This window comes from Methylobacter sp., assembly GCF_036845245.1.
Lineage (GTDB): Bacteria > Pseudomonadota > Gammaproteobacteria > Methylococcales > Methylomonadaceae > Methylobacter_A.
On sequence record NZ_DAIUEH010000031.1, the window covers coordinates 1 to 57,671 of the forward strand.

The 57,671-nt window shown below is 49.4% G+C and carries 46 protein-coding genes and 1 tRNA gene; 14 read left to right on the forward strand and 33 right to left on the reverse strand.

Going from position 1 to position 57,671, the window contains the following annotated elements:
* Window positions 1-301 precede the first annotated feature (301 nt).
* Both V7051_RS14320 and V7051_RS14325 read right to left on the reverse strand, forming a co-directional pair.
* Window positions 302-1,420, reverse strand: coding sequence for a methyltransferase (locus V7051_RS14320; RefSeq protein WP_333876047.1), 1,119 nt, complete (start codon window positions 1,418-1,420; stop codon window positions 302-304).
* A gap of 13 nt (window positions 1,421-1,433) precedes the next feature.
* Complete coding sequence (locus tag V7051_RS14325; protein ID WP_333876049.1) at window positions 1,434-2,066, reverse strand: TetR/AcrR family transcriptional regulator; 633 nt, start codon at window positions 2,064-2,066, stop codon at window positions 1,434-1,436.
* 307 nt (window positions 2,067-2,373) lie between these two features.
* On the opposite strand from V7051_RS14325, the gene V7051_RS14330 reads away from it, so the two are divergent.
* Window positions 2,374-3,090 (forward strand): YebC/PmpR family DNA-binding transcriptional regulator, encoded by a 717-nt coding sequence (locus V7051_RS14330; protein ID WP_333876051.1) that lies wholly within the window; start codon window positions 2,374-2,376, stop codon window positions 3,088-3,090.
* Window positions 3,091-3,226: 136 nt separating this feature from the next.
* Here V7051_RS14330 and V7051_RS14335 read toward each other — a convergent pair whose 3' ends face one another.
* The 5 genes from V7051_RS14335 to V7051_RS14355 form a co-directional block, all read right to left on the reverse strand.
* Complete coding sequence (locus V7051_RS14335; RefSeq protein ID WP_333876053.1) at window positions 3,227-3,976, reverse strand: 4Fe4S-binding leucine-rich repeat protein; 750 nt, start codon at window positions 3,974-3,976, stop codon at window positions 3,227-3,229.
* A 2-nt stretch (window positions 3,977-3,978) separates the two neighbouring features.
* Window positions 3,979-4,533: a flavodoxin gene (locus V7051_RS14340; protein ID WP_333876055.1), complete on the reverse strand. Its 555-nt coding sequence runs from the start codon at window positions 4,531-4,533 to the stop codon at window positions 3,979-3,981.
* Window positions 4,534-4,884: 351 nt separating this feature from the next.
* Window positions 4,885-5,439 (reverse strand): 16S rRNA (guanine(966)-N(2))-methyltransferase RsmD, encoded by a 555-nt coding sequence (rsmD, locus tag V7051_RS14345; RefSeq protein WP_333876057.1) that lies wholly within the window; start codon window positions 5,437-5,439, stop codon window positions 4,885-4,887.
* Window positions 5,429-6,754, reverse strand: a complete 1,326-nt coding sequence (locus V7051_RS14350; protein WP_333876058.1) for a M16 family metallopeptidase — start codon at window positions 6,752-6,754, stop codon at window positions 5,429-5,431. The genes rsmD and V7051_RS14350 overlap by 11 nt, the downstream gene beginning before the upstream one ends.
* On the reverse strand, window positions 6,754-8,118 hold the full coding sequence (locus V7051_RS14355; RefSeq protein WP_333876060.1) for a M16 family metallopeptidase: 1,365 nt from the start codon (window positions 8,116-8,118) through the stop codon (window positions 6,754-6,756). Before V7051_RS14355 ends, V7051_RS14350 begins: the two co-directional genes overlap by 1 nt.
* Before the next feature lie 305 nt (window positions 8,119-8,423).
* Here V7051_RS14355 and acs point away from each other — a divergent pair, with 305 nt between their 5' ends.
* The gene (gene acs, locus V7051_RS14360) at window positions 8,424-10,361 is read left to right on the forward strand and encodes an acetate--CoA ligase (RefSeq protein ID WP_333876062.1); all 1,938 of its coding nucleotides are present in this window, start codon (window positions 8,424-8,426) and stop codon (window positions 10,359-10,361) included.
* A gap of 47 nt (window positions 10,362-10,408) precedes the next feature.
* Here the strand turns inward: acs and V7051_RS14365 are convergent, their stop codons facing one another.
* Window positions 10,409-11,137 carry an esterase family protein gene (locus tag V7051_RS14365; RefSeq protein ID WP_333876064.1) on the reverse strand — a complete coding sequence of 243 codons (729 nt, stop codon included), beginning with the start codon at window positions 11,135-11,137 and terminating at the stop codon, window positions 10,409-10,411.
* Window positions 11,138-11,166: 29 nt separating this feature from the next.
* Window positions 11,167-12,126 (reverse strand): acetylxylan esterase, encoded by a 960-nt coding sequence (locus tag V7051_RS14370; RefSeq protein ID WP_333876066.1) that lies wholly within the window; start codon window positions 12,124-12,126, stop codon window positions 11,167-11,169.
* Window positions 12,127-12,266: 140 nt separating this feature from the next.
* On the opposite strand from V7051_RS14370, the gene V7051_RS14375 reads away from it, so the two are divergent.
* From V7051_RS14375 to V7051_RS14395, 5 genes are all read left to right on the forward strand, one after another.
* Window positions 12,267-12,398, forward strand: coding sequence for a hypothetical protein (locus V7051_RS14375; RefSeq protein ID WP_333876068.1), 132 nt, complete (start codon window positions 12,267-12,269; stop codon window positions 12,396-12,398).
* Between the two features lie 356 nt (window positions 12,399-12,754).
* Complete coding sequence (locus V7051_RS14380; protein WP_333876070.1) at window positions 12,755-16,036, forward strand: LAGLIDADG family homing endonuclease; 3,282 nt, start codon at window positions 12,755-12,757, stop codon at window positions 16,034-16,036.
* A gap of 74 nt (window positions 16,037-16,110) precedes the next feature.
* On the forward strand, window positions 16,111-16,788 hold the full coding sequence (locus V7051_RS14385; protein ID WP_333876147.1) for a TSCPD domain-containing protein: 678 nt from the start codon (window positions 16,111-16,113) through the stop codon (window positions 16,786-16,788).
* Window positions 16,789-16,877: 89 nt separating this feature from the next.
* Entirely contained in the window at window positions 16,878-17,864 is a 987-nt protein-coding gene (locus V7051_RS14390; RefSeq protein WP_333876072.1) for a DUF4062 domain-containing protein, read from the forward strand.
* A gap of 2,303 nt (window positions 17,865-20,167) precedes the next feature.
* Window positions 20,168-20,422 carry a Rho-binding antiterminator gene (locus tag V7051_RS14395; RefSeq protein WP_333876074.1) on the forward strand — a complete coding sequence of 85 codons (255 nt, stop codon included), beginning with the start codon at window positions 20,168-20,170 and terminating at the stop codon, window positions 20,420-20,422.
* Window positions 20,423-20,557: 135 nt separating this feature from the next.
* Here V7051_RS14395 and V7051_RS14400 read toward each other — a convergent pair whose 3' ends face one another.
* Complete coding sequence (locus V7051_RS14400) at window positions 20,558-20,830, reverse strand: hypothetical protein (RefSeq protein WP_333876076.1); 273 nt, start codon at window positions 20,828-20,830, stop codon at window positions 20,558-20,560.
* 851 nt (window positions 20,831-21,681) lie between these two features.
* Between V7051_RS14400 and V7051_RS14405 the strand changes: the two genes are divergently transcribed.
* A complete protein-coding gene (locus V7051_RS14405) occupies window positions 21,682-22,215 on the forward strand; it encodes an SRPBCC family protein (RefSeq protein WP_333876078.1) in 534 nt (177 codons plus the stop codon).
* Between the two features lie 234 nt (window positions 22,216-22,449).
* On the opposite strand, the gene V7051_RS14410 is transcribed toward V7051_RS14405, so the two are convergent.
* From V7051_RS14410 to V7051_RS14445, 8 genes are all read right to left on the reverse strand, one after another.
* Window positions 22,450-24,006, reverse strand: a complete 1,557-nt coding sequence (locus tag V7051_RS14410) for a cytochrome B6 (protein ID WP_333876080.1) — start codon at window positions 24,004-24,006, stop codon at window positions 22,450-22,452.
* Window positions 24,007-24,016: 10 nt separating this feature from the next.
* Complete coding sequence (locus tag V7051_RS14415; RefSeq protein ID WP_333876082.1) at window positions 24,017-24,439, reverse strand: YgaP family membrane protein; 423 nt, start codon at window positions 24,437-24,439, stop codon at window positions 24,017-24,019.
* Between the two features lie 22 nt (window positions 24,440-24,461).
* A complete protein-coding gene (locus V7051_RS14420; RefSeq protein ID WP_333876084.1) occupies window positions 24,462-25,271 on the reverse strand; it encodes an OBAP family protein in 810 nt (269 codons plus the stop codon).
* A gap of 425 nt (window positions 25,272-25,696) precedes the next feature.
* Window positions 25,697-27,655 carry an ATP-dependent zinc metalloprotease FtsH gene (gene ftsH, locus V7051_RS14425; protein WP_333876086.1) on the reverse strand — a complete coding sequence of 653 codons (1,959 nt, stop codon included), beginning with the start codon at window positions 27,653-27,655 and terminating at the stop codon, window positions 25,697-25,699.
* Complete coding sequence (locus V7051_RS14430; protein ID WP_333876087.1) at window positions 27,648-28,382, reverse strand: hypothetical protein; 735 nt, start codon at window positions 28,380-28,382, stop codon at window positions 27,648-27,650. Before V7051_RS14430 ends, ftsH begins: the two co-directional genes overlap by 8 nt.
* Window positions 28,383-28,453: 71 nt before the next feature.
* On the reverse strand, window positions 28,454-28,696 hold the full coding sequence (locus tag V7051_RS14435) for a DUF2934 domain-containing protein (RefSeq protein ID WP_333876089.1): 243 nt from the start codon (window positions 28,694-28,696) through the stop codon (window positions 28,454-28,456).
* Between the two features lie 135 nt (window positions 28,697-28,831).
* Window positions 28,832-31,006 (reverse strand): putative bifunctional diguanylate cyclase/phosphodiesterase, encoded by a 2,175-nt coding sequence (locus tag V7051_RS14440; RefSeq protein ID WP_333876091.1) that lies wholly within the window; start codon window positions 31,004-31,006, stop codon window positions 28,832-28,834.
* 268 nt (window positions 31,007-31,274) lie between these two features.
* Window positions 31,275-31,472: a hypothetical protein gene (locus V7051_RS14445; protein WP_333876093.1), complete on the reverse strand. Its 198-nt coding sequence runs from the start codon at window positions 31,470-31,472 to the stop codon at window positions 31,275-31,277.
* Between the two features lie 596 nt (window positions 31,473-32,068).
* Here V7051_RS14445 and V7051_RS14450 point away from each other — a divergent pair.
* Window positions 32,069-33,988 (forward strand): PAS domain-containing sensor histidine kinase, encoded by a 1,920-nt coding sequence (locus V7051_RS14450; protein ID WP_333876095.1) that lies wholly within the window; start codon window positions 32,069-32,071, stop codon window positions 33,986-33,988.
* Window positions 33,978-34,628, forward strand: coding sequence for a response regulator transcription factor (locus tag V7051_RS14455; protein WP_333876097.1), 651 nt, complete (start codon window positions 33,978-33,980; stop codon window positions 34,626-34,628). Before V7051_RS14450 ends, V7051_RS14455 begins: the two co-directional genes overlap by 11 nt.
* 187 nt (window positions 34,629-34,815) lie before the next feature.
* Here the strand turns inward: V7051_RS14455 and V7051_RS14460 are convergent, their stop codons facing one another.
* On the reverse strand, window positions 34,816-35,553 hold the full coding sequence (locus tag V7051_RS14460) for a zinc ribbon domain-containing protein (RefSeq protein WP_333876099.1): 738 nt from the start codon (window positions 35,551-35,553) through the stop codon (window positions 34,816-34,818).
* Between the two features lie 156 nt (window positions 35,554-35,709).
* Here V7051_RS14460 and V7051_RS14465 point away from each other — a divergent pair, with 156 nt between their 5' ends.
* Entirely contained in the window at window positions 35,710-36,147 is a 438-nt protein-coding gene (locus tag V7051_RS14465; RefSeq protein ID WP_333876102.1) for an NUDIX hydrolase, read from the forward strand.
* 175 nt (window positions 36,148-36,322) lie between these two features.
* On the opposite strand, the gene gcvP is transcribed toward V7051_RS14465, so the two are convergent.
* Both gcvP and gcvT read right to left on the reverse strand, forming a co-directional pair.
* Window positions 36,323-39,217, reverse strand: coding sequence for an aminomethyl-transferring glycine dehydrogenase (gene gcvP, locus V7051_RS14470; protein ID WP_333876103.1), 2,895 nt, complete (start codon window positions 39,215-39,217; stop codon window positions 36,323-36,325).
* A 4-nt stretch (window positions 39,218-39,221) separates the two neighbouring features.
* Window positions 39,222-40,304: a glycine cleavage system aminomethyltransferase GcvT gene (gene gcvT, locus V7051_RS14475; RefSeq protein WP_333876105.1), complete on the reverse strand. Its 1,083-nt coding sequence runs from the start codon at window positions 40,302-40,304 to the stop codon at window positions 39,222-39,224.
* A gap of 251 nt (window positions 40,305-40,555) precedes the next feature.
* Here gcvT and ychF point away from each other — a divergent pair, with 251 nt between their 5' ends.
* From ychF to V7051_RS14490, 3 genes are all read left to right on the forward strand, one after another.
* A complete protein-coding gene (ychF, locus tag V7051_RS14480; RefSeq protein ID WP_333876107.1) occupies window positions 40,556-41,647 on the forward strand; it encodes a redox-regulated ATPase YchF in 1,092 nt (363 codons plus the stop codon).
* 53 nt (window positions 41,648-41,700) lie between these two features.
* A tRNA-Met gene (locus V7051_RS14485) sits at window positions 41,701-41,777 on the forward strand.
* Window positions 41,778-42,003: 226 nt separating this feature from the next.
* On the forward strand, window positions 42,004-42,930 hold the full coding sequence (locus V7051_RS14490) for an HD-GYP domain-containing protein (protein WP_333876108.1): 927 nt from the start codon (window positions 42,004-42,006) through the stop codon (window positions 42,928-42,930).
* Between the two features lie 212 nt (window positions 42,931-43,142).
* Here V7051_RS14490 and V7051_RS14495 read toward each other — a convergent pair whose 3' ends face one another.
* From V7051_RS14495 to nuoC, 12 genes are all read right to left on the reverse strand, one after another.
* The gene (locus tag V7051_RS14495; RefSeq protein ID WP_333876109.1) at window positions 43,143-43,592 is read right to left on the reverse strand and encodes a hypothetical protein; all 450 of its coding nucleotides are present in this window, start codon (window positions 43,590-43,592) and stop codon (window positions 43,143-43,145) included.
* Window positions 43,593-43,735: 143 nt separating this feature from the next.
* Window positions 43,736-45,166 carry an NADH-quinone oxidoreductase subunit N gene (locus V7051_RS14500; RefSeq protein WP_333876110.1) on the reverse strand — a complete coding sequence of 477 codons (1,431 nt, stop codon included), beginning with the start codon at window positions 45,164-45,166 and terminating at the stop codon, window positions 43,736-43,738.
* Window positions 45,166-46,638 (reverse strand): NADH-quinone oxidoreductase subunit M, encoded by a 1,473-nt coding sequence (gene nuoM, locus V7051_RS14505; RefSeq protein ID WP_333876112.1) that lies wholly within the window; start codon window positions 46,636-46,638, stop codon window positions 45,166-45,168. Before nuoM ends, V7051_RS14500 begins: the two co-directional genes overlap by 1 nt.
* A complete protein-coding gene (gene nuoL / locus V7051_RS14510) occupies window positions 46,635-48,464 on the reverse strand; it encodes an NADH-quinone oxidoreductase subunit L (RefSeq protein ID WP_333876114.1) in 1,830 nt (609 codons plus the stop codon). Before nuoL ends, nuoM begins: the two co-directional genes overlap by 4 nt.
* A gap of 248 nt (window positions 48,465-48,712) precedes the next feature.
* Window positions 48,713-49,021 (reverse strand): NADH-quinone oxidoreductase subunit NuoK, encoded by a 309-nt coding sequence (nuoK, locus tag V7051_RS14515; protein WP_333876116.1) that lies wholly within the window; start codon window positions 49,019-49,021, stop codon window positions 48,713-48,715.
* On the reverse strand, window positions 49,018-49,539 hold the full coding sequence (nuoJ, locus tag V7051_RS14520; RefSeq protein WP_442919729.1) for an NADH-quinone oxidoreductase subunit J: 522 nt from the start codon (window positions 49,537-49,539) through the stop codon (window positions 49,018-49,020). Before nuoJ ends, nuoK begins: the two co-directional genes overlap by 4 nt.
* A gap of 209 nt (window positions 49,540-49,748) precedes the next feature.
* Window positions 49,749-50,264 (reverse strand): NADH-quinone oxidoreductase subunit NuoI, encoded by a 516-nt coding sequence (nuoI, locus tag V7051_RS14525; RefSeq protein ID WP_333876118.1) that lies wholly within the window; start codon window positions 50,262-50,264, stop codon window positions 49,749-49,751.
* A gap of 177 nt (window positions 50,265-50,441) precedes the next feature.
* The gene (nuoH, locus tag V7051_RS14530; RefSeq protein ID WP_333876119.1) at window positions 50,442-51,398 is read right to left on the reverse strand and encodes an NADH-quinone oxidoreductase subunit NuoH; all 957 of its coding nucleotides are present in this window, start codon (window positions 51,396-51,398) and stop codon (window positions 50,442-50,444) included.
* On the reverse strand, window positions 51,395-54,079 hold the full coding sequence (gene nuoG, locus V7051_RS14535; RefSeq protein ID WP_333876121.1) for an NADH-quinone oxidoreductase subunit NuoG: 2,685 nt from the start codon (window positions 54,077-54,079) through the stop codon (window positions 51,395-51,397). The genes nuoH and nuoG overlap by 4 nt, the downstream gene beginning before the upstream one ends.
* On the reverse strand, window positions 54,079-55,359 hold the full coding sequence (gene nuoF, locus V7051_RS14540; protein ID WP_442919664.1) for an NADH-quinone oxidoreductase subunit NuoF: 1,281 nt from the start codon (window positions 55,357-55,359) through the stop codon (window positions 54,079-54,081). The genes nuoG and nuoF overlap by 1 nt, the downstream gene beginning before the upstream one ends.
* 5 nt (window positions 55,360-55,364) lie before the next feature.
* Window positions 55,365-55,844 (reverse strand): NADH-quinone oxidoreductase subunit NuoE, encoded by a 480-nt coding sequence (gene nuoE, locus V7051_RS14545; RefSeq protein ID WP_333876123.1) that lies wholly within the window; start codon window positions 55,842-55,844, stop codon window positions 55,365-55,367.
* A 1-nt stretch (window position 55,845) separates the two neighbouring features.
* Window positions 55,846-57,624 carry an NADH-quinone oxidoreductase subunit C/D gene (gene nuoC / locus V7051_RS14550; protein ID WP_333876125.1) on the reverse strand — a complete coding sequence of 593 codons (1,779 nt, stop codon included), beginning with the start codon at window positions 57,622-57,624 and terminating at the stop codon, window positions 55,846-55,848.
* Window positions 57,625-57,671: the final 47 nt, after the last annotated feature.

Below are 57,671 nucleotides of genomic sequence, written 5' to 3' on the forward strand. Positions count from 1 at the left end.
ATAACAGGTCATACTCGATATTATATGTGCAATTCACATATTTGACCCATTACCAGAAATGAAATATCCCGACATACCAGCAAATAAAGTCATATTGCACTTACTTCCCATTGCGGCAAGATTTTACCCTCTTGCTGGGGATGGTAGGTAAGGAGAATTTAAACAAGGAAACGACTTTATTTTGATTCGTCAATCTCAGCCCCGTCGTTAACTGTCCCTGCACTGCCTACCCTCCTATCTTAAGAAATCATTTAACTGACGCAACCACGGGTTCCAATGACGAGTATGAGGAAGATAAGCTCTAATCCTTAAGCTTCAGCACCAGTATCTTCACGATTGATTGAAGGCCTACCACTTCTTCAAGCACTAACCCGGATTGATCGAATAGGTTTTGCCATTCAGTAAGCGTTCTTTCCCTGCCTTGGGTAGCCATAAACATCTGCATATCGGAAGCAGCACTGGCAAAAGCGGCCTTTACTTCCGAAACGACCAGTTCCATCAGCGCAATCCGCGCACCGGTACCGGCAATGGCGGCAGTCAGATTGTTCAGCACCTTAATGCAATTTTGATCATTCATTCCATGCAGGACGGCGCTCAGCAAGTAGATATCCTTGTCGTTTTTTGCAGCGGGAACCGATTCGAGCAAATCTCCCGCTTGGTAGGTCAATCGGGAAAACAGGGCTGGCGGTTCCTTCCCGGACCAATAGCTTGTCGCAGCTTGAATAACCTGGTTACGATCAAACACCAAGGCCGAAAGATGCGGATACCGTTTTAATATCGCTAATGATTTACTTCCTTTCGAGCCCCCCACGTCGATGATTCGATCAAATTGTCCCCAATCGAAATCGGTGGCAAAACTATCGCCCGTCAAAGCCTCCACGCCGTCCATGGCTCTAGCGAACAGAGAATCGAATTCGGCATGAGCGTCCATGTAGGAATAAAGCTCGCTACCGTAAGAAATCTGGAACGGAACCTCTCCGCTGCGCACGCCCTGTTCCAGTTGCTCGTACCAAGGCCGACTCATTTCCATTGAGTTATGCATCAAGATCATTGCTCTGACGTTGTTTGGGTGATCTTCACTCAAGTGGGCGGATAGAGCGTTGTTCCGGAAAACCCGAGGAGACACTTCCGCGAATATCCCCATGGCTGCCAGCATACGTAGCAAACGGTGAATCGCGTCCGGTTGCGCCGAGACTTCTGCTGCAATAACTTCAACGGGTAGACATTCATCGCCCAGAACGGATGCAATGTCCAGACGCACCGCGACATGAAGCGCACGCGACTGCCAAAACGCTGAGCCGACCTGGATTAACCGAAAGGGCGCCGGCATGATTTTATTGGGAATATTCTGGAGCCAAGCGGCAAATTTCATTAACTTTGCGAAGCGGTGAACTGCGCCTGAATTTCTTTGTAACGACATTGCAAATCTCCTGTTATTCCGCTCTTGTCAGCGCCAAACCGGCTGAAAATATACGACCATTAAACTCTGCCAATTGTTCGAGGAATTCGGCGTCCATTGTTCTGCCCATCTGCTCCTCAAATATATCTTTCAGCAGCATCGGCATCATTGCCAGGCTGACAAATGCCATCCGCACGATATCAGGATCTAATGAAGCATTGGCCTGCCCGGAGGATTTCAGAGAGTCAATTTTTCGAACGCCATTTGTACGCCCGCGCTCCAATAACTGTTGGATAAAGCGCCGTCCCGGCCCTTGGTTAAGCGCCAAAACCTTTAAGATCAGCTTCGGAAATTCAGGCTGTTTAGACATCGTTTGGTAATATAACAGCAGGAAATCTTCGAACCCATTGACGGATTGCAGCATCTGTCCGTCCAACACATCAAGTAGCGGGGCCATCGTGTGGCGGATCATTTCCTCGTACAACCCCTCTTTGTTGCCAAAATAGTAACGGATCATCGAGATGTTGGCCTCGGCCTTTTCTGCAATCAGACGGGTCGTTACTTTGTGGTATTCGTCGGATAAAAAACTGTCGAGAGCCGCTTTAAGCAAGCGCTCGCGCACTGGATCGGAAGCAACCTCGGGAGCGCTAACCATCGCCTTCTCCAATATCAAAAAAAGTCAGGTTAGCAGTTGCAAGCCAGCGTCACCAGTAGTTTCGTCAATCAACTTAGGCGGTTTGATTAACCTAAAAAATTCGCTGTTCCGGAATACAGATAATTAAGTAGTTGCAGTAGAGCGGGTGTAGTTTTGCAGCCGACATTTACCGGCATAAACTCTAATTCCCAATGTTTGCCGAATTCCAGCTATTAACAAATCAATACCGACGCTAAAGCGAAGGCGACTAAAAGATTCCCTATGCAAATACTTACCTGTAAAATTCGAATATTTATCTTTGTAATGGAGCAACAGCAAAATGGGTAGAGCCTACCAAAACCGTAAAGTGTCCATGGCCAAAACGTCTGATGCCAAGGCAAAGGTCTACAGTAAATATGGTCGTGAAATATATGTGTGTGCTAAAGCGGGAGGTATCGACCCGGACGGAAACCTGGCATTACGCGGGCTGATTGATCGCGCCAAAAAAGATCAGGTTCCTACTCACGTTATTGAGAAAGCAATCGACAAGGCTAAAGGCGGCGGCGGTGAGGATTTTACCCCGGCACGCTATGAAGGCTTCGGTCCCGGCGGCTGCATGGTGATTGTCGACTGCCTGACCGACAATCCTAACCGTACTTTTGGCGATGTCCGCCAGTGTTTTACCAAAACAAAATGTAAAATCGGTACCCAGGGCACAGTCAGCCACATGTTTGACCATGCCGCCATACTGGCATTTAAAAATGATGACGAGGACGCTGTTCTTGAAGCATTGCTGACGGCCGATGTGGATGTTACCGATATCGAAAGCGATGACGGAAAAATCACCGTCTTTACGCCCCAGGCCGACTATTTTAAAACGAAGCAAGCCTTAACGGATTCGTTAGGCGCAATTGATTTTGAGGTGGATGAAATTCAATTTGTTCCTCGATCCGTCGCGCCTATCAGCGGCGATGATATAGCCATGTTTGAACGATTTTTAGATCTGTTAAACGATCTGGACGATGTACAGAATGTTTATCATGATGCCGAGTATTGAGGACGGGATTTAGCCAAATCGATTTAATCGCGCAGACATAAAAAGCCTTAGATGTTTTCTAAGGCTTTTTATTTTTTGTAAAAATCCATCAACCGAATTAAAACCGTCAAAAAATCGGCCTGCCGGGGCAGCCGTCTTAGACGAATAAAGTCTCCCAACGTTGCCGGGCGGCTAGGCGGACTTCTTCTTCGGCATCATCCAGCATTTGTTGCAACAAATCCGGCTCTGCCCGCAACGCCACCTCGTAACGCACCGTCCAGTCAATGTCCTTGCTGATCATCTTCAGGTCGTCAACGTCCATACGCTGGGCGACGATACGGCGGATGCCGACTTCCGCATCATCAGCCATCAAGCCCAGGCTGACGCTGGGGATGCGTTCCGCCACCGTGCGCCGCACCTCATTATCAGGATCTGCCACCAGGCGGAACAACCGGCCTGGCGGCAAGCGCTTGGCGACATAGACGCGTACCAGGTAATCAGTGTCCCCGGCCATCAGCTCCAATTGATGCTCCGGCAACCGGTCAGCCACTGTTATCCTGACTTCCCTATCGCTGTCGTCACGCAATTCCATTAACCACTCCTGCGGCACCCTATAAGCTAATACACGCCGTACGGCTTCGTCAGGATCGGTCAATAAAGGCCGTAAATGATCGGGCAATAAATAACGGGCGGCGATAGCGCGCCGTTCCCAGAAGCTGTCCTGCGTATAATCGGCGGCGTAGGCAGGATGAGCGCGGAAAAAGCGGTCGATTTGCCGGCCACTTTGCGCAATCACGCAGCAATCGCCGGGTTTGCAACTACCTGCCGCCAGCAGCGTGCCGCGGTATTTGCAGAGGCTGCAATCGGCCAGCGGGGTTAGATCATCTTCAATCTCGGCTTGCTGCATTCTTAGGCCGCTTTCGATAAAACAGGCAGCAACTCCGGGGTAATTTGCGCCAGCCAGGCTTTAAGCCGGTCTTCGGTTAAATACGGCTGTGTACGCTGATCCAGCACTAAACCGACAAACTGATTATCGATTATTGCATCGGAGTGTTCAAACTGATAACCCTCGGTGCTCCAAGGGCCGATAATATCGGCGTCGCAACCGTCAAATACCCGATACAGCTGGATCAACGAGCTGGCAAAGCGCGAGGCGTAACGTTCCTGATTACCCAGCCCAAACAGAGCTATCCGTTTACCGGCCAAGTCAACGCCATCAAGATGAGGGACGAATTCTTGCCAATTGCTTTCCTGACAACCGACCGCCAGCCCCGGCAAATCGCCGACGCCATAACTCGGCGTGCCGAGTATCAATGCGTCGTACTGCAACAATTCGGCCAGACTGGTACGGTTGATGTTTTTGGGCTTGTCGGCCAGTTCTTCGCCCAATAAACTAAAAATCTTTTTAGCCACCAAGCGGGTGCTGCCGGTATCAGTTCCGAAAAAAATGCCTATTTTGCTCATAAATCACCTGTGATCGAGATTGCGGGATACTGCAACACAAGCAAATTTCGCTCCAGCTTTAGGCAATATATTTTTCTTTTAATATTAATCAGATAGCTTGTTTGCGCCTAAAAACAGCAGCAGATCGGTACAAACATACCGACAATGACAGCATAAACTGGAAGATTTGCGACATAGACGCGAGCGACTCTTTCAAAATGAGTTGCTGAAATTTGAGATTTTGAATCGGCCTGACAGCGCAAGTCGGCTGGTCGGTCTGGGAGAGTTTGTGTTTGAAAGAATGCTTTATTGATCAGGATTCGATATTCATAACGCTGTTGACTTACGTTTAAGCCAACAGCAATTATCAAATTATTCAGCCCGCTCAAACAAATGATAGCCGACTTCGCCCGCACTTTTACTTTTCAACTGCCGCCAATTTCCGGGCATACCTGAAAAATCGAAATGCCGTTCGGTTTCAACATATATCTTGGCATGTTTAGCCAGCCAGCCGTTTTCCTCCAACTGCTTGCAGGTTTGAACCGCCAGATCCATTCCAAATGGCGGATCAAGAAACACGACATCAAAGGCTTGCGCCTCTCCGGCCAGAAAACGCGACACATCACTTTGCACCACTTTTATTTGACCGGCAGACAGCATCGCCGCATTGTCTTTTAAACAGCGGCAGGCCTGGATATTACTTTCTACCTGGACAACCAATTTGGCGCCACGGGAAGCGGCTTCAAAGCCCAAAGCGCCGCTGCCCGCGTATAGATCCAGACATTGCTTGCCGACAATTTCATACTGCAACCAGTTAAACAAAGTTTCCCTGACTCTTGCGGGCGTAGGCCTTAAACCCGGCGCTTCGACAAAACCCAACTGCCGACTGCGCCAGTCTCCACCGATAATCCTGAGCTTATTTTTCACTCTTCCTAGCGCTCCCGCCTACGGTGATCGTTTGCATTAACTGCGGGTCGATGCGCCGTTTAAACGCGTCTTTTATCGATGCCGTCGTTACCTTCTCGACGTTTTGCTGGAACGTATCCAGATAATCCAGCGGCATTTCATAAAAACCGATCATCGACACATAACTGGCCAGTTTTTTATTGGTATCGAAACGCATCGCAAAACCGCCGGTAATGTTTTTCTTGGCGGCGCTCAGCTCGGCTTCCGTAGGCCCTTGCGCAATAAAATCGGCCAGGGTTTTATTAACAACGTCCAGCGCTTGCCCTGTTTGATCATTGCGGGTTTGCAAGCTGATTGCAAACGGTCCTTTCCTGAACATCGGCCCCAACGAACTGCTCGCACTATAGGCTAGTCCGCGTTTTTCCCTGACTTCATCGAAAAGTTTGGATACCAATGCGCCGCCGCCCAGAATATGATTACCGACGTACAACGTAAAATAATCGGGATCTTTACGGTAGGTGCCGGGCATTCCGACCAGGACATGAGTTTGCGAGGAAGGAAATTCAATACGCTGCATGTCCGCTTTGACCGGCATAACCACTTCCGGCAACGGTTCCGGCTTTTGACCTGTCGGCAAACCGCCTACCAACTTCTCGGCGGTTTGCTCAGCCTGTTGACGGGGCAAGTCGCCGACAATCACGACCATCGCATTGGCGGCCACATAATATTTTTGATAAAAATTGCGTAGATCCGTGCTTTCCAAACCGGATACCGTGGCGATAGAGCCCGGAGTCGGATGCCCGTAGGGATGATCGCCGTATAAAGCTTTATAGAAAGCAATGCCGGCTAATTCGCCGGGCGATTCCTCCTGCTGCTTTAAACCGGATAAGGTCCGGTTTTTTTCCCGTTGAAAATCGGCTTCATTAAAACGGGGGCTAGTCAAAATGACTTGTATCGTCTCCAGCGCTTTATCGAATAACGGTTTCTCCGTTAACGTGCGCAACGAAACGGAAGCCATATCATTGGACACATTGGAACCGAATTGCGCGCCGACGCTTTCAAAGCGCTGGGCAATTTCATCAGCATTCCACTGCCCTGCCCCGGTATCGAGCAATGCGGACGTCAATGCGGACAAACCGAACTGGCTCCCGTCACGCGCACTACCGGCATCGAATGCAACCTGTATATCCACCATCGGCAGGCCTTCGGTATGCACATAATAAACCCGGCTGCCCTGCGGCGTTTTCCAGTGTTCGATTTTCACTGCGGCCTGCGCCGGGTTCCAAAAAGCCGTAAGCCAAGCTAACAACATCAGACTTAATAAATGAATACGCATTATCTAACTCCTTTTTCGATTTTAGTCTCGGTAATGTGTCCAGTGATGGGCAACGGTTCCAAATAAGCGACACTCAATTTATCTTCAATCAAATATTTACGCGCCACATCACGCACCTGCTCGGCAGTCACCTGATTGACCTTATCGACATACTCATCGACTTTTTTCCAGCCTAGGCCGACCGTCTCCAGCGTACCTAACTGCATGGCCTGATAAAAACCGGAATCGCGTTCGTAAACCGCCTTGGCTAAAACCTGGGCCTTAATGCGTTGTAATTCCTCGTTATCGACCAAATTGATTTGCAGCTTGGCAATCTCATCCTTTAACGCGCTTTCCAAATTCCAAACCGTTTTCCCTTCGGCAGGTGTCGCTTCCAGCGTAAACACTTCCGACAATCTTGAATACAAGCCGTAACTCACTCCGACAGAAACAGCTATTTGCTTACCGCGCACCAGTCCCGACTCCAACCTGGCGCTGTTGCCGCCATCCAGCACACCGGCCAGGACTTCCAGCGCATAAGCTTCCCATTCAGATTCCGCAGTTTTTAATACCGGCACTTTATAGCCCATGACCAGGTATGGCAGTTTTGCCGGTAATTTAACCGTCATCTTCCGAACGCCGAGCTGTTCGACTTCGGTTTGCGGTTTTATCGCTTTCAGATCGCCGGGCTTAAGCGGGCCAAAATATTGTTCGGCCAGCGCAAATACCGCTTTGGGCTGCACATCGCCGACCACAACCAGCGTCGCATTGTTCGGTGCATACCAACGTTGATACCAGGCCTGAAGATCTTCGACCTTATAATTTTCAATATCCGACGGCCAGCCGATCACCGGATTTTTATACGGGCTGTTGGTATAAGCCATCGCATTGAAATGTTCCTGCATTTTTGCCTGCGGGTTATCGTCGGTGCGCATCCTTCGCTCTTCGGTCACTACTTGCAGCTCTTTTTTTAGCTCATCGGGTAGTAGATGCAGGTTACGCATTCTGTCGGCCTCCAGCTCAAAACTGACCGCCAGCCTGGATGCCTCCATGGTTTGAAAATAAGCCGTGTAATCGGTACCGGTAAACGCATTTTCCTCGCCGCCGTTTTCGGCGATGATACGAGAAAATTCACCCGCGGCATGCTTGTCGGTGCCTTTAAACATCATGTGTTCAAGCATATGGGAAATTCCGGTAATACCGCCCGGCTCATAACTTGAACCCACCTTGTACCAGACTTGGGATATCGCAACCGGAGACCGGTGATCCTCCTTAACCAGCACTTTTAAACCATTTCCCAACACATGCTCCGACACTTTAGTTTCGGCATTGCTCGCAAAAACCGGTAGCCACAAAAATGCGGCGCATAGTAATCGATTGTTCATAAGTCCCTCTTAGATGAATGTTAAAATACTTTCCAGAAAAGCTCCGGGGTGCATCGCTTGCTCAGTTTGATAGTAACAGGGATAAAATAGTCCTGAATAGCTATACTTAAAAAAATAAGCCACTATCAAATATGTGCCGACTTTATACAAAAACGCTGATTCTACGGAAACGGCACAAATCTTTTCAACTTTAAATACCGATGCCTCAAACCACAACATTATATCCTCTCTAATACCGGAATGATGTTCATTCTATGACAGCTCAACAAGTCTTATACTTTCTCAATCAAACCCAAGGATAACCCATGTCAGACGTTAAAATTTATGACATAAACCCGGACATAGCGGCCAATGCGCACATTAGCGCTGAAACCTATAAAGCCCTGTATCAGCGCTCCATAGCCGAGCCCGAAACTTTCTGGGCCGAGCAGGCCGAACTGTTTCTGGACTGGAACAAACCTTGGGATAAAATCACCGATTGCGATTTCAAGACCGGCCATATCCGCTGGTTTGAAGGCGGCAAACTCAACGTCAGCGTCAATTGCGTGGATCGCCACCTTGCCACTCGCGCCGATCAAGTCGCGATTATTTGGGAAGGCGATAACCCGGCGCAGGACAAAAAAATCACTTACCGGCAATTGCACGAACAAGTCTGCAAGTTCGCCAATGTATTAAAAGCGCAAGGCGCAAAGAAAGGCGATCGCGTTTGCATCTACCTGCCAATGGTCAGCGAGGCGGCGGCAGTAATGCTGGCATGCACCCGTATCGGCGCAGTGCATTCGATCGTGTTTGGCGGTTTTTCCGCTGAAGCGCTAAAAGACCGGATTTTGGATGCCGATTGCCGGTTTTTGGTCTGCGCCGACGAAGGCCATCGCGGCGGCAAAACCGTACCCATCAAAGCCAATGTCGACGAGGCCGCAGCTTCTTGCCCCGGCCTTGAGAAAGTCATCGTGATAAAAAATACCGGCAGTCCTGTCGACTGGCATGACCAGCGCGATGTGTGGTATCACGAAGCCATGGCAAGCGCTTCGGTCGATTGCCCTGCCGAGGAAATGGATGCCGAAGATCCGTTATTTATCCTATACACCTCAGGCTCCACCGGCAAGCCCAAAGGCGTTTTGCACACGACCGGCGGTTATTTACTGTACACAGCGATGACCCACAAATATATCTTCGACTACCACGACGGCGACATTTACTGGTGCACCGCCGACATAGGCTGGATAACAGGCCACTCCTACATGATCTACGGCCCGTTATGCAATGGCGCCACCACCTTGATGTTTGAAGGCGTGCCGACTTATCCCGATGCCGGCCGCTTTTGGCAGGTCATCGACAAGCACCAGGTTAATATCTTCTACACCGCGCCGACCGCGATCCGCGCGCTGATGGCGCAAGGCGATGAATTTGTTGCCCGCAGTTCGCGCAGCAGCTTGAGGATTCTCGGCAGCGTCGGCGAACCGATCAACCCGGAAGCTTGGGAATGGTATTACCATGTGGTCGGCGACGGCCGCTGCCCTGTCGTCGATACCTGGTGGCAAACCGAAACCGGCGGCATCCTGATCACTCCGTTGCCCGGCGCAATCGCGTTAAAACCGGGTTCAGCCACTCTGCCATTTTTCGGCATCAAGCCTGAAATCATGGACAACGAAGGCCGGATCAGGGAGGGCGCAGCCGAGGGCATTTTAGTCATCAGCCGATCCTGGCCCGGACAAATGCGCACGGTGTACGGCGACCATCAGCGTTTTATCGACACCTATTTTAAAAACTATCCCGGCTATTATTTTACCGGCGACGGCGCACGCCGCGATGAAGACGGCTATTTCTGGATTACCGGACGGGTTGACGATGTGATCAATGTCTCCGGCCACCGCATGGGCACCGCAGAAATCGAAAGCGCGCTGGTATTGCACGAGCATGTCGCCGAAGCGGCAGTGGTCGGCTATCCGCATGATATTAAGGGCCAAGGCATCTACGCCTACGTGACCTTGAATGTCGGCATTGAACCTTCCGAACAACTGCGGCATGAACTGATCGAACTGGTCAGGAAAGAAATCGGCCCGATTGCGCACCCGGATATTATCCAGTGGGCGCCGGGCCTACCTAAAACCCGATCCGGTAAAATCATGCGCCGTATTTTGCGTAAAGTGGCATCCAATGAGATCAGCAGCCTGGGCGATACCTCGACACTTGCCGATCCGGCCGTGGTTGACGACATTATCGAGCATCGGGCCAATAAATAGCCGTCTAACAACCTGCGTTCTTTAAGTCTCTTGCAGAATAATAAGACTCAGATATAAAGCGCCGCCATCCGTCGCCAGTAATAACCGGTATGCGCTCTATCGTTCCAGATCAACAACTGATGATTAATACCTTTTTGCAATAATATTGAACTTAACTGTTCATTATTTTGCAAAAAGGGATCTTCTTTGCCGATGACCAGAATAATGTCCATTTCTCTTAGTTGACTTAAGCGCAACGAACATTCCAGGTTAGGCAAAAAATGGCTGGGAGTATGAAAATAAATATCTTCATTGTAAAAGCCGTCGAACAGATCGTTAAAACACTCGACAGCCAAGGTCAGATCATAACGCCCCGAAAATGCAACCAGCTTTTTAAAAAGATGGGGATAACGGAATGCAAGATTGGCCGCATGAAATGCGCCAAGACTTAAACCATGCGAAATCACACACTCATGCGGATTCTTGCTGTGCATAAAAGGCAGCACTTCGTTCAGGATATATTCTTCAAAGTCTACATGGCGCTTAATGCGTCCTGAAGGATGCGCCCATCCGCAGTAAAAACTTTCGGCATCAACACTATCGACGCAATAAAGCTGTAGATGGCCTTGCTCTATCTTGTCCTTTAAATACTTTACAATGCCTAAATTTTCGTACTCGTAAAACCGTCCCAAGCGTGAAGGGAAAACCAGTACTTTTGCCCCGGCATGACCGAACACCAGTAACTCCATATCACGTTGCAAGTGCTCGCTCCACCACTTGTGATATTCGCGATTCATTAATGTCTCCTGTGTTTATGTCAGTAAAATTATTCGCTAAGCGATGAAAAAAAAGCATCGAGCTCATGAATGAGTTCGTACTCTTGCTGTGCCTGATTGGCATAGGGGTGATGCCCGGCATCAAGGACGAACAATTGTTTTTGCCCAGGCAGCGCGTTGTATATTGCGAACTGTCCGGGCGGAGCGACACAAGGATCGAACTTTGCGCAGGCACAATGAATGGGCATGGTGATTCGCTTCGCCGCCAAGGCCGCATCGTAATAACGTAAAACCTTAAGCGTCATTTTTTTATGGGTTCGATAAAATTGCTGCACACTATCTGCACTGCCATTGCTTGGAAGCCTTAAACGCAGCGGATGATGACCGAACGACGGCACATTGAAGTGGCCTTTGCTGATACGCGATTCCCAGGCCAGCGCCATCGCGCCTATACCGCCGCCGAAACTGATGCCCAGATAGCCTAAATGCCCGGCTATATTCGGAAACAAAGACAACAGAGCGCTGACCGCCACCCAGACATCTTCAACACAGCTCCCCAGAATATACCGGTCCTTTTGGTCAATATTATGACGTACATGCCAATAAGGCTCGGAAGAAATCGACGGCTGCGCACTGAGCGCTAAACCGCGAAAGCAGGGAAACAGCAACGCCGCATCTTTAAACGGCAAATGATAATCGGGCTCATAACCTCCGCCATAGCCGTGCCCGACGATAAAACCGCGCTTAACCACGCCTGAAGTCGGCAACAATAACCAGCCTCGAGTTGGAAAATTATCGGTAGAGGCATAACTTATCTCAAATACACGCCAGCCCTGCTTGTCTTCATTGATAATTTTTAATTGCGGCTTAGGGACAACAGTTAATGCCTGTTGATAGCGCTTTTGCCAGAAGTCATCAAAATCTTTGGGCTCCTTAGGTGTTTTTACGGCTAACAATTGGTTAAGCGAGTACCCATAAGTTGGGTCAAAATTATATTTAATAGTATCCATAAAACATCGACATTAATGTCCCTGATCAAAAACGCCGCTCTTTATAACATGAGAATTTGCTCAAAAAGAAATCAATGCTATCGATAACGTTAAAATAGTTGAATAAAGCTCCGCACTCTTACAAAGGACAGCTTATAAATATGATCTTTAAAGAATATAGCCGAGTGGTGCGGCAAAAAAATTCATTCTTCCTGCCGGATTTATCCGCGCCGGTTTATTCCGACAACATTACTAACGAATTGGCTACACCCTCTTCGGATGCATACTGTTAACTGAATAAGCTGAAACAGTTCGGAATTATTTATGCGGGTATTTGGCTGTCCTGGTACTTTTGATGTCACTAATGTTGCACTCAATGGCGGCGGCGTTAAGCCGATGCAAAACGTTATATAGAACAAGACGCGCATCAGCAATTTCTGAAGAAACAACGCAAATATTACGCCATGCGACATCATCAAAGCGGTAATTTCCTGATTGAATAACGTCATTGCAAGCCTCATCCCATTATTTTTATTTTCTCGCTAAACCACTATATATTGTGTTATTCTAAATCCAACATCACTATATATCGACAACCCGCCCTCAGTCGGCGGATTGCCAAACTTCCACTATCAATAAGGACATCGCTATGCCGGCAAAGTTACATGTCATTCCAAATACCGTAACCGAAATCCCTTTCCAGGATGCATCAATGGATATTTGGGACACCAAATATCGTCTAAAAACCAAAGATGGCGAGGCTATTGACGACACCATCGATGAAACTTACCAGCGGGTCGCCAAAGCGATTTCCGCGGTAGAAAAAGGCAAAACCAAACAGGAACAGTGCTACAAAGATTTCTTGTGGGCCTTGCGTCAGGGCGTCATTCCGGCCGGGCGTATTATTTCCAATGCCGGCGCACTGGAACACAAGCCGTCCACATCGACGATTAACTGTACGGTATCCGGCACCATCGCCGATTCCATGGATGACATTCTGCACAAAGTGCACGAAGCAGGACTGACGCTAAAAGCCGGTTGCGGCATCGGTTATGAATTCTCGACCTTGCGCCCTAAAAACGCCTATGTCTCCGGTGCGGGCGCGTATACTTCCGGCCCGTTATCGTTCATGGATATCTATGACAAAATGTGTTTTACCGTGTCGTCCGCAGGCGGCAGACGCGGCGCGCAAATGGCGACTTTCGATGTCGGCCATCCCGATGTCGTCGAATTTATCCGGGCCAAACGCGAAGACGGACGGCTACGCCAATTTAACCTGTCGCTGCTGATCACCGCCGAGTTTGTCGAAGCGGTAAAAAACGACCTGCCTTGGTCGCTGTCATTTCCGGTCACCGAAAAAGAAGTCAAACTTGATAACCTGGATTTGACTGATAACAAACTCATCATTTGGCGCGACCTGCCCTATATAGACGGTTACATTCTTAACGATGACGGCATGGTTGCCTGCAAAATCAGCAAAACCATGCCCGCCCGCCGTCTGTGGGACATCATCATGAGCTCGACTTACGATTATGCCGAGCCGGGATTTATCCTGATCGACAAAGTCAACGAGATGAACAACAACTGGTTTTGCGAGAAGATTCGTGCGACCAATCCCTGCGTAACAGGCGACACTTGGGTTCAAACAGAACAAGGGCCAAGACAGGTTAGCGCCATTCTGGGCCAACAAATAAACGTATTGGTTGATGGTCAATTGCACCGATCCGGCGCTGACGGCTTCTTCAAAACCGCAACCAAAGAGATTGTTAGATTAAGGACCAAAGAAGGTTTTAGTCTGCGTCTGACAGACGATCACCGGGTGCGCAAAATAACCCGACTGGATCGTTATAACCTTGAAACAGAATGGTGTGCAGCCGGTCAGCTTCATGCCGGTGACCAGGTTTTACTGAATAATCATCGTCAACATCATCACTGGCAAGGAAAATACAGCGAGAATCAGGGCTATTTAATCGGGCTGTTGATCGGTGACGGCACTTTAAAACAAGATAAAGCTGTGCTGTCGGTGTGGAAAACTGCGCAAGTCATGAACAGCGACATCAATAATTTGAACGCAGGCGTTGATGCGATTATGGATAAAGTCATGATCGCCGCCACAGAATTTAATACCCGTAGCGACTTTAAAGGCTGGCATGAAATAGCCGGAAGAAACGAATACAGACTCAGTTTTGCCGAACTGAAAACATTGGCTGAAAAGCTCGGCATGGCTCCCGGCAATAAACGCATCGGCGCAGAAATCGAAACCGCATCCAGCGATTTTTACCGCGGCTTTTTGCAGGGATTTTTTGACGCAGACGGCTCCGTCCAAGGCAGCCAAAGCAAAGGCGTCAGCATTCGTCTGGCTCAATCGGATCTTCCTCGCCTGGAAGCCGTACAGCGCATGCTGCTTCGTTTGGGCATCAGTTCTACCCTCTATCGCAACCGTCGTCAGACAGGCATAAGCAAATTGCCTGACGGCAAAGGCGGTGTCGCCGATTATCAAATATCACCCCAACATGAACTTGTTATCAGCGGCGACAATCTTGCCGTTTATCAAGAATTAATAGGCTTTACAGATAGCAGCAAAGCAGCCCAACTTGAAACCGCGTTAAAAAACTACCGTCGTTCATTAAACCGGGAACGCTTTGTCGCTACAATTGAATCGATCACGCCTGATGGCTGCGAAGATGTATTCGATATACAGGTTCCCGGCATCAACACCTTCGATGCGAACGGCTTACATGCCCACAATTGCGGCGAACAGCCGTTGCCGCCTTATGGTTCTTGCCTTCTAGGTTCGATCAACCTGACCCGCTTTGTCAAAAAACCGTTCAGCAACGACGCGCAATTCGACTGGGACAACTACCGCAAAGCCATCAAGGTTTTCACCCGCATGCTGGACAACGTCGTTGAAATCAACGGCCTGCCGTTACCGCAACAACGCGAGGAAATCCTGACCAAACGCCGCCACGGCATGGGCTATCTGGGATTGGGCTCAACCGTGACCATGATGGGCATGAAATACGGCGATTCACAGTCGCTGCAATTCACCGAAGAAGTGACCAAAGTACTGGCCGTAGAAGGCTGGAAAGCAGGCCTTGCGCTGGCCAAAGAAAAAGGCCCGGCTCCAATCATGGAGCAAATGTTTACCGTCACCGGCGAAATGCTGCATAAGCGCCCGGAAATGATCGCCGACGGTCATCAAGTCGGCGACCGGATACCCGGAAAACTGCTGCACACCAAATACAGCCGCTATATGCAGCAACTGGCCCAGGAAGAACCCGAGCTGGTCGCCGAGCTGATCGAAAACGGCGCGCGCTTTACCCACCACAGCTCTATTGCGCCGACCGGCACGATTTCGCTGTCGCTGGCCAACAACGCCAGCAACGGCATCGAGCCGAGCTTTGCGCATCATTACTCGCGCAACGTGATCCGAGCCGGTAAAAAATCCAAAGAAAAAATCGACGTGTTTTCTTTTGAATTGTTGGCTTACCGCGAAATGATCAATGCCGACGCGATGCCTTACAGCGACAAGCCTGAGCAACAATTGCCCGATTATTTCATCGCGGCGGATGACGTGACCCCGACACAACATGTCGATATTCAGGCGGCCGCGCAAAAATGGATTGATTCGTCGATCTCGAAAACCGCCAACGTGCCGACCGATTATCCTTATGAAGACTTCAAGTCCATTTACGAGTACGCCTACGACAAAGGCCTGAAAGGCTGCACCACGTTTCGTTTCAATCCTGAAGTCTTCCAGGGCGTATTGGTTAAGGAATCCGACCTGGAAAACACCACTTACCAATTCACGCTCGAAGACGGCCATGTCGTGGAATTTAAAGGTAATGAAGACGTGGAATACGACGGCGAAATCCACAGCGCCGCTAACCTGTTCGATGCCTTGAAAGAAGGCTATTACGGAAAGTTTTGATGGCAAGCGAAAATATCGATAAAAAAGCACTGCCTTTAAAACAAGGCTCGGCAACAATGATTGAGGCTACAGACATGACCCATAAAATTACAAAAAAAATCGTCAGCTATAAAGTCCTGACCAAAGACGATGTCGAACCGGTTAAGCAGGAACAGGAACAGCCATTGCTGCAAAGCATGAACGAAAACCTGACGCGCCCGGAAGTGCTGCTCGGCTCCACCTACAAAATCAAAACCCCGCAGTCGGAACATGCTCTGTACATCACCATCAACGACATGATTCTGAACCAGGGTACCGTCCATGAAGAGCGCAGGCCTTACGAAATCTTCATCAACTCCAAAAACATGGAGCATTTCCAGTGGGTGTTGGCGCTGACCCGGTTGATCTCGGCGGTCTTCCGCAAAGGCGGCGACGCCTGCTTTTTGGTCGAAGAGATGAAAGCGGTATTCGACCCGCACGGCGGCTACTTCAAAAAAGGCGGCGTGTTCATGCCGTCGCTGGTCGCCGAAATCGGCTACGCGATCGAATCGCATTTGAAGCACATCGGCATGATCAAGCCGGAAAAGATGACCGATCATCAAAAGCAGTTTCTTGATGAAAAGCGCAAGGAGTTTGAAGCTACGCATGGCGAATCGGAGGGGCAGGCGTTTCCTGAGAAGGCCGTGCTGTGTAGCAAGTGCAGCACTAAGGCTATGGTGTTGATGGATGGGTGTATGACTTGTTTGAATTGTGGGGAGAGTAAGTGTGGGTAAAATAGCAAACTAACATTCCGGCTGGGCCACTAACGCTCAGCACGGGTTAGCCACATTAGACTCAGCAACATTGAAGCACCGGGACACAAATGAGCACAGAAAAGCATCTTTCAGACATAAACTTCTTCATATGCTCAACTTATATCGATATGAAGGATTACCGAAGTGCATTAATAAAAGATATTCAAAGTCGTGCTGGAGTTATTAATGCTCAGGAATTCTTCGGCGCAAGAGATCAGAAGCCTTTAGAAACGTGTCTCGAGGAAGTTTCTAAATCAGATGTTTTTATTATGTTTCTTGGACCGAGATACGGCACTATTGATTCATCCTCTGGCAAGTCTTTTGTCGAGTGCGAATTTGATAAGGCTACTACTTTGAAGTTGCCACGTTTCGCATATTTAATGGATGAGACACACCCTTTTCCCCCTAAATATGTATCCAAAGGCGATGACGCAATCCGGCTTGAACAATTTAAGGAGCGGGTCAGTGCCGATCTTACTGTGGATTTTTTTACAACACCCCAGGATCTTGCCGCAAAAGTCTATGCAGATCTCAAGCGTGATTTACCCAAAAAAGGATTCAAACTTGGTAAAGAGGAATCACAACAAGAGCTTGAATCCTCTCTCACCGTACTTTCTCAATTTATTGCTCTCCCAAAACTGTTTCATGGCAGAACCATTTCCGTAATTGGAAAACTTGGCAAATATCGTCGTGCTGAACAAAACGAATGCGAAGCACTTTCATACTCTCATGGCAGTACAATTAAAAGATCATTCCAGCCTACGGATTCATCAATTAGTTCGGCAATTTCTGGAAAACTCACGAACATATTCGCAGAAGGCGAGCAGGCTCTCCGATTCATGGAAATTCCGACAGATAAAGAAGTAATTCTTACTGTTAAAACTGTGCAAGGCGAGTATGAGACAAAGCAGCCAGTTTACGGATTCGATTTTGTACCAGGAATGATGAATAGTTTGTATGCTGCGAATGTCATTGATCGCCGTCGCGTTATCATCGATCATGAAATTAATCTAACTCTAGTTTGCGCCCTAGAATTCGTCGAAGCCCATAGCTAAAACATTGATTTCATCTTCTCCACCCTGCGGCGCAAACAAAAACGCTGTAAGGCGGATGATTTGTAGGGTGGATTCGCCGCGAGGCAATCCGCCACAACTTCGAAAGACTGTCATTGGCATTGTGTCGCTAGCGCGACGATTGATTGAATCGGGGTCTCGCCCCCGAAGGCGAGATACTTTTCTTTGCTCCGCCAAAGAAAAGTATCCAAAAGAAAGGCGGCCCGGTTGCCGCTTGCTTCCTGCGTTCCTCGCTTTCACCGGGGGTTGACGAAAGGGGCTCCTGCCCCTTCGCCAACGTGCGGCCTCCCTGCCGCACCCCTGCGGGCTATTCCCGGCGAAAGCTCCGGTACTCGGCGCGGCAAACGGGATTGGGTTCGTACCACCGGCTGGCTTTCTTCGCACCAACTGAACGATTGGTTGTGAAGCGCGTAGGCTGGGCTGAATGCAATGAAGCCCAGCATTTCAACGGGAATAATATCCCAACACCTTTAACAATGTGTCACTAGCGCGACGGTTAATTGAATCGGGGTCTCGCCCCCGAAGGCGAGATACTTTTCTTTGCTCCGCCAAAGAAAAGTATCCAAAAGAAAGGCGGCCCGGTTGCCGCTTGCTTCCTGCGTTCCTCGCTTTCACCGGGGGTTGACGAAAGGGGCTCCTGCCCCTTCGCCAACGTGCGGCCTCCCTGCCGCACCCCTGCGGGCTATTCCCGGCGAAAGCTCCGGTACTCGGCGCGGCAAACGGGATTGGGTTCGTACCACCGGCTGGCTTTCTTCGCACCAACTGAACGATTGGTTGTGAAGCGCGTAGGCTGGGCTGAATGCAATGAAGCCCAGCATTTCAACGGGAATAATATCCCAACACCTTTAACAATGTGTCACTAGCGCGACGGTTAATTGAATCGGGGTCTCGCCCCCGAAGGCGAGATACTTTTCTTTGCTCCGCCAAAGAAAAGTATCCAAAAGAAAGGCGGCCCGGTTGCCGCTTGCTTCCTGCGTTCCTCGCTTTCACCGGGGGTTGACGAAAGGGGCTCCTGCCCCTTCGCCAACGTGCGGCCTCCCTGCCGCACCCCTGCGGGCTGTTCCCGGCGAAAGCTCCGGTACTCGGCGCGGCAGACGGGATTGGGCTCATACCACCAGCTGGCTTTCTTCGCACCAACTGAACGATTGGTCGTTTCCACACTCTACGCGTATTTATCCGCAAACAACGGGAGTGCAAGCTTTTCCTCGCTCCCACGTCGCGCGCCACTGCCATTACAATGACACCGTAGGAGCGGGCCGCGCCCGCGACATTTGGGTGACAATTGCAGAGTTGTAGTTCTTTCATCGCGGGCATAGCCCGCTCCTACAACACTTAACTTAATGGCAATGACGCGCTGCATGGGAACGAGGCAAACGAGACAACAAATCTTGCGACGCGGAGTTTCTCAGTCCCGTAGGCCGGAATAAGCCGGTTCGAGCGGCAGCGAAGACCGGTGTTTCCGGCAAACACCATCCAAATTCGCCGGAAACACCACCTCGCGCTACGCGCCATTCGGCTTTGCTCAGGAGGCCTTGGATGGCCTTATTCCGGCATCCAATCCCGTGATTCCAACATATATCCCCAAATAACGTTCTTGAACAAACTTGTGTATAACGACGAGCGCGCTGCATAAAACAAAACAAAAACGCTTTTGTATAACAATAACGCGGTGCGCAAACGAAGAAGACTTGCCTGTACTACGAGTTCAATCCCGTCTGCCGCGCCGAGTACCGGAGCTTTCGCCGGGAACAGCCCGCAGGGGTGCGGCAGGGAGGCCGCACGTTGGCGAAGGGGCAGGAGCCCCTTTCGTCAACCCCCGGTGAAAGCGAGGAACGCAGGAAGCAAGCGGCAACCGGGCCGCCTTTCTTTTGGATACTTTTCTTTGGCGGAGCAAAGAAAAGTATCTCGCCCTCGGGGGCGAGACCCCGATTCAATCAACCGTCGCGCTAGCGACACCTTATGTTGCAAGACAACGCAGAACGTCTGAAGCTGCATCTCCACGCCGGAGAGACTGTGAAAGTATTCTTGAAAATATGACACATCATGTTTTAGTGATTTGTAAGTCATTATTTTATCTGTCGTGGGAGGGGCTTTAGCCCCGAAAGTCGAGGCTAAAGCCCCTCCCACATGAATACTTTCACAGTCTCCGGAGCATGGGAACGATAAAAACGAAACAAACAAGTTGCCTGGAAATGTGTTTGACCAGTACCGTTTAGAGTGCTATTTTCGGGTCTGAGGGGAATTACAATTATCCAATCATCACTTCGTCTGAATGGAGAAAAGTCATGAACCAATCCACTATATCCTGCGATCTTCACGATTACATTGAACTCGCCTGCATGCATGGCTATCGGGTAAGACTAATATTAACAAATCATCAAATCCTTGAAGGCAAGGCGCTAGATACACTCACTACAGCTGAAAAACAGGAATACCTGATTATCGGTATTGGACAAGAACAGTTGCGTATCGAATTAAACCAACTCAAGAAAATGGAGGTTCTTACGCCCAATTCCAAATTTAAGGAAGTTTCCTTTTAGTATCCCGTGTTTTTAAGGCCTGTATGTCGGATGCTTTTCCCTCACGAAATACACCTTGAGATCAGCACCCCCCCTGTAAAGAGGGGGATTGTAAGAAATGATAGCAACGTCCCTCCCGCAGGAGAGGACGTAATGTCAGTGGGTTAAGTTAAGCCATTTATTGGGCTTTCTTTCCGGTATGGCGTCCAATGCCGATTGAATATCGTTGATGAAAAACCGCTTTAGACCCCGACCCAGCTTTTTCGGCAATATAGACAACGCTTCATCTTTTTTCAAAAAAGCTGCCGGTTCGCGGCCTTTGCGGTATGCGGCCAAAGCTCTCCTGACCGCCGCACAAAGATAACATTCTGCGCCTTCCGGGAGTGTTTGGTGTAAGTCGCGTAATAAGTGCGGAGTTATTTTATTCATAGCGCCCCCCCTTATCATTTAGGAGTGTTGAACAACAATCCTTATTCATTGCAAAAGCCTAAGCTCAGGCTTGTTATTCAAAAAATAACGTAATTAAATTACCAATGCGCCAAAAAAAGTCAATATCTTTTTCTCGTTCCCACGCGCTGCGTTCTGTGTATATACCACAGCCGGACGGGGCATATTACCGTCCGCAATGTTCGGTGCTGGCAAGTCCGGCGCATGGCTCAGTCAACGCAGAAACGTTAGGAACGTGGATTCAATTCCCGTTCCGCCGGTTGGGCTAAAATGTCGTGGGCGCGAATTTATTCGCGCTATAGAAGTTAAAAACGCGAATAAATTCGCGCCCACAATAATTAAATTCTTAACTACTGGCAGTGACACGGCGTATCATTGAGGTAGAACAAGCAAAGGGGCCGACCCTTTATTTTTATATATTTGATCGCTCAACTCAGGAGCAAGGTGAAACCGGCCGGTGATAATTCAGAATATACGAAAGAAAAAGGAATTTAGAGCTTTCGAGCTGACCAAAGTAAAGCGATTTAAAGCATTAGATAGCGCAGAGGCTTGGCTGGCCTTACTTAAATTATCGGTGGCCGCTTCCTCTCCATCCACCCCGCCTGAAACCAATACCCGGTAGCTTTGAGCACAAGCGGATATTTCTTCCAACACACCGCCCGGATCTGCCGCTTACGCTCAACCGGGACTATATCTTTCGGCAAGCTCAAGGCTAACGGAACGAGAATTAGCCGGTCATATTTTGAAATAAACAACTTATTACAAATGCTGGTTTACAGCCCTTGCTTGTTCTATAGTCTTGTTTTTTAACTTCATTGCAGGAGTAACCATCCATGATCGACATAATCCTCATCTTAATCGCAATCGCCGCAATCATCTTTGTCATAGCCGTAGCAATGCAACCATCCGACTTCCGCGTTACCCGAACAGACACTATAGCCGCGCCTGCGTCAGCCGTTTTTGCCCACGTGAACGATTTGCAGAAATGGGAAGCATGGTCGCCGTGGGCAAAACTCGATCCCGAAGCCAAAAACTCTTTCGAGGGGCCGTCATCAGGAACCGGCGCTATCATGAGATGGGTTGGCAATAACAAAGTAGGCCAAGGAAGCATGACGATCATCGAGAGCCGTCCGGACGAGTTGATTCGCTTTAAACTCGAATTCCTGAAATCTTTCGTAGCCACTAATACTGCGGAGTTCACGTTCAATTCAGAAAACGATCAAACCACTGTAACCTGGACTATGTACGGAAAAAACAGCTTCATGAGCAAGGCCATAGGCTTAATAATGAACTGCGAAAAGATGGTAGGCGGTCAGTTCGAACAGGGGTTGGCGACCTTGAAATCGGTTGTAGAAGAAAGGCTTTGAGTCCATTGTAGTATTTTGCCGGAAACGCCGATTCTCGCTGCCGCTCGAACCGGCTTATTCCGGCCTTGGCTTAGTGCGCTCACCGTTATACACACTACCTTTACGCGCGTCTTGGGAGCTTAAGGCGCGCGTGGTACCCCCTACGTTATGGTCCGGCATCCCTGCCGGTATGCGCTTGCATGTGACACAATGGTTGGCGCGTAAAAACGAGAAAGACAGATTTCAGTATCAAGACTACAACTGACGCATAAAAGTCACCAAGTCTTGTTTCTCCTGGGTATTAAGCTTGAGCTGCAGAACGATGTTGAAAAACTCCACGGTATCTTCCAACGTCAATGCACGGCCGTCATGTAAATAAGGCGGCGAATCCTTGATTCCTCGCAACGTAAAAGTCTTGATCGGCCCATCGCCCGGCTCGTCTTTCAGGAAACGCTCAAGATGGAGATCATGCAGTTGATGATCAAGATAGGTCGGCGGCATATGGCAGTTCGAACATTGCCCTTTGCCAAAGAAGATTTTTTCGCCTCGCGCCTCACTTTCGCTCGCTTTGGCCGGGTCGAGCCTGCCGCTGGCCGGATCGAGCTTGGGCGCAGGAGGAAAGTCGAGCATGTTCTGCAATTGCGCCATGTGACTGACCGGAATACGGTCCAGAATGTTCATGCCTTTCTTCGCAGCATGAATCTCATCGCCGTTAAAATACGCGGTACGCTGTTCAAACTCGGTGAAGTCTTCAATGGAGCGGAGGCTGCGCTTGGAGCCATGGATCTGCTGATTGAACACGCCTCTGAGGCTAACTGTATCGAGCCGGAAACGACGTTCCTGAGGCCGGATGTCGGGACTCAAGTGGAATTGTCCGGTCGTATGGCCGTTAACATGGCAATCAAGACAGGTTACCCCGAGGCTCGGTTCGCGGCTCTTACGATCGTCGGTTGCATTGAATTCCTCTTGCGGGAATGGCGTCACCAGCAGCCGGAGACCGTCGAGTTGCACCGGAGTCAGGATATCCTTAAACAAGCGGTAGTAGTTGTTTATCGAGACGACTTCGCCACGGGACACATCGCCGAGTTCCGGGCGGTTGTTCAAAAATATGGCTGGCGGGAATTCCGGTAAGAAAGCTTCGGGCAGGTCGAAATCCACATCGAAACGTTCAAGGCGGGGAAACATGTCGATCTGCATCTTCGGAAAGACCTGGCCGCCGTTCGCCTGCAACGGATGCGGCAGCGAAGGATAAGGGAATACCCCCTGCTTCTTTATTTCTTCCGGTCCGGTCTCGGCGAGTTTATCCCACGTCATTCCTCCGGATAATCGGGCCGTTGGTCCTACCGCCAAGGGTTTGCCTCGGGACATCTTGGCCTCAGGATCGGTTTTGACGGTCAGGTTGTAACGTTGCTCCAGCAACTTTTTTTGTGCGTCCATGACATCGGATTTGCCGGAAATCTCTTTTTTCATGATGTCTTCGGGCTTTTGGTAAGGCTGCTCCGCGCTCAAGGGGTCCCGATAGAAATCGAAGCCGGATACCTTGCCGTCCTTCGGCTGGCCCTTGAAAACCGGCGATGAAGGCGGGGCTTTAAGCACACTGAAGCTATCCGAGCGATCGTGCTCAGTCTTCTTCTGCTCTGGCCTGTCGCTACGGGCTGTCTTCGACGTTTGTGCATCGGCGACCGCATCGCTAGAGCGTCCCGGTGTTTCGGCAAACGCGGCTATACAACTGCCTAGAAACATTCCAAACACTATTTTCACTGTTTTTTTAAAATAAGCGGGTGGCGTGGTCAATGATCGGTCACGTGTCATGGTTGTCTCCTTAACTTGACTTAAGAACGGCTTGAAAATCGCCGCGTAGAGCTTTCAGGATATATTTCTCGCGGTCAATTTCGCCTTGCGTCCTGATCCCAAGCCTGCGAAATACCGAAATCGGCGGGCACCAACCCTGTAAAGCATGCTGCAATAAGAATACCGCCACGCCGGTGGACAACCACATCCACCGGCGGTTGTGCATCCTCGACAAGACTAGTCCCAATAAGGCGACGCTTGCTGCATTCGTTTCCAAGGCCCGCTCTATGTCCCATTCCCGGTCCAGTTCATCAATACGCCGCGATAACACTTCCGGGCTGGCGCCGGTATAGCGCTGCACTGTCATATCGATATCGGCATCAATGCGGTCGTTAATTTCCGGAGGGCTGTGCCGTCGGACCCGGTCCATCTCTTGAGATAATGATGTAGACATGGTTTATCTCCTCTGTTATTAGCTATTTCGAACTTTCAAGATTTTTGTCCTCAATCCCGGCAAGCGGCGTTGTAGGCCTTGGGAATTTTCCTTTTAAGGCATCGACGCCCGTCTGTGGCTTGGCTAATGGGCTTAATTCGGCACGCTTGCTGCGCTGTTCGCCGGTCATAACCTTCAACTGTTGATCGCGTTGCTCGACCAAGCCGGGCAATGCCTCGCCGTCATGGTTAAACGACCACTCCAGGTTGGGTTCACCGAGCGGCATCTTGTCGCCGGTCTTTCCAAACGGAGCGGAATTCCATACATGCCATGTTTTACCGTAACTGTTCATCTTGCCTTTCATAAGTTCCTTTTCCGCCATTTCAGGAATACCCGGTGCAATCAGCTGACCGGACAGAATCTCGAAATTATGCGGATGCCAGTATTTTTTCTCTTGTTCCGGCAACGAATCGAATAGTGTCTCCGAGATAATATATTCAATGCCGATCAGGTTCGCCTGCCGGGTATTGCCGTCGAACAACGCACATTGAGCAAAGTCCTCGTTAACTTGATGGCAAAAATGATGGGCCTCCATTTGATGATTCGGATCGTCTTTATCAGCATGAAAACCATTCAGGTAGATATCCAGGGATTGCAATGGAGAATCAGTCTGTAATATCGCAGCGCCTGCCTCAAGCATTTGTGTTTTAGCCGTTTTTTTCTGACCTTCCGGCTGAAGCGACGATTCGACAGCCGGCTCACAGGCTGTCAGCATGCCGAAAAATATCAGGATAAAGCTAAAATAGAAGGCAAAATTCAGCGCATGTTCAACTTGGCCAGACCGATTCATCATATTCTCCCAAAGACAGGATCATTAAAAATGAACAATTTATGCTGATTAAAAATCAAGTTACGGCGAGCTTTAAATTCTTGAAATTACTTTAAATAGTTAGCCAACCAAAGTATGTACGGTAGAGTACATAAAGATTAAATTCTTTTTTGAGGCAATGAGTCAGATAAGGCGATAAGCGCTGTTTATACTATCTATAGCGAAATTAGCCGGAGATGGCTGATGCAGGAGCGCTTTACCGAACGGTGAAATTTGTACAGGGATAAACGGATTTTGCTTCTTGATAACGGCTTTTGGCCGCCTAACCACAGTAGGCAGCCAGCAAAGGGCTAAAGAATTAAAATCAACGCCACACAAGGTTAGGCGAAGCGAACGGTATTTTTAAACAAATGGGATACGGGTTTTCCATTTAAGTAGCTCGCCTGGCTTTAACCGGCAAGTAATGCAAGCATTTCGTCCCTGCTGATCACTTCTTTTTCTTGTAAATAATTGGCCAGTTTTTCCAATCCCGTCCTGTTTGCGGTGATGACTTCACGCGCACGTGTTTCGGCTTCTTCAACCAATGCCATGACTTCAGTGTCAATAAGTCGGGCTGTCTCGTCAGAGTAATTACGAGATTCCGAGATGTCCGTTTCCAAAAACTGGAGATGCTGGCGCTTGCCGTAAGTCAATGCGCCCATTTTTTTGCTCATGCCCAAACTGCAAACCATGTTGCGGGCAATCTCGCTGACTTTTTCCAGGTCATTCTGGGCGCCGGTTGAGATGTTGCCTAATATAACCGACTCCGCCATGCGTCCGCCCAGCAATATGGCCATTTGATCTTTAAGCTCATCTTCTGTCGACAAAAACTTTTCCTCGGTCGGCAATTGCAAGGTAAAGCCCAATGCCGCCACGCCGCGGGAAATGATGGATATTTTATGCACCGGCTGGCCGGTCGGCACATGCTCGGCGACCATCGCGTGTCCTGCTTCATGGAATGCCACACGGCGCTTTTCATCCGGCGTTAAAACGCGGTTCTTCTTTTCCGGCCCGGCCAATATGCGATCGATAGCCGACTCGAAATCTTCCCTTTCGACTTTATCATGGCCGACTCGCGTCGCCATAATCGCCGCTTCATTGGCAATGTTGGCAAGATCTGCACCGACCAGGCCCGGCGTACGCTTGGCGATGATCGACAGGTCGATGTCATCGGCCAGCTTTATGCCTTTGGTATGCAGTTTAAGAATCTCGATACGATCGCGCTGATCGGGCTTATCGACAACAATCTGGCGATCGAAGCGCCCGGAACGAAGCAACGCTTTATCCAGCACTTCAGGGCGATTGGTTGCCGCCATCACGACTACGCCGACCGAGGTATCGAAACCGTCCATTTCGGTCAGCAGCTGGTTTAAGGTTTGTTCGCGCTCGTCATGTCCGCCCATCATCACCGGGCCGCCCCGTGAGCGGCCAATGGCATCAAGCTCATCGATAAATATAATGCAAGGCGCTTTATTGCGCGCCTGCACAAAAAGCTCACGCACTCGGGCCGCGCCAACGCCGACAAACAGCTCGATAAACTCGGACCCGCTGATGTTAAAGAACGGCACTTGCGCTTCCCCGGACACCGCACGCGCCAGCAGGGTTTTTCCGGTTCCGGGCGGACCGACCAGCAGCACGCCTTTAGGCATGCGTCCGCCTAATCGTTGGATTTTATCCGGTGACTTTAAAAAATCGATGGATTCTTTAAGTTCCTGCTTGGCGCTATCGGCACCGGCCACATCATTAAAGGTAATCTTGGCTTGAGTGTCCTGATGGATATGAATTTTATCGCCCAGGTTAAGAAAGGGTTGCGCGCCGCCGGCCGCGCTACGGCGCATAACCCAGGACCAGACAAACACCAGGATCAGCATCGGGATAATCCAGTTGAAAAAAAGATTGGTCAACCAGTTATCGCTGCTCCTGACCACAAAATCGACCTTGTTTTGCTCCAGCATTTGCGCAAGGTCATTTTGCCACAGCGGAACCGTCATGAAGGTTTTTTCCGGTTGCTTCGGATCGTCAGATTTTATAACACCGGTAATATAGCGCTCGGTTACCACGGCTTTGTCGATTTTTGCCTCTTTGACCAGCTTAATAAACTGGCTGAAAGGAATTTCGTCACGTTTTACTTCTTGAACGCTGTTGATAAAAGTCAGCAGCAGGACGAACATCAGCGCGAATAGAAAAATCTTTTTTTGCCTGGAACTGGAACCGGCGCTATCTTGATCAGGCGGCTTATTGAGTTCCTTCTGCGGTTCCTTTTTGGATAAATAATTTAAACTATTCATCAATAAGTTCTTCAGGTAGGTCAAGGAATTACTCAACAATGTGAGTGCCGCTTTAACAATGTGGTTTTTCGGATCATCCATTTTGGCGAAGCCTTGCCCTTTTTCTCCGGTTTTGAAAATGATCTACCGATTCATCAAGCATCGAAACAATCTCTTCACAGCCAATAATATTTTTATTATCGTCAAGAATATAATTAGCCAGTTTGTTGATTGCCGCCCAATTTACATCGTTATTTACAAAGTCAAACGCAACGGTAAACAACTCGTCCAATTTTTCATCTCTCTGTTGCTCATCGGCAGAGAAACTTTGTAAATATTCATTCGCCAAGGCAAGGTCGGAACTCCCGCCATAATTTTTTAAAGCATTCAGATTAACTAATTGCCGATTAAATAGCTCATCATCGGTATCAGCAACATACTTAGCTTCAGCCAGCGGCCCAATCAGCAGATTGATAATATCCGCCTCAAAAGCCACCATATAATCATTTACCAATTGAATCATTGCGTCGCTATGCTTGGTTAATTCACGTACCAAGCTATCAATAGAAGGCGGCAATGACTCGATTAACCGCCCTCCTTCAACGCGTGCGATACAATCGTCATGAGCGGCTTGATAAGACATCACATCCGTTTCTGCTACCCCGCCCATGTCCTTGAAAATAATTTTGAAAAAAATCGGCGGCAACTGTCTGGTCTTATTATTTAGATGGATGCCCGCCGCATGGCCTGCTTCATGGAAAGCGACACGTTTTTTATGCTCTGTTAATTTGTCGTGACTGTGAGCTTCAATTATTTTATTTCGTTTCATATTCAACACCATAGCTTTACGTCAACAAACATTGTGATTGATAAGATCACTCAAAATCGTGATTGATAAAATCACTCAGAATCTTGAAACCAATAAAAATATTGATTTTTAATTTCCGACTCGGCCTCCAGCCAGTCTTCCATTTCATGCCCGCCTGTAAATCCCCTTTTTTCGGCTTTGGAAAAAGCGCGTTCTGCAATCATTTCTTGAAGTCTCTCCTTATCAATACTCCCCCCCGTATTTGGATTTTGTACTGAATCGACCACAACTTCACCCCCTTGTATATCCCGAAGGAATATCTTTTGGTTGTTCATTCTATGTAGAAAGAGACAGAGCAACAATTCGTACAAATACCTAGCGAATAAGTCTAACTCTAAAGATGAGCTGGAGTAATTCGTATAAATACCTATACCTGCCTATATTTTCGAAAATTAAGACGCTGTAAGCCGTTAAGCCTTAAAAATATTACTTGCACACAATTTCCGGAAAATACTTGACCAAGGCAATACCGGCGAGCTGTATAAATAACCCTGCCCTTCGTCACAGCCTAAATCCATCAATCGCCTTTGCTGGGCTTTCGATTCAATGCCCATCGCAATAACCTGTAGATGCAAGCCATGGCCCAAGGCTATCAGTGCGCGAGTAAGATCTTCATCATCGACGTTATTCAATACATCAGCGACGAAGGAATTATTAATTTTTAATTTTTTTACAGGAATACGTTTTAAGTTATTAAGCGAAAAACAACCCACGCCAAAATCATCAATCGCCAGATCTATGCCTAACGCCACCAACTTATTCAATGTCTTTATGATTTGCTCGGAATTATCCATAAAACCGCTGCCGCTAAGTTCCAGTTCAAGATAGGACGGATCAAGTCCGGTCGAACCTAATACGCGTTCAACCGTAGCAACAAAATCGGAGCGTAAAAGCTGAATCGCCGAAACATTAACGACCATTTTATTGACGTTCAAACCCTCGTCCAGCCATCGGACCATTTGCATGCACGCGTTTTGCAATACCCATTCGCCAAGGGCGACGATAAACCCGCTATCCTCGGCTATGGAGATAAAGTGCTTGGGTAACATCAATCCCTGCGTCGGGTGCATCCAACGCACCAAAGACTCAACGCCTACAAGTTCCCCGGTTTTAAGGCAAACCTGCGGCTGGTAGTACAAAATCAACTCATGCCGCTCTATCGACTGGCGTAATGCGCATTCCATCGACATTTTCTCAAAAGCTTCGGTGGTTAACTCCAGGCTATAATATTGAAAGTTATTCCGCCCTTCTTTCTTGGCCCGGTACATAGCCGCATCGGCATTCTTGATCAATGTCTCCGTATCATGCCCATCCTGTGGAAACAGGCTTATTCCGACGCTGGTCGATATTTTCAAGCGGTATCCTTTAATATAAACGGGAGCATTGAAAGTATCGATCAGCTTTTTTGCAAGCTTCGCCGGATTTTTAGCATTGGGAATATTTTCCATGAACACGACAAACTCATCACCGGCATAGCGTGAAACGGTGTCTTCTTTTCTGACCAGGTTTTTTATGCGTTTTGCCGTCTCCCTTAACAATCCGTCGCCAACAGCATGACCGTAGGTATCGTTAATACCCTTAAAGCGATCAAGATCGAGAAATAACACCGCCGCTTGCGAACCTTCCCGCAGTGCATTTTGCAAGGAATGATCGATACGGTCTTTTAATAACAATCGGTTCGGCAATTTGGTCAAGGGATCATGGTAGGCCAAAAATCCAAGATGATCCTGGGCTTTCTTAAAATGCGTGATGTCCATAAACACATGAACATAATGAGCTGTCTCTCCGCTTGAATCCCTGACTTCGCTTACGGTAGTCCATGAAGGAAAGTCCATATTGCTTTTATGACGACGCCAGACTTCACCCTGCCAACTATTGACAGCTTCAGAAAGATTACTTAATTCGTCGTCAATTTTTATGCTGTTTTTCTTTGAATGCAAAAGGCTGGCGCTTTTGCCAAAAACATCCTGCTGGGTAAAGCCGGTTAAAGCGGTAAACGCTTCATTAACCGAGATTATTTTTTTATCCTTATCGGTAACAAATATGCCTTCCCCAATATTATTAAAAATCACCGACGCCATGCTCAGCTTACCTTCGGACTGCTTTTGCCGGGTAATATCGGTCAATGTCATTAAGACCTGATGAGGCTGACGCTCGCCCATCCTGAATTCGGGCACTGAGTTAACAACCACCCAAAGATAATTTTGCCGCTCAGCATTGAACAGCCCCATAACCACGCCTTCCACAGGCTTTCCGGTACGCAAAGCCAACACTGAAGGTTGCTGTTCTTCCGGAAAAGCATCTCCATCCTCCTTGATCACTTTAACGCAGGAATCATTAAACTTACGTCCAATAATGACGTCGCGAGGAAGACCAAGAAGCTGCTCGGCGGCCTGATTAATAGCCACTACATTTCCCGTCGCATCCAGATAAATAACGCTCTGATCAATGTTTTCGAATAGACTTCGATATTTGGCCTCACTGATCCGCAAGGTATCAATGGCCAGACTACGATTAGTTAACTGCAACATAATAAAAAAAAATGAGCTAAAGACGCCAAGATCTTCCTTAAGTTTTTCGAACATTGCATTTCTACTCCTTTGGATAAAAAAATATCCAATATTTGATTGGGTAATCTCTAAGAATTAAGTAATCTTTTTAAGAAGTACTCAGGGGTAGCTTGCAATAAAAAATATACTGTAGAACAAGGGAATTTATTCAAAGAAATAAAGCACCTCGGCAAAAGTGTCAAAAAACATACAGAATTTTGCGTAAAAGCTACAGCCAGTATGAGCGGCCAATAACCCGGTCATACTCTTTTGCAAAAACAAATCTACTCCGCAATCTTAACGTTCACTTCAATGAATAAATCTGGGTTTCTTTATCTTCTGCGTGCGCATTTTTCTTTGATTTGGTTTTCACTTCTTTATAATATTCATCCTCATCAGCCATAAATTGCTTTTCCTTCAGCTCAATCTCAATCCCGGAAATTTTATATTTCAAGTTTGTACCCAGCTGCTGCATATCATCTTCTAAATCAATCGTTGACATATCACTCTCCGGATTTTCCAGCGTTGGCCTGTAAAAATTGACTGAAACCCGACAGCCTTTATACACGATCCCGTTAGCTTATAGACAAGTCAGCCCGTGTTGTCCGCTATGCATAAAAAGGCGCTTAAAAACCCGGCTCATCAATTTATGGCTAGATCTTATAGCAAAGAAAATAACTGCAAAATTCGTACGCATACCTAAGTAGTTTTGCTTATGTATTTCCACTAGTTAATGCCGTACATTATTATTGACACTTAAAAACAGCGCCGCTTAGCATCTGTTAACGCTTACAATTTAAAACATCGCACAAATGATTTATCAAACAGTTGCTTTAGTTACAATACCTGCCAAATGTCCAGAGATTTCAACAGTTTTATAATTTTGAATTATGAGAGGGATATCAAGCTAACTTATAAATTACAGTTTTTTGTAAATTGTAAGAGTAGACTCACAAAATAAAAGGCTGATTCTGTAAAGCCTGACATATATTACTGTGAAAAATTAACAAAACTTAAGATACCAATTCTGAAGAACAGTGGCGTGTTTATTCTTGAGAATCATCTTATTTAGCTAACGTGCAGAAGCGGACACTGGTTATGAGCAAGTCAACTAATGGGCATATGAATACTGAAAATCTGGAGTGCAAAGAATGCACTAATGCAGAGAATTTGATGGATAAGCATCGTGAAGCCATCCGAAAACAAGCTGAAACCATGATCCATCACTCGGGTAACGACATTGCCAAAATGTCTACCGATGACATTCAAAAACTGCTGTTTGATTTTCAGGTTCATCAAATAGAACTGAAAATGCAGAATGAGGAGCTAAACAGGGCGCAACAGGAATTGACTGCATCGCGCGATACCTACGCGCAACTTTATGATTCATCGCCTGTAGGTTACCTGACCTTAACTGAAACCGGAATCATTGAAAAAGCCAATATTGCAGCCGCTACCCTGCTGGGTTGTCCTAAAGACGAGCTTATCAACAAAAGATTAGGAAAATTTATCCACCCTTTGGATCAGGATAATTATTATTTGTTTATACATCGTCTTTTAACCCAAAGAACCAGCCAAGCTTATAGCACCAAAACCAGAAATTCCTGCGACTCGCCCACTCATCCAGAATGCAAGTACTTTCAACTTTGCCCGGATGTATCGCACTCAAGCGGTAACAATAAACTGCCAACGTATATTGAGTGCTACGCCAGTGTCGTTTACAACGAAAAAAACGCGTTACAGATATGCCTGACCATTAATAACATAACCGAACGCAAGCAAGCGCAAGAAACTATCGCCTATCTTAATGAAAAGCTCGAAGAAAAAGTTCGCAGACAGACCAGCGAACTGATTGTAAGCAATTTGAGTCTAATGAAGAAAGTTGAAGAGCTTCGCCGTTCCAAGCACCAACTATTGGAAAGGGAAGCCAAGCTCAACTCCATTTTTAATGCGTCGGTAGAAGGCATTATCACTGTCGACATGTCCAATATCATCGTATCCGCGAATGCCGCAGTAGAAACAATTTTCGGCTATAAACCGGAAGAGCTGGTCGGTTACAGTATTAGCCAACTCATACCGTCATCGTCAAGAGAAATGAACGATTACATCTCGCCCGACGACGTCAAACTGATCGGTCAAATTCAGGAAGTTGAGGGTGCCCACAAAAACGGTTTTATAGTGCCTCTGGATATGTCCATAGCGGAGTTTTCGGTCGATAACGCGCATTATTTTACCCACATCGTGCGCGATGTGAGTTTGCGCAAAAGCCGCGAACAGCAAGACAAGGAACATCTGGACGAACTCGCCCATGTCACTCGCCTTGGACTGATGGGTGAAATGGCTTCCGGCATTGCTCATGAAGTCAACCAGCCCCTGTCTGCGATTTCCAGTTATACGCAAGTCAGCCTAAACCTTATGAACGCTGACGATCCTGACTTGGTAAAACTGACCGAAATTTTGCACAAAACTCAGCAGCAGGCTTTAAGAGCGGGAAGGATCATTCATCGCATGCGGGAGTTCGTCAAATCCCATGCCAAACATCGATCAACCGCCGAAATTAATAACTTGATTCATGAGGCTGTCGGCCTGTGTATTCCCGAACTTAAACAAAACTGTATAAAGCTGTCATTCGAGCTGGAAAATAACCTGCCGCCTCTTAATGTCGATCATGTACAAATTGAGCAGGTCATCATCAACCTGCTCCGAAATAGTGTTGATGCCTTAAAAACATTGCCGCCGAAACAACAGCGCCACATAGCCATCCATAGTCGAATGACGCTCAATGACAGCATACAGGTCAGGGTAAAAGACAACGGACCTGGACTTGATCCTGACCAGCAACAAAAAATATTAACCCCTTTTTACACCACTAAAGCGGACGGCATGGGCATGGGACTATCCATCAGCCGTTCACTTATCGAAGCCCATGATGGAACCTTGCATTTCAATAGTCAGCTTGGGAAAGGCACGACTTTCTATTTCATTCTACCCATACGGAGTAAATCTGATGAGCATTAATAATCCAACACCTCTCGTTTATTTAGTCGACGATGAATTCTCAATTCGTGACTCGCTAACGCTCTTAATTGAATCAACAGGACAGGATGTCAAGAGTTTTGAATCTGCGGAGGCATTCTTGAATAACTATAATCCTGATCACCCGGGATGCCTGGTATTGGATGTCAGAATGCCGTTGATGACCGGCCACGAACTTCAGAGCGAATTATTGAACAGAAATATCAATATTCCGATTATATTCATCAGCGGTCATGCCGATATTGCCGACTCGGCAAAAGCATTCAGATCCGGCGCTATCGATTTTCTGGAAAAGCCGTTCAATCACGATGTATTGCTGGAACGAATCAATGAAGCCATTAAAAAGGACATCGTATTCCGTGACGAATTTGTCAAAAAACGCCGTATACAGGACCGCATCGATCATTTAACCACAAGGGAAAAAGAAGTACTGGGACTGATCGTCAAAAGTCATTCCAATAAGGAATCCGCAAAAATACTCAATATCAGCAACCGCACCGTAGATGTTCACCGGGCAAGCATCATGGAAAAAATGCAGGCTGAAAATGTCGCCGAACTGATAACGATGGTCATGTATTGCGAAGCGCCGGGCAGCATCTCACTGGAAAAAAGAGTTCATTAATGATCTTATTATTCCGGCCGGAAATTTTGTATCGTTCACGGTTATCTATCAGATACCCGGACTAATTTGTACTGGACTTGTCGAAGGGGAAGCGTTGATGGGCATTTTCATGCCATCACTTAAAGCGCTGATTCTTCGACAAGGCTCTCCTCTCCTGAGCAAAGCCGAAAGGCTCAGCATGGCGGATTTATTGTTTATAGCGCTTAATCAGCATAAGCCCGCTCCATAATAACGACAACAACATGATGACAGCGCCTATCGCAAAGACCGTTTTAGCCAAAAAATGATCGTATTGCAAAAGACCGGACTCGGTCAGAAGATACTGCCAGTCATGAAAACCATAGGGCGCCGAATGACCGAAATTACCGCCCACTAGCGGCAGCTGCCCTGCCCGCGCATCGTTCATATACGGCGCGATATCCAGAAAATTCTCACCGATCCACCATAATGCTACCGATGCACCGAACGGATCGCGTGTTTTGAGTAACAATACGCCCGCGCAAATTGACGGCATCAGCAGCTGTCCCAGCGTTCCGCCCAGTGAAGTGATGAATGCGCCGAATGGCCTGAAAATAATATGTCCCGCCTCATGAAAAGGCAGGTTGACCAGATGCAAAAAAGAGTTTCCAACAGCGTTGCTCTCGATAGATGGGCTGATAAGCTGCCAGCTCCAAAGCATGAGACCCAAAACAATAATCGACTGGCCTCTTAAATACGCCGATGTGCCTGGCTGCTCCTGACGAAACAAAATCCGTGTTAACGGCTTTGCTTCATCTTCTTCGTACAATGTCACAATGGGCGCTTGAACTTCTTTCCGGGCCGTCTGTTCAGGATGATATTTCAGATATTTTTCAAAAACGATGCCGCAATGAGGACAGATTTCACTTTGTTCATACAGGTCGTGTCGGCACTTGGGACAGTTCATGAGCTTTTTTCAATTAAGGTTAAGCGGATCGAATTGATGTTTTTTGTTCGTGTCTTCGTGGTGAAAAAATTCGCTTAAGCACTCCTATGGTATATTTCATCCCTAATTTGTTCAGCTTAAGATCTTAACCACTGACACCAATTTTTAGGAGATAACATGCCAAAACCCGTCACCCCTTTGCTGGCCGCCGATATTTTAATCGAATTGATCGACCAACCCGAGCGGCCGTTTGTGCTGATTGAGCGCGCCTACCCGCCATATGGCTGGGCAGTGCCGGGCGGTTTTGTCGATGTCGGCGAAACCGTGGAGCATGCGGCGATTCGCGAAGCGAAGGAAGAAACCTGTCTCGACATTACCCTGACGGCTTTACTGGGCATTTACTCCAATCCCGAACGTGATTCACGCAACCATACCGTCACTGCGGTCTATATTGCCGAAGCAACCGGCATGCCGCGCGCAGCGGATGATGCAAAAAATTTCGGCATTTTTACGTTCGATAATCTCCCCGCTGTGCTGGCATTCGACCACTCCCAGGTTGTGGAAGATTATCGGAATTACCGCCTAAACGGAAAAGTGACACCATTAAGGGTTTGATTCACCACGAAAACACGAAGAACACGAAGGTAAAAAAATAACTATTAAGTTCCGCTTTGCTGCCCTCCACATCATTTATTGGGTTCATTAAAAATTAAACCATCGAAGTATTGTAAATGCTTACGTAAAACTTCGTGTTCTTCGTGTCTTCGTGGTGAAATTCTTTATTGATTAGTTACTCCTCATCCAGCCACTGCGGACAGCTGCAAAACAAATGCCTGTCGCCATAAACATTGTCGATACGCCCGACCGGCGGCCAGTATTTATCGTCATGCTGATGGTTGTTTGGAAAAAAAGCCTGTTGTTTCGAGTACGGCAGAGTCCATTGTTCCAGCAACAAGCGGTGGGTATGCGGGGCATTATGCAACAGGTTATTTTCAGCGTCCGCTTCGCCGGTTTCAATGGCTTTAATCTCTTCGCGAATGGCGATTAATGCAGAGCAAAAACGGTCTATCTCGGCTTTATCTTCGCTTTCGGTGGGTTCTATCATCAAAGTGTCGGCGACCGGAAACGACACGGTGGGCGCATGAAAACCATAATCGATCAGGCGCTTGGCAATGTCTTCGACGGTGACGTTGCAGGTCTTTTTAAAGGCGTGGCAATCGATGATGCATTCGTGCGCGACCCAGCCGTTTTTGCCTGTGTATAAAATCGGGTAATAGGGCGCTAGACGTTTGGCTATGTAATTGGCGTTCAAGATCGCGGTCAATGTTGCGCGTTTTAACCCGGCTGCGCCCATCATCGCGATATAGGCCCAGGAAATGGTGTAGATGCTGGCCGATCCCCAGGGTGCGGCGGATACCGTGCCTATGGTGCCGTGCTCGCCTTTGGCAGGATTAACGCCATCGACAACCGGATGATCGGGCAGGAACGGGGCCAGATGCGCGCCCACGCCTATCGGACCGACGCCGGGACCGCCGCCGCCATGCGGAATGCAGAAGGTTTTATGCAGGTTAAGATGCGCGACATCGGCACCGATTTTGCCGGGACGACTCAAGCCGACCAGCGCATTAAAGTTGGCGCCGTCCAGATAAACCTGTCCGCCATGCTGGTGGATCAAGTCGCAGATTTCGCGGAACGCCTGCTCGAACACGCCGTGCGTGGACGGATAGGTAATCATTAACGCGGCCAGCGTGTCATGGTATTCGGCGGTTTTCGCGCGCAAATCATCCAGGCTGACGTTGCCGTTTTCATCGCAGGCGACCACCACGACTTTAAGCCCCGCCATCGTAGCGCTGGCCGGATTGGTGCCGTGTGCGGAAGCCGGGATCAGGCAGATGTTGCGTTGCGATTGTCCCCTGACTTCATGGTATTTGCGGATGACTAAAAGGCCGGTGTATTCGCCTTGGGAGCCGGCGTTGGGTTGCAGCGAAAACGCATCAAAGCCGGTCAGGTCGCACAGCATGTCTTCCAGCTCGGCAAACATTTGTTGGTAGCCGTGGGTCTGGTACAGCGGCGCGAACGGGTGCAATGCGTTAAATTCATAATAAGAAATGGTCTGCATTTCCGTCGCGGCGTTCAGCTTCATCGTGCAGGAACCCAGCGGTATCATCGAGCGGTCCAGCGCTATATCGCGTCTGGCCAGCCTGCGCATATAACGCATCATTTCGGTTTCGGAATGATAGCGGTCGAAAACCGGGTGTTGCAGGATTTGATCGTTGCGTAACAAGGCTTCGGGAATACATTCGCCGAGTGTCGCATCCAGACCGTTGATGTCTGGAAGATCGGCAGTGGCGGATGCGAAAACCTGCCAAACGTCTCTCAAGTTTTCCCGCGTGGTGGTTTCGTCCAACGAGATGCCGATATGGTCCGCATCGATAACACGCAGGTTGATACTGGCTTCTGTCGCCTGCGCGGCGATGCGTTTTGCCCGGTTCGGCGTGCTGATAATCAAGGTATCGAAATAACACTCGCTAAGCACCTGATGACCCAGTTGGGTTATTCCTGCGGCCAGGATTTGTGCGTAGCGATGCACCCGGCCTGCAATCAAACGCAAGCCTTCCGCGCCGTGATAAACCGCATAAAATCCGGCAATCACCGCAAGCAGCACTTGGGATGTGCAGATATTGCTGGTGGCCTTATCCCGGCGGATATGCTGCTCGCGGGTTTGCAACGCCATGCGCAACGCCGGCTGGCCGTGGCTGTCTTTGGAGACGCCGATAATGCGGCCGGGTACCGAGCGTTTGTATTCGTCCTTGGTCGCAAAATAGGCGGCATGAGGACCGCCGTAACCCATCGGTACGCCAAAACGCTGGGAGTTGCCGACTACGATATCGACGCCGAATTCGGCAGGCGGTTTAAGCAATACCAGCGCCAATAAATCCGCCGCGACTGTGACTAAGGCCGATTTGGCCTGGGCTATGGCGGTAATCGCGGCCAAGTCTTTGATTTCACCTTTGCAGCCCGGATACTGCACCAGCAGCGCAAAAAAATCGTGTTGCTCCAGATCTTTGTAAGGATCGGCGACAATAACCTCATAGCCCAGGGAGCGGGCGCGGGTCTTGATCACGGCAATGGTCTGCGGGTGGCAATCCCTATCGACAAAAATGCTGTTAGCTGTGCTTTTGGACAAGCGCCGCGACATAGTCATCGCTTCAGCCGCTGCGGTGGCTTCATCGAGCAGCGAGGCGTTGGCAAGCTCCATGCCGGTTAAATCGATGATGACTTGCTGAAAGTTAAGCAATGCTTCCAGCCGCCCTTGGCTGACTTCGGCCTGATAAGGCGTGTAAGCCGTATACCAGGCCGGGTTTTCCAGCACATTGCGTTTAATCACCGCGGGCATGACGGTATCGTAATAGCCCATGCCGATCATCGAGGTGAATACTTTATTGCGCTCGCGCATTTTGCGCAGGTGTTTGATCACTGCGCGCTCACTGATCGTTTCGGTCAGTTTTAACGGTTCATGATTCAGGATATTGGCAGGAAAGGCCAGCTCGATAATGTCTTCCAGTTCATTGATACCCAGCGCTGTCAGCATGTCCTTGATTTGCTGCGGATTGGGGCCGATGTGACGGTTGATAAAGTTACCGCGCATTTCCAGTTGCGCCAAGCCAGGGCGGGATAAGGACATAATTTTATCGATGATAGCGATGGGGGATAAAAGGCAATGGCGTCACGTTAACCGTAATATTGTGATCACGGACCATAGTATGTAGCGGACTACCCAAGTCAACGGTATACGGATCAAGCAGCGCCATCGCTATCGGCCGCCTCAAACTGGGAGAGAAATTGCCGCTGGTCACATAGCCTACGGCAATATCTTCGCTGTTACAGATGACGCTGCCTTCCCGCACGGGTATTTTGCCGTCGACCAACAAACCGACACGGATTTTTTCCGGCCCGTTTTGCAACTGGGCCGTAATTTTGTCGGCTCCAGGAAATTGGCTATCGCCTTTTTTAAGCAGCCACTCAAGACCTGCCTCTACCGGGGTAATCGATTCATTCAGTTCATGGCCGTAAAGGCATAGACCCGCTTCCAGGCGCAAGGAATCCCTGGCCGCCAAACCTATCGGTTCCACATCGTCTTCGGCCAGCAACAGGCGGGCAAGTTGTTCGGCATAATGATGGCCGACCAGTATTTCAAAACCGTCTTCGCCGGTATAGCCGCTACGGCTGATGTTACATTTTATGCCTTCAATATAGGTACCGCACGCTTGCATAAAGGAAAGTTCAGCGGCTTGCGGCGAAAATTTTTGCATCACTGATGCGGCCGCAGGCCCTTGCAATGCGAATAAGGCCTGGCCCGTCAGTTCATTAAAACAACAGCGGCCGGATAATCGATTATATAAATACTTAAAATCTTTGTCTTTGCAAACGGCATTCACAATGATCATGAAACCTGTATCAATACGGGTAATGACAATGTCATCCATAATGCCGCCATTATCATTGGTTAATACCGTATATTTTTGCTGGCCGGATTTAAGTCCGACAATATCGCCGGGTACCAGCTGTTCAAGCTCATGAACCGCATCATCGCCCAGAATCAGACACTGCCCCATGTGGGAGATGTCGAAAAAACCGGCATGGCTGCGGCAATGCAGATGTTCATGTAGCGTACCGTTGCCGTATTGCACCGGCATAAAATAGCCGGCAAACGGCACCATCCTGGCGCCCAGCTCAAGATGCAAATTGTAAATTGGCGTTTGTTTTAGCATGAAGTATTTATCTTGGCGGTGAGCAAGACGGTAGTTTAGCGATTTGTTGGGGCATTTACTACGAAGAGCGTGAAGAAAAAACACAACTTCAACAGCACTCCGATCACATGGATTACGCGAGGCTTTATTCAATCTACTCACTGTTTACTTGTTTAAGTTTTTTAGATTAAAGCTATAGCTTGTATAATCCCCTTTGTTTCGGCTTGATATCTTGCTGCACTCACTTCTTATTAAAAATCTCAGAGAACTCTATGGCGCTGTATTGTGGAATCGTCGGTTTACCCAATGTTGGGAAATCAACCTTATTTAATGCATTAACCCGTGCAAAAATCGCGGCCGAAAACTACCCCTTTTGCACCATTGATCCCAATGTAGGCGTTGTTCCCGTGCCTGACAGCCGAATGGACAAGCTGGCGGAAATTGTAAAACCCGAACGCGTATTGCCTACCACGATTGAGTTTGTAGACATTGCAGGACTGGTGGCCGGCGCATCGAAAGGCGAAGGATTGGGCAACCAGTTTTTAGCCAATATTCGTGAAACCGATGCGATAGCCCATGTTGTACGCTGCTTTCATGATGATAACGTCATCCATGTTGCCGGAAAAATCGATCCTCTTTCCGACATCGAAGTCATCAATACAGAATTGGCGCTGGCCGATATGGCTTCCGTTGAAAAAGCCCTGTTACGTGCGACCAAAGCCGCCCGAACCGGCAACAAAGACGAACAGGCGAAAAAAGATGTACTGGAAAAAGTTTTCAAGCAATTGGATTCGGGTGAGCCTGCGCGAACCCTGCCATTAACCGATGATGAAAAAGCCCTGATTCGAGACCTGTGTTTAATGACGCTCAAACCGGCCATGTACATCGCCAATGTTCAGGATGACGGTTTCGAGAACAATCCATTACTGGATAAAGTGCAAGTGCTGGCGGACAAGGAAGGTGCGATGGTAGTGCCGATCTGCGCCGCCATAGAAGCGGAAATAGTCCAGTTGGATGAAGACGAAAAGAAGGAATTCCTTGATGATCTGGGACTCGAAGAACCCGGCTTAAACCGTGTTGTAAGAGCCGGATATAAACTGCTGAACCTTGCGACCTACTTCACTGCCGGAGTAAAAGAAGTCAGGGCCTGGACTATCCCGGTAGGCGCGACCGCGCCCCAGGCGGCCGGCGTTATTCACAGCGACTTTGAAAAAGGCTTTATTCGCGCCGAAGTCATTGCCTATCAGGATTTCATCGATTACAAAGGCGAACAGGGCGCCAAAGACGCCGGAAAATGGCGGCTTGAAGGCAAGGACTATATCGTTAAAGATGGTGATGTAGTGCATTTCAGATTCAACGTTTGACAAAGTAAGAGCGGGTACTTATAATTCCAGCTCTTCAAAAGACCTGCCCAAATGGCGATGTAGCTCAGCTGGTTAGAGCACGGGATTCATAACCCCGGGGTCGGTGGTTCAAGTCCACCTATCGCCACCAAATAAATCAAGACTTTGGGATATTTCCAAGGTCTTTTTTTATGCCTGAAATAAAAATGGCGCAATTGGCTAACTTCTAAAAAAGTCGCACCACCCGCCAACTATTCCATGTATAAGTATAGAATGGATGATTAGAGTTATCCCTATCATCGGTGATTTATGGCTTTCACCGGATTTGGTTACATCTTATGTTGTTTGTTTGAATGCCCTTTAAAAGTACATAACAAATGGTAGATCCCGTCAAAAAATATATCGAACAGTTCAAAAATACTACGCAACATCTTGACCCGGCAGACTCGAGCCTAAAAAAACTGGATATTGAGTTCGTCAAAAAACTCTCGCGTATTATTGAATCGCATCCGAACATTAAAAGCGGAAAATCAAAATACATCGCTGAAAAAGCCTTGCTGATTGCAGGTGGCTTGGATATGGGTGCGGAAGAAAAAGGAGATCTTCTCTATGCCGGGTTACTGATACAACTCGGCAAGATAACTTTGCCGGATAAATTGCTGAATAAGCCTTTTTATTCAATGTCTACCGTCGACAAATATCGCTATTTAGGGCATGCGATAGAAGGAGAGATTTTATTGCATGGATTGAAGCAATTTAAAGGAGCGACCACTTTAATCCGGAATCAATACGAACACTATAACGGCGACGGCTTTCCCGACGGATTGGTTGAACAGGCCATTCCGTTGGGATCCCGTATTCTCAGCGTGGTCAGTGATTATATTTTTTATCTGGACGGTTCAATGACAGGTAAAGAGATGTTTGTCGACGCCGCACTCAGCCAGTTAATAATTCGCAAAGGAAGCAACTATGACCCTGATGTTGTGGACGTTTTCATTAATGTACTCAAAGGTGCAACCGTTGAAGAACTCAAGGATGCACTGGTCAAATCGAAATTACTGGCTGTCGCTACAGAAAAATGGAGAAAAGGCCTCTTGCTTAATACCAAGAATAATAAACTCCATGCTTCCACAATTGTTGAAATTTCATTGCCCCAACTGAAACTCGGTATGAAAGTGGATAGCATTCATTTCGGCAGCGAGCCTTATATTAGACATTGTATTGTGGATCAATCGATCATTGACAACGTCACTCTATTAACAAAAACCAACGGTAAAAATCCCATCATCAAAATTTTCCTATAATCGCCGGATCAGGTTATAGCCGATCGGATTATCGCGGGTTGTTTTAATTGACATCTGAACCTGCCGGATATTGAAATCCACCTATCGCCGCCATTTTAAGCTTGATCACTTGCCTGAATTTTAGGCACAAAAAAGCCGGTATTACCCGGCTTTTTTGTCACATCGGTTTTAAACCAGCCGCATTGTCCTTAAGATGCAAGCAGCTTCGGCTTTTATTTCAAATACTTAATAACCGCATATTTTGACAAACTTCTTTCGGATGAACCGTAAACGGTGCTGGGGTAACTGCCATAAACGTTAACCGATGCGCCGCCTGCCTTGTAAAATTCCGCCAGCTGAGACTGAGTGTTCATTTTAATCACAGCGTCGCCACCTGCCTCACGAGCCTTTTCCACTATATCGTCACGAACAGACGACGTAGCGTGCGTATACATCCAGCCGGCTCCACGATTATCATCAATAAAACCCATTATCTTGAATTTACGCGGGGGTTCACCGCTATCCCAAATCTCCATGCCGTCAACAACGACCTTAGATCCGCCCTTACCGTCTATTATCCCTTCCCGCACTCCCTGAAACGCCTTGTATTCGGTGCTTACACATGCACATCCGGCAAGTAATAACACCGTAGTTAATGCAGTAATCATTGTTGTTTTTTTCATATTGTTCCTTTTTTATTTAAATACCGGCACCAAAAAAACCGCAATGATGAGGCGTTAATGGCAAAATACGGAAGAAGTCGACAGTTATTTTATAATAATTTAAGCCGTCTTGATTGAAAATTATGACGATCGGCTTCCATCCATTAGGATACCGATTGAATCACATTGACCAGCAGGCTCGGATAAACACCAAGCCAGACCAACAGCATCGTTAAAACAGCGAGTATGGCATTGGAAATCCAATCTTGTGCGGGTTTAATCCCTGTAGCTTCGACATTCGTCGACATCACAACGATAATTCTCAAGTAGTAATAAAGCCCCAGGCCGCTCCCGACAATAACCGCGACCAGCAATCCCCATAACCGGCCCTCAGCTGCGCTGGTAAAAATATAGAATTTGCCGATGAAACCGGCAGTCAGCGGAATACCCGCCAGCGAAATCAGCATCAGCGTAAAAATCGCCGCCAGCCACGGTCTTCGCCAAAACAGCCCGCGATAAAAAGACAGATCATCCGCTTCCGTTTCCGGCGTTGAAAGCACCGAAACAACCCCGAAAGCGCCAATCGTAGTAATGAAATAAGCCAGCAGATAAAAAGAAACCGACTCAACGACCAATACCGAAGAAATGCTGCCGCCTGCAACGAATGCAACCAACAGATACCCCATATGAGCGATAGACGAATAAGCCAGCAAACGCTTAACATTATTTTGCAGCAGCGCCAGCAGGTTACCGCCCAGTATGGATAAACCGGCAATAACACCGAAAACATTTAGTAACGGCGCGTAATCATAGCTATAGGTGCTGATAAAAAACCTCAGCAACAGAGCGAAAACAGCACCTTTGGAAACTGTCGCGATAAATGCGGTGATCGGCGCGGGCGCGCCCTCATAGACATCAGGCGTCCACAAATGGAAAGGCACCAGGGAGAGCTTAAAACCCAGCCCGGCCACGATCAGGAGTATTCCGCTCAAAACCATCGCGTTCATATCCTGCCGACTTGTCATATACCCCCCGATGCCGCTGAATGAAAGTTCGCCGCATTGCGCATAGATCAACGCCATGCCCATCAGCAGGAAAGCCGAAGACACGCCGGACAAGACCAGGTATTTAATCGCTGCCTCCAACGGCCGTGCCTGATTAAGCGGATAGCCGATCAGCACAAACAGGGAAATACTGAGTATTTCAAGACCGACAAAAAAGCTTGCAAAATGACTGCTGCAGACCAGCACTGAAGCGCCCAGCAGCGCGGTCAGCAGCAGCAACGGGAGTTCTTCGTTTTCTCCTTCACGCGCTTTGAAATAGTCGTAACAAAGCCCCAGCACCGCCAAACCCGCCGACAGCAACAGCGCCATATAGAACAGGGCATAAGCATCCATCAGCATCAATACAGTGGCCTGAACCGGAATTTGACGCCAGACAAGACCCAACGCGGCCAGTGATATAACGATTCCGATCGCGGCAATGGCGCAGGACGACACAAAATTCCGCCTGATAGCAATGCCGAGCATTATCGCTATTGCAGTTCCGGCAAGCGTGATGATAGGCGCAAGCGCGAAAAGCTGGTTAATATTCATCAGCGCTCCATCTCAATAGAACTTTGCATTGCCGGAGCCGAGACATTCAATACGGCTTGAGGACTCAAACCAAGCCAGGCAGTGGCGAGCACCAGCAAGCCCAACGATAGCCATTCGCGCCGATTGAAATCGGCCAAAGCAGAATGTTGATAACGCGGACCGTAAAAAGTTTTTTGCATCATGCAAAGCGCATAAACCGGCGCCAAAATCAGCACCAAGGTGGTCACCGAAGTCAACAACATATTGACGCTGAAAGCTCCCTGCAATACCAGAAATTCGCCAATGAAGTTGCCCAATCCTGGAAGACCCAGCGAAGCCAACGCAAACAATAGCGTCAATGCCGACAGCTTGGGCAATACCGGCCAGAGTCCGCCCATGTTTTCCATTTCACGGGTATGCAGGCGTTCTTGCAAAGCCCCGGCAATCATAAACAATGCCGACGCGCTAATACCGTGAGCCAGCATCGTGATGACCGAACCTTGTAACGCGAGCAAATTCCACGAAAAGATCCCCAACAGGATAAAGCCCATGTGGCTGACGCTGGTATAAGCAATCAGCCGTTTCAGGTCGGACTGGGCAAAAGCCATGGCCGCCGCATAAAGTACGCTGACCGCTCCCAAGGTCATCGCAACCGGCGCAAATTGATGCGCCGCTTCCGGAAACAACGGTATGACAAAGCGCAGCAGGCCGTAAGCGCCGGTCTTAAGCATGACCCCGGCCAGGATCACGCTGCCTCCGGTTGGCGCCTGGGTATGCGCGTCCGGTAACCAGGTATGAAAAGGCACCGCAGGCAGCTTGACCGTAAACGCGATAAAAAAGCCCAGCATCAGCCAGAATGCGGCATCGGGGTTAAGCGCAATATTAAGCAAGTCAAAATAATCGAAACTATAGATACCGCTATTGTTATGGTGAATCAGCACCAACGACACGATTGCCAGCAACATCAACAGACTGCTCACCTGCGTGAAAATGAAAAACTTGACTGCCGCATACGTCCGGCTTTCATGACCCCAGATACTGATCAGAAAATACATCGGGATGATCATCAATTCCCAGAAGAAAAAAAACAGGAACAGGTCGAGCGCGAGAAATACACCGACGGTTCCGGCCAGACACGCCAGCAGATTAAAGAAAAAAAAGCCCTGACGATTCGTGATTTCGGTCCAGGAACTGCTGACCGCCATAAACCCAAGTAACACCGTCAGCGTTATTAAAAGCAGGCTCAGGCCATCCATCGCCAAATGAAAATGGATACCAAAACGAGGAATCCACGGCGCATAAAAATCGCCGAACCAAGTGGATGGAAAACCGTTCGACTGTTCCGCCACCGAATACGGCACTATCAGCAACAGGGCCTCAACGATAAGGACAATGACTGCAAGCCAACGCGGCGCGCCCGGACTCCAGCGCGCCGACAACCAGGCGGCAAATCCTCCCAGCAGCAAAACGCAGATCAGCACAAGCAATATCATGACAGCCATCCTATAGCGATAATGACCACAGTGCCGAATGCTATCGATGAGATGTAGCCACGGATAGTCCCGGTCTGTAACGCGCTGGACATCAAGTGCCCTCCCCGGCTGAGCGAGACTATCGTTGTGTAGATGCGATCCACCACATCGTTTTTATTCAGTTTGGCGATGGTTTTAAAGGGCCGTAGCACTAAGGTGTCATACAACGCATCAATGCCCCAGCCGTTAAAACAGACTATCCGTATTCGGTTTGCTTGGCCGGGGCCGACGAGACGCTGAACAGAATAGCCGTCGTCAAGATAAAACAGCATCGCTATCAGCAAACCGACAAAAGGCGACGCAACGGTAATGACGGACACAAGACTGAAACCGTGATCGGGATTCAGCAAAGCCGGAAATACAGAATCCAGGGAGATTCTCAACATACCGCCAAACAGGGCCAACGCACTCAGCAAGACCAGCGGCAGGCTCAAACGCCAACCAAGCCGCTTTTCAACGGCTTGAGATTGAACGCCGAAAAATACCACGAAAACCAGACGAAAGCTGTAGAGGCCGGTGATTATTGCGCCCAGGCAACCGGCCGCCCATAAACCCGGAGAGACGCTGTAAACTGACGACAAAATCTCGTGTTTGCTGTAAAAACCGGAAGTAAAAGGCAATGCGGATAAAGCGGCGCTGCCGATCAAAAAACTCAAAAAAGCCAGAGGCATGGTTCTACGCAATCCGCCCATCTTGAAAATATTGTGCTCGTGATGAAAACAGAAAATAACCGCACCTGCGGCGAGGAATAATAACGCTTTAAAAAAAGCATGAGTCAGCAGGTGAAAAATCGCCGACGACCAAGCGCCGACGCCTAACGCAAGAAACATATAACCGATCTGGCTGATGGTTGAATAAGCCAGAATGCGCTTGATGTCGGTCTGGGCCAGCGCGGAGCAACCCGCCATCAATAAGGTGACCGTCCCGATCACTGCAACCGCGAACTGAACCGACGGCGCCATCATGAACAAAGCATTCGTTCTGGCAATCAGGTAAACGCCCGCAGTGACCATCGTGGCGGCATGAATCAACGCGCTAACCGGCGTAGGACCTGCCATAGCGTCGGGCAGCCAGGATTGCAGCGGCAATTGCGCGGATTTACCGAGCGCTCCACCCAGCAGCAAGGCCGCGGCGACTACTGGCAACAGCGCGCCCGGAAGCCACTGGCTCGTTGCACGCAGCATCAGCTGCTGAATATCAAACGTATGCAGCTCTGTAAACAATAAAAACAATCCAATCAATAAAGCCGTGTCCCCTATCCGTGTCATCACGAATGCCTTGCGTGCGGCATAGCCGTTGTTCGGGTCTTCATACCAGAAGCCGATCAGCAGATAGCTGCCCAGCCCGACGCCTTCCCAGCCCAGAAAAAGCAACAGCAGATTATCCGCCAGCACCAACACCAACATCGCGGACACAAACAGGTTCATATAGGCGAAAAAGCGCGCATAGCCGGGATCGTCCGCCATAAATCCGGCAGAATACAGATGAATTAAAAAGCCGACGCCGGTAACGACAAACAACATCGTGACCGACAACGCGTCGAGATAAAAACCGATAGGTATCGACAGCTCGCCGATTTCCATCCAGTATCCTAATACCGTGCGGTCAGGTTCCATCGTTCCGTTCAGGAATTCTGCTCCGACCAGGGCAACCAACACCGCCGAAACCGCCACGGTACCAACTCCGACCCAGGCAATCACTGGCCTGGGAAGCCATTCGCCTGCCAGTACCAGAATTAAAAACCCCAGAAATGGAGATAACGGTATCCAGCTTAGCAGTTCGATCATGTCCATCGCCTATCCTCGCTCCTCGTTCCCACGCGCTGCGCCACTGCCATTAAGCTAAGTATTGTAGGAGCGGGCCGTGCCCGCGATGAAAGAGCTAAAAGCCTGCAATCGCTGTCCAAATGTCGCGGGCATGGCCCGCTCCTACGGAGTGTCAATCTGCTTAACTTAATGGCAGTGACGGGCCGCATGGGAACGAGAAAGAACAAAAACAACAGCACAGATACCGGCAATTCGATCATTGTCATCCCCTACCCTTTCATCTGATTCAGCGAATCCGCATCCAGCGTTTGGAAACGGCGGAAAACTTGCAGCACCAATCCCAAACCGACCCCCACTTCAGCCGCAGCCAGCGTTAATATCAGCAGGAACATGATTTGCCCGTCCGCCTGCCCCCAACGAGACCCCGCCACAATAAAAGCCAAGCCGGTAGCGTTGAACATGACTTCCATCGACATCAAAATCATAATCAGGTTACGCCGCACCAACACCCCGATCAGCCCCAACACAAACAGCACTGCTGACAGCAACAAGCCATGCTCCATCGGAATTCCGTTCATGATTTTCTCCCCGAATTTGCCGCATTGAGTATCGGTTTTGCCACGTGATAAGCGCCGACCAGCCCGGCAAGCAGCAGTATCGAAGCCAGTTCCACGGCCAACAGATAAGGGCCGTACAATACAATGCCCACTTGCTTGGCGCTTACGATGTAACCGGTTTCGGCATCACCGCCGGACACGACGATGACCAGCATTTCGATTAACAGAATCAAAGCCAACAGCGATGGCCCAACCCAGATGCCCGGTTCCAGCCAAGCACGTTCCTGCTCAATAGTCTCTTGGCCTTGATTGAGCATCATGATCACGAAAACAAACAAAACCATAATCGCCCCGGCGTAAATAATCACTTCCAGTACGGCGGCAAAATGCGCCCCTAACAGAAAGAACAGCACACCAACGGCGAGCAGGGACAAAATCAGGTACAGCAAACCATGTACCGCATTGAGCCGGGTGATCATCATCGTCGTAGCGAAAACCGCAACGGCGGAAGTGATGTAAAACAAAATCAACGCCATCATGACCTCCCGATCAGGATAATTAATAGTTCCCACACTCCGGAGACTGTGAAAGTATTCATGTGGGAGGGGCTTTAGCCCCGAAAGTCGGGGCTAAAGCCCCTCCCACATGAATAAAACAATGACTTAGAAGTCACTAAAATAGTATGCGTCATATTTTCAAAAATACTTTCACAGTCTCTCCGGCGTGGGAACGATAAAAGCTCTTCACATCAAGGTAACAAGGTTTTCACATCAACCGGCGGCGCTTCGTTTTCGGCCTGCCCCTTGGCTTTACCGAAGACGGTCATACCGGCAACACGGTAAAAATTGTAATCGTGATATTTTCCGGTGCCATCAATCAACAAATGCTGCTTTTCGTAAACCATGCTCTGCCGGTCGTATTCGCACATTTCGAAATCAGGCGTTAGTTGAATCGCATTGGTCGGACAGGCTTCCTCGCAAAATCCGCACATAATGCAGCGGGAAAAATTGATACGGAAAAACTCTGGATACCAGCGGCCGTCCTCGTCCTCTGTTTTCTGCAAAGCAATGCAATCCACAGGGCAAGCTACCGCGCATAAATTGCAGGCGACACAGCGCTCCTCGCCGTCAGGATCGCGGGTCAGCACAATGCGCCCCCGGTAGCGGGGAAACAACGCCGGTTTCTGTTCCGGGTATTCGACCGTATCCGGTTTGACGAACGTATGCTTAAAAACTTCCCATAATGATCGCAGTTGACTTAGCATCGTTTTATCCCTTTTTGCGCTGGTTCCCAAGTTCCAGCTTGGGAACCCAGAGGGCGAAGCTCCAGCTTCGCGAAACGGGAAGCTGGAGCTTCCGGTACTGAATTCCCAAGCTGGAGCTTGGGAACTAGTGCGAAACATAAACTTCGTGTCTTCGTAGTGAATAAACCTGACATCGCCTTAACCTTGCAATGACAAGACGACACCGCCAGTCACCAGCAAATTCAACAACGCCGCCGGCAGCAGCACTTTCCAGCCGAAGGCCATCAATTGGTCGTAGCGAGGCCGCGGCAACGAACCCCTCAACAAAATAAAGAACATGATGCCGACAGCGGTTTTCAGGCCAAACCACAGCAGCGGCGGCAACCAGGGCCCCAACCAGCCGCCGAAAAAAAGCGTCACAATCATCGCCGAGCTGAGCGTAATGGACAGATACTCGCCGACGAAGAACATGCCGAATTTCATGCCTGAATATTCGGTATGAAAGCCTGCCACCAGCTCTTGCTCTGCTTCCGGTAGGTCAAGCGGCGTCCGGCGGCTTTCCGCGACGACCGCAATCAGGAAAATAATAAAACCGAAAAACTGAGGAATAATGAACCAGCCGTCGCGTTGGGCTTCGACAATTTCCCTTAAGTTGAACGTACCGGCCAGCATCACCACGCCCATCACGGAAATCCCCATGAATACCTCGTAGCTGACTGTCTGCGCCGCAGCGCGAAGGCCGCCGAGCAGCGAGTATTTGTTGCCGGACGCATAACCCGCCAGCACGACGCTGTAGACGGACAGCGAGGACAGCGCCAAAAAATAAAGCAGTCCGAAATTAAAATCGATGATGCCGACGCCCGGCGCAAAAGGAATCACGGCAAAACCGGTCAGCATGGTAATGAATACGATAGTCGGCGCCAGTACGAATACCGGCTTGTCGGCAAAAGGCGGTATCCAGTCCTCCTTGAAAATCATCTTGATCATGTCCGCGGCCACCTGCATTAAGCCGAACGGCCCGACCCGGTTGGGGCCCAGCCTATCCTGCCAGACTGCCAACAGGCGTCGTTCGACCCAAACCAGCATAGCTGCAACGAAAATCATAGACACTAAAATACCGATGATGTCGGCTGCATCGCCCAGGCCTTCATTCATAGCAGATCCTCCTGATTCACTTTTTTTACCGTGACCTCAGCCTGGCTTTTCATCGACTGGAATCTAGGGAATCCCGCTGTTATTGCCAATAGGCCGCTGGGCAATGTCGGCTCGATCTGTACCGGAACTGTCATAAGCGGGGTTCCTGCGAGATTGCTGATTTCCACTTGCTCGCCGGTATCGACTCCCAATGCCTCACTATCCAAAGGATTCAGCAAGACGCAAAAAGGCGGCAATCGTTCGAGCACAGGCGGCGAATGCAGGCTTAACTCCTCGCTGCCGAAAATATGCGGCAACGCTATGATTCGCCATCGGCCCGGTGTTGGTATAAATCCGGTCGGAATGTCGCTGAACCAAGGCAGGCTACCGGCTGCTTCAATCAATCGCACCCCGCCGTCGCCATCCTGCAAAGAACCGCCGGTTTGTTGCTGGAATTTGTTGATCGCCTGATTGGAATTCCAGCCCGGCGCCCAAATGACCGGCAATAAAGCCGGTGGAACTTGTGCGCTATTGCCTTCCATCGAAAAAGCGAACGGCGTTTCCGTATCATGCGGTTGGCGGGGTTCGCTGACGTCGTAATGCATCGCGGTACGGCCGCTGTAGCGGTGGGGTTGCCGGGGTATCTTGCTGCCTTTGACCGTGTAATCCGCTCCCGGTGCGGCCTGGATAATATCGGCAAGAGAGGGAAATGCGCTTGCGCAAGCGGCGGTAAGCGCATCGTGATGCGGCCATTGGCAATCTTCGATCATGCGCGTCAGCCACTGCCAGCTGCCGCGCACAGACTCTGTTGCCGGGTAAACCGGAAAATAACGCTGAGCCCGCCCTTCGTTATTGACCAGAGTGCCTTCGGATTCGGCGAAAGTCGACGCCGGCAGCACCAGTTCGGCGTGTCCTGTGGTTTTATTTTCCAGGCTATCGATAACCACGACATGATCGGCAAGCTGCAAAAACAAGTCCACCTTTCGGCTCGGCGCACGCCGGTAAAGATCGTTCTCAAGAATCACCATGCTGTCAGCCAAACCGTTGCCGACGCGTTCGAAAGCTTGCGCTAAAGGCTTTCCGCCGATCATTGCCAAGCCGAGACTGTTGCATTCCGGAACAGTAAAAGTCAGCTGTTTGTTTATTGACGGCAGCGCCTTGGCGACGTTGTAGGCCGCCTGAATAACGGCAAGGCTGGAGCAACCTGTTCCCGACACGATCAACGGGCGTTTTGCCTGTTTCAGGCTGTCGGCGATGCTTGCTGCCAACGATTGCTCGTTATCGCTTAAGGCCTCAGGCGCGGGAGCCGACTGATCCAGAGCATGAGCGATCGCAAAGCCAAGACGGGCAATGTGTTCCGGGCTGCCTTGATAAGTGCCGGTGGCCACATCATTCAGGCGTGTTGCGCAAACACTTGCAATGAATACCGGCGTCAAGGCCTGCCCGTCCAGATTCCTGACCGCCGCATCCTGCCAGGGCAATACATGCAGGGTCCCGGCCAGTCCAAATGATGCTGTGCGCGCCGCCTGCCGCAATGAAAGCGCCAGCCTTGGGGCGCTGTGAGTCACATCTTCGCCGAGAATCAACACCGCGTCGGCTTGTTCGACTTCACGCAACGAAGGCGAATGGATACCGCCGTCAAGCATCAGCTCGACAATCGCATTCAGTAAGGCATGTTCGGTGTTATCCAAGCCAAGAAAGAAGTTTTCTTCGCCGACCAGCGTGCGCAATGCAAAATTGGCTTCCAGCGAAGCACGAGGCGAACCAATGCCTATCGGTGGTTTGGCGGTTTTCAATAGATTGCGGCAATAACTTTCGGCGGTATCGACAGTGAGATCGGGATAGCCTTTGAGTTTCGGCTTCCGGATGCGCTCGTGGCTGTTAACAAAAGCGTAACCAAAACGCCCTCTATCGCAAAGAAAATAGCCGTTAATCTCGCTGTTATAGCGGTTGATAACCCGCCTGAGTTCTCCGTAGCGCTCGCCGGGAGCGGTATTGCAGCCCAGGCCGCAATGGACGCAAACCGATGGCGCGCTTTGTAAATCCCACTTTCTTACATAATGAGTGCTGAGCGTTTTGTCGGTAAAAACCCCGGTCGGACAAACTTCGACCAGGTTACCGCTGAACTCGCTTTCCAGCGCGCCATCCTCAAAACGGCCGAAATAAACGTTGTTGTGCATGCCCAAGACTTGAAGATCCTTGCCTCCGGCATACTCGTCATAGAAACGCACGCAACGGTAGCAAGCAATGCAGCGGTTCATTTCGTGATTGATAAACGGGCCGAGATCCTGGTTGTTATGGGTTCGTTTCAGGCCGCGGTAACGGCGAACGGTATGCCCGCTCATCACCGTCATATCCTGCAAGTGGCATTCGCCGCCTTCTTCGCAGACCGGACAGTCGTGAGGATGATTGGTCATCAGCAGCTCGATATTATCACTGCGAAATTGCCGCGCGTGTTCGGCGTCCAGCGATATACGCATCGCATCGGCTACCGGCGTCATACAGGCCATGACCAACTTTCCCCGCTTGTCTTGGGCATCCTTGTACTGAATAATCGCGCATTGCCGACAGGCACCCGCCGAGCCCAACGCCGGATGCCAGCAAAAATAAGGCAGATCAAGGCCCAGCGACAAGCAAGCGGACAACAGGTTGTCGCCGTCCTGAACGTCATAAGATCGGCCGTCGATTTCGATGCGAGCCATTACGCAGACTCCTTATCGGCGACGATATAGCGTTCAAAATCTTCGCGAAAATATTTTAGCGCGCTTTGCAACGGCTCCACGGCGCCGGGAGCCAACGCGCAAAAGGTATTTCCGGGCCCCAGCATCCGGGTTAATCCGGTCAAGGTATCAAGATCTTCGATGCGGCCTTTCCCTGCAATAATGTCTTTCAGCAAGGTGACCGTCCACGGCAAACCGTCCCGGCACGGCGTACACCAGCCACAGGATTCCTTGGCAAAAAACTGTTCCAGGTTCAGCACCATTTTTACCGGGCAAGTCTTGTCGTCGAGCACGATGAGGGTTCCAGTACCCAGGCGGCTACCGGCTTTAGCGACTGCCTCGTAATCCATGAGCACATCCAAATGCTCGGGCAACAAGAAATCGGTTGATGCACCGCCGGGCAAAAAGCCGCGTAGCTTGTAGCCGCTACGCATGCCACCGGCATATTTCTCAAAGATTTCCCGGATCGGGATGCCCATCGGCAGTTCCCATAAACCGGGATAGTTGACCCGGCCGCTAGCTCCGAATAACTTGGTTCCTTTATCCTCGCCTCGCCCCAAGCCCAGATACCACTCGACGCCGTAATGTAAAATATGCGGTACGTTGCAGAAAGTTTCGACGTTATTGACCACGGTCGGCTTGCCCCAAAGTCCGCTGACCAGCGGATAAGGCGGCTTAGCGCGAGGCGTGGCCCGCTTTCCTTCCAATGCATTGAGCAGCGCGGTTTCTTCGCCGCAGATATAACGCCCTGCGCTGGTATGCAGAACGATCTCCAGGTTGAAATCGGAATTCAAAATATGTTCGCCCAGATAGTTTTTAGACCTGGCTTCCTGCAAAGCATGTTCAAGGCGTTGCGCGGCAAGGTGATATTCTCCGCGCAGGAAGATATAGGCGATGTTGGACTGAATCGCATAGGCCGCGATAATCATGCCTTCGATTAACTGATGCGGATCTTGCTCCATCAGCATTCTGTCCTTAAACGTTCCCGGCTCCATTTCATCGGCGTTGGCGATCAGGTAGCGCGTTTGCGGCACATCGGCATCCATCGGCACCATGCTCCATTTAAGCCCAGTACCGAATCCCGCTCCGCCGCGCCCCCGCAATCCTGAATCCTTGACCCATTGCTGCACGTCTTTCGGTTGCAATTCGGTGACGGCCTTGCGCAGTCCTTGATAGCCGCCGGTGCTTTCGTAATCGGCCAGCGTCGCAAAGGCGCGATCCGGGTTGATATTTTTAGTCAACGGCTTATTCATTTTTTCCATTGCCCTCACCTTCCCAGAATCTTGTTAACGGCATCTTCGGTCATGTCGAGTTTCAGCTCAGTACCAACCATCGCGACCGGTGCATGGTCGCAGGCCCCCAGGCAAACAATAGGTAATATGGTGTATTCGCCGTCCGCAGACATTTCACCCAACTTGACGTTCAGATGACGACACAAACTTTCTCCTATACTGTCGCTGCCCAGCATCCAACAAGTAACGCTGTCGCAATAATGAATGACGGTTTTACCGACGGGCTTCCGGTAAATCAGGTTATAAAAAGTCGCTACACCTTCCAGTTGCGCAGGCGAAATTTCCAGCAGCCCGGCGACCGCAACCAGACATTCGTCTGACACCCAGCGCCGGTATTTCTGGACGATTTTCAGCGCCTCGATAGAGACCGCCGCCTTATCCGGGTAATGGCTTATCTTGGCGTTAATCTCCTCGATTTCAGCAAGACTTAAACCTTCAAAACGTTGCTCATTCATTTCAGCGGTCCACGTCAGACATCACAAAATCGATACTGGCTAATATCGCGACCAGGTCGGCAATCATCATTCCACGGCACATCATCGGTATCATTTGTAAATGCACAAAAGAAGGGGTTCGGATACGGGTGCGGTAAGATTGGGTACCGCCATCGCTGGTCAGGTAGTACGCATTCAAACCTTTGGTGGCCTCGACCGTTACGCAGCACTCGCCGGAAGGAATCACCGGTCCCCAACTCACATTCAAAAAATGCTGGATCAGGGTTTCAATATCATGCAACGTGCGCTCTTTGGGCGGCGGCGTAGTCAACGGATGATTAGCCTTATACGGCCCTTCAGGCATGTTTTGCAGGCATTGCCTGATGATGCGAAGGCTCTGGCGCATCTCTTCTACGCGCACGACGCAACGGTCGTAACAGTCGCCGTGCTTTCCGGTCGGTATGTCAAATTCGTAATTTTCGTAGCCCGAGTAAGGCCGCGCTTTGCGGTAGTCCCATGCTAATCCGGTGGCTCGAAGGTTTGGGCCGGTCGCGCTCCAATCGATCGCTTCCGCAGTGTTATACGCGCCGACACCCTGAGTCCGGCGTTTCAGCGTGCTGTTTTGCAGCACCAGCTTGTCATATTGATCCAGCCGGGCCGGTAAATAGTCGATAAATTCGCGTATGCGTTTATCCCACCCTTTCGGCAAATCCATGACCACGCCGCCGATCCGGAAGTAACTGGCATGCATACGCGCACCGCTAATCGATTCCAGGATATCGAACACTTTTTCGCGATCGATAAACATATAGAAAATCGACGACATCTGTCCCAAATCCTGGCTATAAGTGCCGTAAAACAACAGATGGCTGGCAAGGCGGTAGAGTTCGCAGATCATCACGCGAATGACCTGGGCGCGTTCCGGAACTTCGATTCCGGCCAGCTGCTCCACGGCAAGTACGTAAGGTAGGTTGTTCATCGAGCCGCCCAAATATTCGACCCGATCCGTATAGGGGATATACGTGTGCCAGGACTGGCGTTCGCCCATTTTTTCGGCGCCGCGATGGTGATAACCGATATCGGGCAACGCATCGACAATCTCTTCGCCATCCAGTTGCAATGCGATACGAAACACGCCGTGGACACTGGGATGATTGGGGCCCATATTCAGGAACATGAAATCGCTGTCTTTGCTGTGCCGGCGCATGCCCCAATCCTCCGGCACGAAACGCAAAGCATTTTGTTCGATTTCCTGCTGCTCGTCGGAAAGACTGAAGGGCTCCGTTTCGGTCGCGCGGGCATAATGATCCTTGCGCAACGGATGCCCCTGCCAAGTCGGCGGCATAATTATGCGCCGAAGATGCGGATGGCCTTCAAAAACGATGCCGAACATATCCCATACTTCACGCTCGTACCAATTGGCCGACGGCCAGAGATCGCTGATCGTCGGGAGCGACAAGTCGGCCTCGATCAACGCAACTTTGACGCGGATATCTTCGTTGCGGTTGAACGACAGCAAATGATAGATGACGGTAAACTCACTGTCGGGAAGCCCTTGGCGGCGCGTACGCTGACGCTCGTCGATGGCGGTCAGGTCGAACAGCAATGTATACGGCGAAGCTGCCTGCACTTTTAAATAGCGGAGGATAGCGCACAGGTTTTTCCGGGAAACCCAAAGCGTGGTTATACCGTCACGGGTCGGCTGGCGGGTAAGGTCATTGATGCCTGTTCGTTCCGTCAGTTCACGCACGATCTGCGGAACTTCAGAAGGAACAACGATGTTGTCGGCGTTACCGTCCAATGTATTTCTCCAATACTGTTATTTCGGAGTTCAAAGCCGGCTTTGAA

Bases quoted from the DNA above. Each gene is read 5' to 3' on its own strand.
- nuoH (WP_333876119.1), bottom strand. From the start codon at position 51,398: ATGAATGAAGGCCTGGGCGATGCAGCCGACATCATCGGTATTTTAGTG.
- ychF (WP_333876107.1), top strand. From the start codon at position 40,556: ATGGCGCTGTATTGTGGAATCGTCGGTTTACCCAATGTTGGGAAATCA.
- nuoI (WP_333876118.1), bottom strand. From the start codon at position 50,264: ATGCTAAGTCAACTGCGATCATTATGGGAAGTTTTTAAGCATACGTTC.
- V7051_RS14320 (WP_333876047.1), bottom strand. From the start codon at position 1,420: ATGTCGTTACAAAGAAATTCAGGCGCAGTTCACCGCTTCGCAAAGTTA.
- V7051_RS14445 (WP_333876093.1), bottom strand. From the start codon at position 31,472: ATGTCAACGATTGATTTAGAAGATGATATGCAGCAGCTGGGTACAAAC.
- V7051_RS14420 (WP_333876084.1), bottom strand. From the start codon at position 25,271: ATGATGAATCGGTCTGGCCAAGTTGAACATGCGCTGAATTTTGCCTTC.
- V7051_RS14375 (WP_333876068.1), top strand. From the start codon at position 12,267: ATGATCTTTAAAGAATATAGCCGAGTGGTGCGGCAAAAAAATTCATTC.
- V7051_RS14395 (WP_333876074.1), top strand. From the start codon at position 20,168: ATGAACCAATCCACTATATCCTGCGATCTTCACGATTACATTGAACTC.
- nuoJ (WP_442919729.1), bottom strand. From the start codon at position 49,539: ATGATGGCGTTGATTTTGTTTTACATCACTTCCGCCGTTGCGGTTTTC.
- V7051_RS14370 (WP_333876066.1), bottom strand. From the start codon at position 12,126: ATGGATACTATTAAATATAATTTTGACCCAACTTATGGGTACTCGCTT.
- V7051_RS14400 (WP_333876076.1), bottom strand. From the start codon at position 20,830: ATGAATAAAATAACTCCGCACTTATTACGCGACTTACACCAAACACTC.
- V7051_RS14335 (WP_333876053.1), bottom strand. From the start codon at position 3,976: ATGCAGCAAGCCGAGATTGAAGATGATCTAACCCCGCTGGCCGATTGC.
- gcvP (WP_333876103.1), bottom strand. From the start codon at position 39,217: ATGTCCTTATCCCGCCCTGGCTTGGCGCAACTGGAAATGCGCGGTAAC.
- V7051_RS14405 (WP_333876078.1), top strand. From the start codon at position 21,682: ATGATCGACATAATCCTCATCTTAATCGCAATCGCCGCAATCATCTTT.
- V7051_RS14455 (WP_333876097.1), top strand. From the start codon at position 33,978: ATGAGCATTAATAATCCAACACCTCTCGTTTATTTAGTCGACGATGAA.
- V7051_RS14365 (WP_333876064.1), bottom strand. From the start codon at position 11,137: ATGAATCGCGAATATCACAAGTGGTGGAGCGAGCACTTGCAACGTGAT.
- V7051_RS14330 (WP_333876051.1), top strand. From the start codon at position 2,374: ATGGGTAGAGCCTACCAAAACCGTAAAGTGTCCATGGCCAAAACGTCT.
- nuoM (WP_333876112.1), bottom strand. From the start codon at position 46,638: ATGATATTGCTTGTGCTGATCTGCGTTTTGCTGCTGGGAGGATTTGCC.
- acs (WP_333876062.1), top strand. From the start codon at position 8,424: ATGTCAGACGTTAAAATTTATGACATAAACCCGGACATAGCGGCCAAT.
- V7051_RS14380 (WP_333876070.1), top strand. From the start codon at position 12,755: ATGCCGGCAAAGTTACATGTCATTCCAAATACCGTAACCGAAATCCCT.
- nuoL (WP_333876114.1), bottom strand. From the start codon at position 48,464: ATGATCGAACTGCTAAGCTGGATACCGTTATCTCCATTTCTGGGGTTT.
- V7051_RS14410 (WP_333876080.1), bottom strand. From the start codon at position 24,006: ATGACACGTGACCGATCATTGACCACGCCACCCGCTTATTTTAAAAAA.
- nuoK (WP_333876116.1), bottom strand. From the start codon at position 49,021: ATGAACGGAATTCCGATGGAGCATGGCTTGTTGCTGTCAGCAGTGCTG.
- V7051_RS14430 (WP_333876087.1), bottom strand. From the start codon at position 28,382: ATGAAACGAAATAAAATAATTGAAGCTCACAGTCACGACAAATTAACA.
- V7051_RS14340 (WP_333876055.1), bottom strand. From the start codon at position 4,533: ATGAGCAAAATAGGCATTTTTTTCGGAACTGATACCGGCAGCACCCGC.
- V7051_RS14465 (WP_333876102.1), top strand. From the start codon at position 35,710: ATGCCAAAACCCGTCACCCCTTTGCTGGCCGCCGATATTTTAATCGAA.
- nuoF (WP_442919664.1), bottom strand. From the start codon at position 55,359: ATGGAAAAAATGAATAAGCCGTTGACTAAAAATATCAACCCGGATCGC.
- V7051_RS14500 (WP_333876110.1), bottom strand. From the start codon at position 45,166: ATGAATATTAACCAGCTTTTCGCGCTTGCGCCTATCATCACGCTTGCC.
- V7051_RS14450 (WP_333876095.1), top strand. From the start codon at position 32,069: ATGAGCAAGTCAACTAATGGGCATATGAATACTGAAAATCTGGAGTGC.
- V7051_RS14385 (WP_333876147.1), top strand. From the start codon at position 16,111: ATGACCCATAAAATTACAAAAAAAATCGTCAGCTATAAAGTCCTGACC.
- V7051_RS14350 (WP_333876058.1), bottom strand. From the start codon at position 6,754: ATGCGTATTCATTTATTAAGTCTGATGTTGTTAGCTTGGCTTACGGCT.
- V7051_RS14460 (WP_333876099.1), bottom strand. From the start codon at position 35,553: ATGAACTGTCCCAAGTGCCGACACGACCTGTATGAACAAAGTGAAATC.
- V7051_RS14390 (WP_333876072.1), top strand. From the start codon at position 16,878: ATGAGCACAGAAAAGCATCTTTCAGACATAAACTTCTTCATATGCTCA.
- V7051_RS14490 (WP_333876108.1), top strand. From the start codon at position 42,004: ATGGTAGATCCCGTCAAAAAATATATCGAACAGTTCAAAAATACTACG.
- nuoG (WP_333876121.1), bottom strand. From the start codon at position 54,079: ATGGCTCGCATCGAAATCGACGGCCGATCTTATGACGTTCAGGACGGC.
- V7051_RS14435 (WP_333876089.1), bottom strand. From the start codon at position 28,696: ATGAACAACCAAAAGATATTCCTTCGGGATATACAAGGGGGTGAAGTT.
- ftsH (WP_333876086.1), bottom strand. From the start codon at position 27,655: ATGGATGATCCGAAAAACCACATTGTTAAAGCGGCACTCACATTGTTG.
- nuoE (WP_333876123.1), bottom strand. From the start codon at position 55,844: ATGAATGAGCAACGTTTTGAAGGTTTAAGTCTTGCTGAAATCGAGGAG.
- gcvT (WP_333876105.1), bottom strand. From the start codon at position 40,304: ATGCTAAAACAAACGCCAATTTACAATTTGCATCTTGAGCTGGGCGCC.
- V7051_RS14495 (WP_333876109.1), bottom strand. From the start codon at position 43,592: ATGAAAAAAACAACAATGATTACTGCATTAACTACGGTGTTATTACTT.
- V7051_RS14355 (WP_333876060.1), bottom strand. From the start codon at position 8,118: ATGAACAATCGATTACTATGCGCCGCATTTTTGTGGCTACCGGTTTTT.
- V7051_RS14440 (WP_333876091.1), bottom strand. From the start codon at position 31,006: ATGTTCGAAAAACTTAAGGAAGATCTTGGCGTCTTTAGCTCATTTTTT.
- V7051_RS14415 (WP_333876082.1), bottom strand. From the start codon at position 24,439: ATGTCTACATCATTATCTCAAGAGATGGACCGGGTCCGACGGCACAGC.